This is a genomic window from Methylomonas sp. LWB (assembly GCF_001856095.1).
Lineage (GTDB): Bacteria > Pseudomonadota > Gammaproteobacteria > Methylococcales > Methylomonadaceae > Methylomonas > Methylomonas koyamae_A.
Map to the genome: position 1 here is coordinate 171992 of NZ_MKMC01000012.1, position 55446 is coordinate 227437.

The 55446-nt window shown below is 54.5% G+C and carries 63 protein-coding genes and 3 pseudogenes (2 of these 66 only partly in view); 57 read left to right on the forward strand and 9 right to left on the reverse strand.

Features of this window, described 5'->3' with window-relative positions; all coding sequences use genetic code 11:
* Window positions 1-434 carry the 3' portion of an MAPEG family protein gene (locus BJL95_RS06650; RefSeq protein ID WP_071156484.1) on the forward strand. Its footprint begins 115 nt before the window's first position, so only the last 434 of its 549 coding nucleotides appear in the window; its start codon lies beyond the left edge, outside the window; it ends in the stop codon at window positions 432-434.
* A 207-nt stretch (window positions 435-641) separates the two neighbouring features.
* Here the strand turns inward: BJL95_RS06650 and BJL95_RS25665 are convergent, their stop codons facing one another.
* The gene (locus tag BJL95_RS25665; RefSeq protein ID WP_254786706.1) at window positions 642-953 is read right to left on the reverse strand and encodes a LuxR C-terminal-related transcriptional regulator; all 312 of its coding nucleotides are present in this window, start codon (window positions 951-953) and stop codon (window positions 642-644) included.
* Between the two features lie 40 nt (window positions 954-993).
* Window positions 994-1353: pseudogene (locus BJL95_RS25670) on the reverse strand (autoinducer binding domain-containing protein); the annotation flags it as partial.
* 223 nt (window positions 1354-1576) lie between these two features.
* On the opposite strand from BJL95_RS25670, the gene BJL95_RS06660 reads away from it, so the two are divergent.
* The 22 genes from BJL95_RS06660 to BJL95_RS06765 all read left to right on the forward strand — a co-directional run bounded on the left by BJL95_RS06660 (window position 1577) and on the right by BJL95_RS06765 (window position 15816).
* The gene (locus BJL95_RS06660) at window positions 1577-2008 is read left to right on the forward strand and encodes a GNAT family N-acetyltransferase (RefSeq protein ID WP_071156486.1); all 432 of its coding nucleotides are present in this window, start codon (window positions 1577-1579) and stop codon (window positions 2006-2008) included.
* A gap of 7 nt (window positions 2009-2015) precedes the next feature.
* On the forward strand, window positions 2016-3116 hold the full coding sequence (locus tag BJL95_RS23730) for an NAD(P)H-dependent oxidoreductase (protein WP_083385737.1): 1101 nt from the start codon (window positions 2016-2018) through the stop codon (window positions 3114-3116).
* An 11-nt stretch (window positions 3117-3127) separates the two neighbouring features.
* The gene (locus BJL95_RS06670; protein WP_071156488.1) at window positions 3128-3673 is read left to right on the forward strand and encodes a class IV adenylate cyclase; all 546 of its coding nucleotides are present in this window, start codon (window positions 3128-3130) and stop codon (window positions 3671-3673) included.
* Between the two features lie 47 nt (window positions 3674-3720).
* Complete coding sequence (locus tag BJL95_RS06675; protein ID WP_071157034.1) at window positions 3721-4152, forward strand: PaaI family thioesterase; 432 nt, start codon at window positions 3721-3723, stop codon at window positions 4150-4152.
* A 7-nt stretch (window positions 4153-4159) separates the two neighbouring features.
* Window positions 4160-4501 (forward strand): cupin domain-containing protein, encoded by a 342-nt coding sequence (locus BJL95_RS06680; RefSeq protein ID WP_071156490.1) that lies wholly within the window; start codon window positions 4160-4162, stop codon window positions 4499-4501.
* A 58-nt stretch (window positions 4502-4559) separates the two neighbouring features.
* Window positions 4560-5120 carry a histidine phosphatase family protein gene (locus BJL95_RS06685; RefSeq protein ID WP_071156492.1) on the forward strand — a complete coding sequence of 187 codons (561 nt, stop codon included), beginning with the start codon at window positions 4560-4562 and terminating at the stop codon, window positions 5118-5120.
* Between the two features lie 27 nt (window positions 5121-5147).
* Window positions 5148-5969 (forward strand): shikimate dehydrogenase, encoded by an 822-nt coding sequence (locus tag BJL95_RS06690; protein WP_071156494.1) that lies wholly within the window; start codon window positions 5148-5150, stop codon window positions 5967-5969.
* Window positions 5970-6100: 131 nt separating this feature from the next.
* On the forward strand, window positions 6101-6577 hold the full coding sequence (locus BJL95_RS06695) for a DUF4260 domain-containing protein (RefSeq protein WP_254786708.1): 477 nt from the start codon (window positions 6101-6103) through the stop codon (window positions 6575-6577).
* Window positions 6578-6609: 32 nt separating this feature from the next.
* On the forward strand, window positions 6610-7296 hold the full coding sequence (locus BJL95_RS06700) for a class I SAM-dependent methyltransferase (RefSeq protein ID WP_071156498.1): 687 nt from the start codon (window positions 6610-6612) through the stop codon (window positions 7294-7296).
* Window positions 7297-7362: 66 nt separating this feature from the next.
* Complete coding sequence (locus tag BJL95_RS06705) at window positions 7363-7770, forward strand: hypothetical protein (protein ID WP_071156500.1); 408 nt, start codon at window positions 7363-7365, stop codon at window positions 7768-7770.
* Between the two features lie 74 nt (window positions 7771-7844).
* A complete protein-coding gene (locus tag BJL95_RS06710; protein ID WP_071156502.1) occupies window positions 7845-8411 on the forward strand; it encodes a hypothetical protein in 567 nt (188 codons plus the stop codon).
* A 108-nt stretch (window positions 8412-8519) separates the two neighbouring features.
* Complete coding sequence (locus tag BJL95_RS06715; RefSeq protein ID WP_071156504.1) at window positions 8520-9221, forward strand: HAD-IA family hydrolase; 702 nt, start codon at window positions 8520-8522, stop codon at window positions 9219-9221.
* A gap of 35 nt (window positions 9222-9256) precedes the next feature.
* Window positions 9257-10000, forward strand: coding sequence for a bifunctional 2-polyprenyl-6-hydroxyphenol methylase/3-demethylubiquinol 3-O-methyltransferase UbiG (locus tag BJL95_RS06720; protein ID WP_071156506.1), 744 nt, complete (start codon window positions 9257-9259; stop codon window positions 9998-10000).
* Complete coding sequence (locus BJL95_RS06725; protein WP_071156508.1) at window positions 9997-10398, forward strand: GFA family protein; 402 nt, start codon at window positions 9997-9999, stop codon at window positions 10396-10398. Before BJL95_RS06720 ends, BJL95_RS06725 begins: the two co-directional genes overlap by 4 nt.
* An 11-nt stretch (window positions 10399-10409) precedes the next feature.
* Window positions 10410-10910, forward strand: a complete 501-nt coding sequence (gene lspA / locus BJL95_RS06730; RefSeq protein ID WP_071156510.1) for a signal peptidase II — start codon at window positions 10410-10412, stop codon at window positions 10908-10910.
* Window positions 10907-12397, forward strand: a complete 1491-nt coding sequence (locus BJL95_RS06735; RefSeq protein ID WP_071156512.1) for an amidase — start codon at window positions 10907-10909, stop codon at window positions 12395-12397. The genes lspA and BJL95_RS06735 overlap by 4 nt, the downstream gene beginning before the upstream one ends.
* On the forward strand, window positions 12385-13209 hold the full coding sequence (locus BJL95_RS06740) for an alpha/beta fold hydrolase (RefSeq protein WP_071156514.1): 825 nt from the start codon (window positions 12385-12387) through the stop codon (window positions 13207-13209). The genes BJL95_RS06735 and BJL95_RS06740 overlap by 13 nt, the downstream gene beginning before the upstream one ends.
* 11 nt (window positions 13210-13220) lie before the next feature.
* A complete protein-coding gene (locus BJL95_RS06745; RefSeq protein WP_071156516.1) occupies window positions 13221-13889 on the forward strand; it encodes a CTP synthase in 669 nt (222 codons plus the stop codon).
* A 17-nt stretch (window positions 13890-13906) separates the two neighbouring features.
* Window positions 13907-14197, forward strand: coding sequence for a DUF1330 domain-containing protein (locus tag BJL95_RS06750; RefSeq protein WP_071156519.1), 291 nt, complete (start codon window positions 13907-13909; stop codon window positions 14195-14197).
* Window positions 14198-14239: 42 nt separating this feature from the next.
* Window positions 14240-14629: a tautomerase family protein gene (locus BJL95_RS06755; RefSeq protein WP_071156521.1), complete on the forward strand. Its 390-nt coding sequence runs from the start codon at window positions 14240-14242 to the stop codon at window positions 14627-14629.
* A 29-nt stretch (window positions 14630-14658) separates the two neighbouring features.
* Entirely contained in the window at window positions 14659-15288 is a 630-nt protein-coding gene (locus tag BJL95_RS06760) for an FMN-binding negative transcriptional regulator (protein ID WP_071156523.1), read from the forward strand.
* 9 nt (window positions 15289-15297) lie between these two features.
* Window positions 15298-15816 (forward strand): N-acetyltransferase, encoded by a 519-nt coding sequence (locus BJL95_RS06765; RefSeq protein WP_254786709.1) that lies wholly within the window; start codon window positions 15298-15300, stop codon window positions 15814-15816.
* On the opposite strand, the gene BJL95_RS23735 is transcribed toward BJL95_RS06765, so the two are convergent.
* A complete protein-coding gene (locus tag BJL95_RS23735; RefSeq protein ID WP_083385739.1) occupies window positions 15783-16661 on the reverse strand; it encodes a LysR substrate-binding domain-containing protein in 879 nt (292 codons plus the stop codon). The two genes, BJL95_RS06765 and BJL95_RS23735, sit on opposite strands and share 34 nt — an antisense overlap.
* A gap of 106 nt (window positions 16662-16767) precedes the next feature.
* Between BJL95_RS23735 and trpB the strand changes: the two genes are divergently transcribed.
* The 13 genes from trpB to BJL95_RS06830 all read left to right on the forward strand — a co-directional run bounded on the left by trpB (window position 16768) and on the right by BJL95_RS06830 (window position 26762).
* Window positions 16768-17982 carry a tryptophan synthase subunit beta gene (gene trpB / locus BJL95_RS06770; protein WP_071156528.1) on the forward strand — a complete coding sequence of 405 codons (1215 nt, stop codon included), beginning with the start codon at window positions 16768-16770 and terminating at the stop codon, window positions 17980-17982.
* The gene (gene trpA / locus BJL95_RS06775) at window positions 17979-18587 is read left to right on the forward strand and encodes a tryptophan synthase subunit alpha (RefSeq protein WP_083385741.1); all 609 of its coding nucleotides are present in this window, start codon (window positions 17979-17981) and stop codon (window positions 18585-18587) included. Before trpB ends, trpA begins: the two co-directional genes overlap by 4 nt.
* Before the next feature lie 179 nt (window positions 18588-18766).
* Complete coding sequence (locus BJL95_RS06780) at window positions 18767-19732, forward strand: IS110 family transposase (protein ID WP_071156530.1); 966 nt, start codon at window positions 18767-18769, stop codon at window positions 19730-19732.
* A gap of 35 nt (window positions 19733-19767) precedes the next feature.
* Window positions 19768-19980 carry a tryptophan synthase subunit alpha gene (locus tag BJL95_RS26005; RefSeq protein ID WP_071156532.1) on the forward strand — a complete coding sequence of 71 codons (213 nt, stop codon included), beginning with the start codon at window positions 19768-19770 and terminating at the stop codon, window positions 19978-19980.
* Between the two features lie 233 nt (window positions 19981-20213).
* Window positions 20214-20903, forward strand: coding sequence for a glutathione S-transferase family protein (locus BJL95_RS06790; protein ID WP_071156534.1), 690 nt, complete (start codon window positions 20214-20216; stop codon window positions 20901-20903).
* Window positions 20904-21087: 184 nt separating this feature from the next.
* The gene (locus BJL95_RS06795) at window positions 21088-21492 is read left to right on the forward strand and encodes a GFA family protein (RefSeq protein WP_071156536.1); all 405 of its coding nucleotides are present in this window, start codon (window positions 21088-21090) and stop codon (window positions 21490-21492) included.
* A 27-nt stretch (window positions 21493-21519) separates the two neighbouring features.
* Complete coding sequence (locus tag BJL95_RS06800; protein WP_071156538.1) at window positions 21520-22005, forward strand: protein tyrosine phosphatase family protein; 486 nt, start codon at window positions 21520-21522, stop codon at window positions 22003-22005.
* Between the two features lie 92 nt (window positions 22006-22097).
* Window positions 22098-22742, forward strand: a complete 645-nt coding sequence (locus tag BJL95_RS06805) for a glutathione S-transferase family protein (RefSeq protein ID WP_071156540.1) — start codon at window positions 22098-22100, stop codon at window positions 22740-22742.
* 23 nt (window positions 22743-22765) lie between these two features.
* On the forward strand, window positions 22766-23068 hold the full coding sequence (locus BJL95_RS06810; RefSeq protein WP_071157036.1) for an antibiotic biosynthesis monooxygenase: 303 nt from the start codon (window positions 22766-22768) through the stop codon (window positions 23066-23068).
* Window positions 23069-23168: 100 nt separating this feature from the next.
* Window positions 23169-23783, forward strand: coding sequence for a hypothetical protein (locus BJL95_RS06815; protein WP_071156542.1), 615 nt, complete (start codon window positions 23169-23171; stop codon window positions 23781-23783).
* 108 nt (window positions 23784-23891) lie between these two features.
* Entirely contained in the window at window positions 23892-24503 is a 612-nt protein-coding gene (locus tag BJL95_RS06820) for a TetR/AcrR family transcriptional regulator (protein WP_071156544.1), read from the forward strand.
* A gap of 1 nt (window position 24504) precedes the next feature.
* Window positions 24505-25668, forward strand: coding sequence for a methyltransferase (locus BJL95_RS06825; RefSeq protein ID WP_071156546.1), 1164 nt, complete (start codon window positions 24505-24507; stop codon window positions 25666-25668).
* 224 nt (window positions 25669-25892) lie between these two features.
* Complete coding sequence (locus BJL95_RS06830; RefSeq protein WP_071156548.1) at window positions 25893-26762, forward strand: GyrI-like domain-containing protein; 870 nt, start codon at window positions 25893-25895, stop codon at window positions 26760-26762.
* A 113-nt stretch (window positions 26763-26875) separates the two neighbouring features.
* Here the strand turns inward: BJL95_RS06830 and BJL95_RS23740 are convergent, their stop codons facing one another.
* Window positions 26876-27196: a hypothetical protein gene (locus tag BJL95_RS23740; RefSeq protein ID WP_083385744.1), complete on the reverse strand. Its 321-nt coding sequence runs from the start codon at window positions 27194-27196 to the stop codon at window positions 26876-26878.
* A gap of 2 nt (window positions 27197-27198) precedes the next feature.
* A pseudogene (locus BJL95_RS24510) lies at window positions 27199-27437 on the reverse strand (conjugal transfer protein); the annotation flags it as partial.
* A 736-nt stretch (window positions 27438-28173) separates the two neighbouring features.
* Here BJL95_RS24510 and BJL95_RS06840 point away from each other — a divergent pair.
* On the forward strand, window positions 28174-28512 hold the full coding sequence (locus BJL95_RS06840; protein WP_281023388.1) for a transposase: 339 nt from the start codon (window positions 28174-28176) through the stop codon (window positions 28510-28512).
* A gap of 625 nt (window positions 28513-29137) precedes the next feature.
* Here the strand turns inward: BJL95_RS06840 and BJL95_RS06845 are convergent.
* Window positions 29138-29530, reverse strand: a complete 393-nt coding sequence (locus BJL95_RS06845) for a hypothetical protein (protein WP_071156554.1) — start codon at window positions 29528-29530, stop codon at window positions 29138-29140.
* Between the two features lie 867 nt (window positions 29531-30397).
* Between BJL95_RS06845 and BJL95_RS06850 the strand changes: the two genes are divergently transcribed.
* Complete coding sequence (locus tag BJL95_RS06850) at window positions 30398-32827, forward strand: tetratricopeptide repeat protein (protein WP_071156556.1); 2430 nt, start codon at window positions 30398-30400, stop codon at window positions 32825-32827.
* A gap of 946 nt (window positions 32828-33773) precedes the next feature.
* Here the strand turns inward: BJL95_RS06850 and BJL95_RS06865 are convergent.
* Complete coding sequence (locus BJL95_RS06865) at window positions 33774-35255, reverse strand: efflux transporter outer membrane subunit (RefSeq protein ID WP_071156562.1); 1482 nt, start codon at window positions 35253-35255, stop codon at window positions 33774-33776.
* 609 nt (window positions 35256-35864) lie between these two features.
* Window positions 35865-36749 (reverse strand): PilZ domain-containing protein, encoded by an 885-nt coding sequence (locus BJL95_RS06870; protein WP_071156564.1) that lies wholly within the window; start codon window positions 36747-36749, stop codon window positions 35865-35867.
* 171 nt (window positions 36750-36920) lie between these two features.
* On the opposite strand from BJL95_RS06870, the gene BJL95_RS06875 reads away from it, so the two are divergent.
* The 6 genes from BJL95_RS06875 to BJL95_RS06900 all read left to right on the forward strand — a co-directional run bounded on the left by BJL95_RS06875 (window position 36921) and on the right by BJL95_RS06900 (window position 42970).
* Entirely contained in the window at window positions 36921-37568 is a 648-nt protein-coding gene (locus tag BJL95_RS06875; protein WP_071156566.1) for a uracil-DNA glycosylase, read from the forward strand.
* Complete coding sequence (gene uvrC, locus BJL95_RS06880; protein WP_071156568.1) at window positions 37565-39406, forward strand: excinuclease ABC subunit UvrC; 1842 nt, start codon at window positions 37565-37567, stop codon at window positions 39404-39406. The genes BJL95_RS06875 and uvrC overlap by 4 nt, the downstream gene beginning before the upstream one ends.
* Entirely contained in the window at window positions 39396-39956 is a 561-nt protein-coding gene (pgsA, locus tag BJL95_RS06885; RefSeq protein ID WP_082885577.1) for a CDP-diacylglycerol--glycerol-3-phosphate 3-phosphatidyltransferase, read from the forward strand. Before uvrC ends, pgsA begins: the two co-directional genes overlap by 11 nt.
* Window positions 39957-40026: 70 nt before the next feature.
* Window positions 40027-40638 (forward strand): TetR/AcrR family transcriptional regulator, encoded by a 612-nt coding sequence (locus BJL95_RS06890; protein ID WP_071156570.1) that lies wholly within the window; start codon window positions 40027-40029, stop codon window positions 40636-40638.
* 49 nt (window positions 40639-40687) lie between these two features.
* Window positions 40688-41959, forward strand: coding sequence for a Vi polysaccharide biosynthesis UDP-N-acetylglucosamine C-6 dehydrogenase TviB (tviB, locus tag BJL95_RS06895; protein WP_071156571.1), 1272 nt, complete (start codon window positions 40688-40690; stop codon window positions 41957-41959).
* A 3-nt stretch (window positions 41960-41962) separates the two neighbouring features.
* Window positions 41963-42970: an NAD-dependent epimerase gene (locus BJL95_RS06900; RefSeq protein WP_071156573.1), complete on the forward strand. Its 1008-nt coding sequence runs from the start codon at window positions 41963-41965 to the stop codon at window positions 42968-42970.
* Between the two features lie 663 nt (window positions 42971-43633).
* On the opposite strand, the gene BJL95_RS06910 is transcribed toward BJL95_RS06900, so the two are convergent.
* Window positions 43634-44197 carry a chorismate lyase gene (locus tag BJL95_RS06910; RefSeq protein WP_083385746.1) on the reverse strand — a complete coding sequence of 188 codons (564 nt, stop codon included), beginning with the start codon at window positions 44195-44197 and terminating at the stop codon, window positions 43634-43636.
* A 276-nt stretch (window positions 44198-44473) separates the two neighbouring features.
* Between BJL95_RS06910 and BJL95_RS06915 the strand changes: the two genes are divergently transcribed.
* The 13 genes and pseudogenes from BJL95_RS06915 to rplI all read left to right on the forward strand — a co-directional run.
* The gene (locus BJL95_RS06915) at window positions 44474-45007 is read left to right on the forward strand and encodes an RNA polymerase sigma factor (protein ID WP_071156577.1); all 534 of its coding nucleotides are present in this window, start codon (window positions 44474-44476) and stop codon (window positions 45005-45007) included.
* Between the two features lie 63 nt (window positions 45008-45070).
* Window positions 45071-46030 carry a FecR family protein gene (locus BJL95_RS06920; protein ID WP_071156579.1) on the forward strand — a complete coding sequence of 320 codons (960 nt, stop codon included), beginning with the start codon at window positions 45071-45073 and terminating at the stop codon, window positions 46028-46030.
* Between the two features lie 229 nt (window positions 46031-46259).
* Window positions 46260-48737 carry a TonB-dependent receptor gene (locus BJL95_RS06925; RefSeq protein ID WP_071157040.1) on the forward strand — a complete coding sequence of 826 codons (2478 nt, stop codon included), beginning with the start codon at window positions 46260-46262 and terminating at the stop codon, window positions 48735-48737.
* Window positions 48738-48819: 82 nt separating this feature from the next.
* Window positions 48820-50100 (forward strand): PepSY domain-containing protein, encoded by a 1281-nt coding sequence (locus BJL95_RS06930; protein WP_175463659.1) that lies wholly within the window; start codon window positions 48820-48822, stop codon window positions 50098-50100.
* 102 nt (window positions 50101-50202) lie between these two features.
* Window positions 50203-50499: pseudogene (locus BJL95_RS26010) on the forward strand (TonB-dependent receptor plug domain-containing protein); the annotation flags it as partial.
* A gap of 35 nt (window positions 50500-50534) precedes the next feature.
* The gene (locus BJL95_RS25675) at window positions 50535-51038 is read left to right on the forward strand and encodes a hypothetical protein (protein WP_071156581.1); all 504 of its coding nucleotides are present in this window, start codon (window positions 50535-50537) and stop codon (window positions 51036-51038) included.
* 25 nt (window positions 51039-51063) lie between these two features.
* A complete protein-coding gene (locus tag BJL95_RS06940) occupies window positions 51064-51852 on the forward strand; it encodes a TonB-dependent siderophore receptor (protein ID WP_071156583.1) in 789 nt (262 codons plus the stop codon).
* Between the two features lie 334 nt (window positions 51853-52186).
* Window positions 52187-52918, forward strand: coding sequence for a YkgJ family cysteine cluster protein (locus BJL95_RS06945; protein ID WP_071157044.1), 732 nt, complete (start codon window positions 52187-52189; stop codon window positions 52916-52918).
* A gap of 214 nt (window positions 52919-53132) precedes the next feature.
* Window positions 53133-53519, forward strand: a complete 387-nt coding sequence (locus BJL95_RS06950; RefSeq protein ID WP_071156585.1) for a group III truncated hemoglobin — start codon at window positions 53133-53135, stop codon at window positions 53517-53519.
* A gap of 200 nt (window positions 53520-53719) precedes the next feature.
* Complete coding sequence (rpsF, locus tag BJL95_RS06955) at window positions 53720-54151, forward strand: 30S ribosomal protein S6 (RefSeq protein ID WP_064029780.1); 432 nt, start codon at window positions 53720-53722, stop codon at window positions 54149-54151.
* Window positions 54152-54169: 18 nt separating this feature from the next.
* A complete protein-coding gene (gene rpsR, locus BJL95_RS06960; RefSeq protein ID WP_013818223.1) occupies window positions 54170-54400 on the forward strand; it encodes a 30S ribosomal protein S18 in 231 nt (76 codons plus the stop codon).
* A 20-nt stretch (window positions 54401-54420) separates the two neighbouring features.
* Window positions 54421-55329, forward strand: coding sequence for a hypothetical protein (locus tag BJL95_RS06965; RefSeq protein WP_071156587.1), 909 nt, complete (start codon window positions 54421-54423; stop codon window positions 55327-55329).
* 42 nt (window positions 55330-55371) lie between these two features.
* On the forward strand, window positions 55372-55446 hold the start of the coding sequence (gene rplI / locus BJL95_RS06970; protein WP_064029775.1) for a 50S ribosomal protein L9. It continues 372 nt past the right edge of the window; 75 of the gene's 447 nt are visible here — the first part of the coding sequence; it begins with the start codon at window positions 55372-55374; its stop codon lies beyond the right edge, outside the window.

Below are 55446 nucleotides of genomic sequence, written 5' to 3' on the forward strand. Positions count from 1 at the left end.
ATCACTCTGTACGACCGGAGTTGCTTGTTTCTCCCATGGCTGCGCTCTTTACGCTGACGGCTTTGGTATGGCTGATTATGGTCGTCGCACGCAATGTTGCCGTTATTCGTGGATATGCATCTCTCGGATATTTTGCGGATTACAAGTCGGACATCCCAGCTGATGATCGATTCGAGCGTCCCGCTCGAACTTTCAATAATCTAATGCAAGTACCGCCGCTATTTTATGTTATTTGTCTATTGATACTTGTTGTGAAAAATGCTGACAATGTTCAAATCGCTCTTGCGTGGGCTTTTGTTGTACTCAGGTATGCCCATGCATTTATTTATATGGCGGTAAACAGGGTGCCGTATCGCTTCGCGACTTGGGCGTCAAGCTGCATCATTCTAGGTACTCTTTGGTTTCGCTTTGTGACGGTGGTTGGATTTGGCTAAGCGTGGATGGAATCCGGGCGGATTGACGACCGTTAGAAATTAGTCCAGTGCTCCTGTATTGCTTGCGAAAATCAGTGTCATTTTCCAGCTGGACCGCGCCGTCTATTTGCTCAGGGGTTCCCGATCGCTGAAAGACGCTTTACAGGTCCGAAGTTCCTTTCCGCAGCGATCACAGAAATTCGGTAATCAGATTCGACCGCGTGGCTTTTATAAAAAACCGAGCATCGCCGCTTTGACGGCTGCCGAGGTTTTGTTGGTCGCATTCAATTTCGTCGCGGCATTGCTAATATGAAAATTGACGGTCCGCTCGGTGATTTTCATGATGCTGGCGATTTCGCCGGCGGTTTTACCGTCGGCAGTCCAGCGTAGTACCGCAATCTCGCGGTTCGATAATTTCGTATCCGCTTCCGGCAACAATTTTGGCAGCAAGTTGCGCGACAAGGCAATATGGGCGTTTTGGGTCAACCAGGCCATTTTGAAAGCCTTGGCCGCAAGCTCGGTTTCGCTTAAGCGGCTCATCGGATCGCGCTAAAGTGAGCATGCCGGTTGCGCCATGGACATCTCGCATGGATTGCGCCCAACCATAACGCAAACCGAACGAACGCGCTTCCTCCCAAAACGCCGCCGTCGAAGCGAACAAACCGTCTGTCCACAGGATAGGCAGAGGCGAACGCAGAGCGTGTTTGACGGTAGGATCGACCGCACAATAGTTTTTAGCCTGATACTGCGTTTGCCAAGCCGATGGATAATTACTCTTTTTCACGATCTTCGGATTGCTCAGCGGCAGCGCCAACCTGAGTCCGTAGGCACAGTAGTCAAAACCCAACTCCGCACCCAACGAAACAATGGTTTGAAAAAGCTGATGCTCACTATCGCTAGTCTCCAGCGCTTGAAGTTGAATTTCTTGCCAGGCTTTCATGGGTTTACCGTCATTAGAACTGTTCGAAAGCTTATGATAAAGGGTGAGAATACCGAAACTCTATCTGTCTTGAAGCTTTACCAGCAATAAAAGCTGACAATATTGACAGTTGTTAGGCGATTGCAAATAGCGTCTAATCTAACAAAGTTGGTAGATGTTTCGGCTATACCCTGTATTTTGTCTTTAAGCCATTATCCTCTTTTTGACCGTTAAGCCACACCCGATGACTCTCGATATTTTCATTGCCGATACCGACGCCGGCATTCAAGCCTGTTTTCCGGTGTTCAGCGAGTTGCGCCCGCATCTCGAGCAGGACAGGTTTCTGGCCCAGGTTCGCCGCCAGCAAGCGCAGTCCTACCAAATTCTGGCTGTTAGACAGCAAGGCGCCGTTAAAAGCGTGGCGGGGTTTCGTTTCGCCGAATTTTTGGCCTGGGGCAAAATACTGTATGTCGACGATTTGGCCACGCTAAGCGGCGAGACTTCACAAGGATTTGCCGGCGCCTTGCTCGATTGGCTGATCGAGCATGCGCAAGCGCATGGTTGCCGGGGCGTGCATTTGGATTCCGGCTATCATCGCCATCATGCTCATCGATTGTATCTTAACAAGGGCTTTCAACTCAGCAGCCATCACTTTTCCCTGACATTCAACGCCTAGCTTTGCAATGAAAATATTGGCTTTATCGGGCAGTTTGCGGGCGGCCTCCATCAATTCCGCCGTGCTGCGCGCCCTAAGAGTTCTGGCGCCGGCCTCGATCGAAGTTTATTTGTTTACCGGGCTTGGCGACTTGCCTTTATACAATCCGGATTTAGAGAGCTCGCCTCCGTCCGTCGCGGCGCAATTACGCCGCGAAGTGGCCTCGGCGGATACCTTGCTGATTGCCAGCCCGGAATACGCCCACGGCGTCACCGGCACCATCAAAAACGCGTTGGATTGGTTAGTAGCATTCGAGGGCTTTGCTTACAAACCGGTAGCGGTATTGAACGCTTCGCCACGCGCCCACCTCGCCGACGCCGCACTCCGGGAAACCTTGATCACCATGTCGGCCAAACTGATCGAAGCGGCATCCATCACATTGCCTTTGCCAAGCGCTAATATCGGCGACGCAGATCTGCTGGCTATGCCGGAAATAGCCTCTTTACTCACCGGCGTGTTAGTGGAAATCGAACGCGCGGCGATGAAGCCCTACCTCGACAACAGCCCTTATATCGACAGCCAACATCCTGCGATCGTCGTGCAAGCCGCAAAGTTGGCGGACGGTTGCGCCGATGAGGAAGAAATCGCCAAACGCTGTTTCGAATTCGTCCGCGACGAGATCAAACATAGCTGGGACTACCGGCTGAACCCCGTGACCTGTAAAGCCTCCCAGGTGTTAATCCACGACACCGGCGACTGTTACGCCAAAAGCCATTTGCTGGCCGCGCTGTTGCGCGCCAATGGCATTCCGGCCGGGCTTTGTTACCAGCGGTTGACGATAGACGGTGACCAGCCGCCTTATTGCCTGCACGGTTTGAACGCGGTTTACCTGCAACAATACGGCTGGTACCGGATCGATGCGCGCGGCAACAAGCCCGGCGTGGAAGCGGACTTTTGCCCGCCGCTGGAGAAATTGGCGTTTCCGATCGTTAATCCTTTGGAACAAGATTTACCAGGCATCCGGGCTGAGCCCCCGCCGGTCGTCGTCAAAGTCCTAACCGAACACCAAACTATCGAGCAGGTTTATAACAACTTGCCGGACGTTGACCTTCAAAATCATACGGTCTAACAGAAGCGAATATGGCCAGAAATATTGAAATCAAAGCGCGAATCGACAGCATCCAATCATTATGGCCGCTGGTGGTCAATATTGCCGATGAAGGGCCCATCGAAATCATCCAAGACGATACCTTTTTTCCTTGCGCTAATGGCAGACTGAAACTTCGTGCCTTCTCCGATCATGATGGACAGCTGATTTTCTATCAGCGCCCCGACAGCGCAGGTCCCAAACAGTCTTTTTATGTGATTTCGCCCACCGCATCGCCAGATACACTCCGGCAAAGCTTGACGCTTGCTTATGGTGAAAGCGGTAGGGTGCAAAAACACCGCGCATTGTTTATGGTCGGCAGAACCCGAGTGCACTTGGATAAAGTGGAAGGGCTGGGTGATTTTCTGGAATTGGAAGTGGTGCTGGCTGAAGACGAATCTAGCGAAACCGGCGTGTCCATTGCTCATGAATTACTGGAAAAACTGGGCATCAGCCATCAATGGCTGATAGAGGAAGCGTATGTGGATCTATTGGCAAGATTGCCTGGCAAGGTAATCCACCAGCCTGACAATCAGTAAATCAGTACACGCTTGAAATGAATAGCAAGAATCAGAGAGGAATTTCCATGGACGTCTCGCAATTACCCTTCAATCGGCTTATCGGACTGGAGCTCGCCCATCCGGATAGCGGCTTTTTAGTTTGCTTGCCCGATAAACTGCAATACACCAATCATCTCGGCACCGTTCATGGCAGTGCCTTATTAGCGGTTGCCGAGGCGGGTTCCGGTACATTCCTTTCGCAACACTTTGCTAACGAAACCGGAGTGATTCCGGTCGTGAGAAAGCTCGAAGCCAAGTTTCGTAAACCAGCGTCTGGTCAGGTATCCGCCCGATGCGAAGTAGCCTCTGACGAACTTGTCCGCTGGTCGACCGAGTTCGCCTCTCGCGGGCGGGTATCGGCGGCTATTCCGGTAGAGGTTGTCGATGGAGCCGGCGTTGTAGTCCTGTCTGCAATAGTCGAGTGGTTTATTGTCCGCGATACCCCCAATTTACCTTAGGCCTTTTATGCAAGCAATCGACCGATCATCCGCCGAGCACTACCATTGGGGCGATGCCTGCGACGGCTGGCATCTGGTGAAACGAGTCGACATGTCGGTTATCTCCGAACGCGTGCCGCCGGGCGCATGCGAAGTACGTCACTATCATGTAAGTGCTCGCCAGTTTTTCTACATTTTGCGAGGGGATGCCATCATGGAAATAAACGGCAAACGCATCCAGCTATCCGAAGGGCAAGGCATTGAGGTGGCTCCCGGTACGCCACACCAATTCAGGAATGAATCGAGTGCTGACGTCCAGTTCCTGGTGATCTCTCATCCGGCTACACTGAGTGACCGTGTAGAGGTTTAACATGATGCTCAAATGTAACGCCAGCGCCTTAGTTCCAGGTTATATTGCAAGTTAAGTAATGGAAATTACATTAATCAGGCATGGTAAGCCCACGTTCGAGCTAAAAGGCAAGGCCAAGGCGCGGGACGTTGGCCAGATTATCAGCCGTTATGATTTATCCGGTATAGCGGACGAACCGCCGGAAAACGCAAAGCAGCTCGCATCGGCATGCCATGTCGCCGTTTGTAGCGATTTTACTCGTTCTTTGGAATCGGCCAAGGCACTGGGATTTGGCGATATTTTGCTGAGCGATCCCATGTTTCGGGAAATTGCTATTCCTCATTTCAAAAAGGGTTCGTTGACGATGTCGGTTGGTGCCTGGGGTGTGCTACTGCGATGTCTGTCTGCCGTTGGTTTCTCGCGAAACGGTGAGTCGTTGTTAATGGCAAAAAAGAGGGCGCAAGTTGCGGCGTCGACATTAATAGACGTGGCGCATGAGCATAAAAATGTCTTGCTGGTGGGCCATGGTTTCGTTAATTACTTCATAGCCCAGGAGTTGTTAGCCAGAAACTGGGTTGGTCCCTCAAAGCCGGGCGGCGGCTATTGGGAATATGGGGTATATCACTATCGTGCAACATGACATTCAAAGGGACAACGCCTCACTTTTATGCAGAATCCAAAAAACATGCTTGCATCCATTACCGGCAACACCAAAATACTCGGCGTAATAGCCGACCCAGTCAGCCAGGCCAGAACGCCGGTCATGGCAAACACATTACTGGATGAACGGGGACTCTTGGGGGCCTTTGTAATGCTCCCCATGCAAGTATCGGCCGAAGGCTTTCCCGCATTTATTGCGGACCTGCGCGCTTTGAAAAACTTCGGGGGCGCAGTCGTCTCCATGCCTCATAAAATCGTTACCGCCAGTTTAGTCGATGAACTTACCCCAGAGGCACGCCTGGTCGGCGCCGTGAATGTGGTTCGCCGAAACCGAGACGGCCGCCTCATCGGCACCATGCTGGACGGCGAGGGTTTTATTGCCGGACTAGCCGGCGCCGGATACAGTGTGAAAGGTGCACGCGTCCTTCTTGTTGGGGCCGGAGGTGCGGCATCGGCTATTGCTTTTGCCCTTGCAAAGCACGGCTGCGCTACGCTCTGCATACAGAATCGAACACCGCAAAGAGCCGGCGCTCTGGTGGAGCGAGTTACCCATGTTTATCCTCAAGTTGAGGTCACAACAGCAATCCATGCAACATCGCTCTACGACATCGCTATTAACGGCACTTCTCTCGGCATGAAGCCAAGTGATGAGCTACCGATCGCCAAGGGATTGATACGGCATTGCGGCTTGGTAGCCGAATGCGTAATCGCACCGGAAATGACGCCGCTACTCCAGGAAGCATCCGGTCAAGGGAAAGTCATCCACACCGGTGTTCCCATGCTGGCTGCACAAATGAATCTGATGTTGGCGTTTATGGGAGCCGAGTGAGATGCAATATGCCCAGAGAGCTTGTCGATACATAGCAAATCCTGGATTGTGGTTGCAGTTATAGCCGGATAATAAACGAGCTGCACGCCGGAAATTACAAGTTTCAAACCATACCCTGTCAACACTGACAGTTGTCGAAAGACATCAACCCGGGTTGTAATGAACCCAAAACAATCAGTTTCTATGCAGGAATTGCTGGAGTCAAAATGCTAGGTGAAACAACAGGTGCCGTTCGTGTTTTATTGCGGCTGGAGGGATTTTGCATGCTGATTGCGGCCTGCATCGCTTACGCAAAACTCGATCTGGACTGGAGCACTTTCGCAATCTACTTCCTGGTACCCGATATTTCTTTGCTCGGTTATTTCGCGGGCGCCAAGGTTGGCGCCATTAGCTATAACACTGCGCACTCATACCTCGGAGCCATTGCCAGCCTGGTGATCGGCGTTACGGTTCCGTCTCCGGCACTGCAATGTGCCGGTTTAATCTGGTGTGCCCACATCGGCTTTGATAGGGCGCTGGGTTACGGACTCAAATACCCGGAGGGATTCGGTTTTACCCATCTTGGCCGCATCGGGCGATTGGCTGTCAAACATTCAGACGTGCAATAACCGGGTTTTCCGGAACATTTAGGGAACATTGGATGGCTTTTACACTCGACAAAGTCGTACCTTGGGGACGTTCATACACCGAATATGTCGACATGTTTGGTCTGACCGAGGCCGATCTTGGCAGACATATTCTGGGCTGTGGTGACGGGCCTGCAGGCTTTAACGCTGAACTGACCAAACGCGGCGGTGCAGTGGTTTCTGTTGATCCTGTCTATATCTTTGATGTCGAGCAGATTAAAAGCCGCATAGCGGAGACCTATGAAACTGTCATGGCTCAAATGCGTTACAACCAAACCGACTACGTATGGGATGTCATTCCATCAATAGAAGCGCTCGGAGAAATCCGAATGTCGGCCATGGACACTTTCCTCTCCGATTTCGAGTTGGGCAAGCAACAAGGCCGATATGTAGCAGGAGAGTTACCTTCGCTGCCTTTCGAAAACGGAAAATTCGATATTGCCTTGTCGTCGCATTTTCTGTTTTTGTACAGCGCACACTTGTCGGCAGAATTTCATCTTCAAGCGTTACGGGAAATGTTACGCGTCGCTAGGGAGGTGCGGGTATTTCCGCTGCTTGCGCTGGATGGATCAATTTCGCCTTATCTTTCCCTCGTTAACGAAGAATTTGCCAGCCGAGGATTTGACGTACAAATCGTTAGGGTTGATTACGAATTTCAACGCGGCGGTAATCGAATGCTGGTCATTAAGCCGAAACAATGAACATGGATCAAGTTCATAAAGGGCACAATTTTTCGCGCTAATCGCATATTTATTAAGACTATTTACATGGCAGAATTCAACCACGTTGCTAAGGACCTTCAACAAGACAAAAAAGTTGTGTTTACGGCTCAATCGTGCAAAAACTTTCACCAGCGCATGCTGATATGCAAACACGCTTTTGAGCAGGGAGCGGTTCCAGTAAATCCCTTCAATTTGTTTGGCTATTTTCTCTACGAACTCGTCGACAGAGATTTGGTTAGAAGCGGGAATAACAACCTCATGAAGAGGTGTGATGAGCTATGGGTTTATGGCGAAATTAGCGATGGCGTCCTAGCTGAAATTCAGATGTTCAAAGAGTCCGGGAAACCATTGAGATTCTTTGATATATCTAATCTCCCTGCGGAGGTAAAGGAAATTTCCAAGAAAAATCTTGTTTTTGAAGACAATATCAAACAGTACAAGGGCTCTATATAGCAATCGGTAAACAGATACCAGATGAAATCTGCGCTTTACCGAAACGTATGCGTTATATGCCATGAGAAAGCTTGATGAAATACATTAAATGGTTGGTCGTGATTCTCCTGCTGTTGCCGATTTCCGCGTTTGCTTTTTTCAAACCGGTGCGGGTGTTGATTCCGGAAGCATTTGGCGTCCGTTGCAACGAACAAAACCTATGCATAGACGATTTTTCTCGGCTTACGGCCGCGGAATCTCTACTCTATGACTCGAAAAGTTATCTTGCTACGCAATGGGGCTTGGCTATCGGCGAGCCGAAGATCATCTTCTGTAGCACGGAGCAATGCCGGTCTGTATTCGGGCTATCGAACAAGGCTGGATTCACCTTGGGCAGTTTCGCTATCGTCATCGCGCCGCGAGCTTGGCAGCCACACTACGTTGCGCATGAGCTCATCCATCATTGGCAGGCCGATCAATTCGGCAGCCTGACGCTGCTAAGCGGTGAGCAGTGGCTAATCGAAGGCATGGCCTACGCCCTGAGCAACGATCCGCGTATGGAACTGCATCAGCCATTTGAATCCTATCGTCAGCGGTTCAATGACTGGTACAGACTCAATGCCGATATCCCGCTCAAGGAATCGCTGGGTGAGGTACTTTAGAAATGGCGTCGAGGCTATGACATCCTCGGTTTCAATCCGCCCAAGCCCGCCAGCATCGGTCGTATCGTCGGTCTTGGTCCGCTTGAGACGCGTACCCCGCTTCTCACTATGAACACTATTTGTGTCATCTTCGACTTGGACGGCACGCTGGTTGACAGCGAGGGACTGTGCAATCAAGCCTTTCTCGATCTGCTTCCGCAATTGAATGATTCACTGCAGACCTTGACCGAACGCTATCGCGGCCAAAAACTAAGCTCGATTCTGAATGACCTTGAAAACCGTCTTGGCCTGAATCTGCCTAATTTGTTTGAACAGCGCTATCGCCAGCGTGTTGCGGAACTCTTCGCGTGTGATTTGAAACCCATGCCAGGCGTTTTGGAAATGATCGCAACCCTGAACTCGCCGAAATGCATTGCCTCCAGTGGACCGCTTCCGAAAATCCGTCAGGCCTTGGATGTCAGCGGCCTTGCTGCTTATTTTGGCGACAATCTGTTCAGTTCGTATGAGATCGGTTCATGGAAACCCGATCCGGGTGTATTCCAATATGCCGCCCGTGAGATGGGCTTTACGCCTAATCAGTGTGCGGTGATCGAAGATAGTGAAGTAGGGGTAGCGGCTGCCATAGCAGCAGGCATGACGCCGCTTTACTATGTACAAACCGGCGTGGCCCCTTCGTATCAGACCGCGGGCCATGTTGTATTCGATGATATGTCGCAGCTGCCGCAACTGCTCAAGCAATTTGCTCACATGACCCAACTAAACCGTCCCGATTTACACGCTGCCCCATCGCCGGCACTTCACGACGTATAAAGCATTGAATTATTGAATAACGACAGGAAAATAACATGACCGCAAAAGCACACTACGACCAGCATCTTGGCAATATTTATTCTTGGATGGTTGGAGACTTCGATGCTAGGCAAAAAGAACATCAACAATTTTTGGTAGCTAACGGCCTATCTCCACATAGCACTTCAATCGCCTTAGATCTGGGGGCAGGGCATGGTATACAAAGTGTTTCCTTGGCCAAATTGGGATATACGGTAAAAGCGATTGATTTTAACCAACGGCTTTTATCCGAGTTAATCGACAATACGCAGACACTTTCCGTTACCGGCTGTAATGACGATATTCGTCAGGTAAAAAAATATGCCGATCCCAAACCCGAGCTCATTATTTGCTGGGGCGACACGCTGACACATCTTGAAAGTTTGGATGACGTCAGACAATTGATTTCCGATTGCTGCGAATCGTTAACTGACGGCGGAAAACTGGTCTTGTCCTTTCGAGATTATTCGACGGCACTCTCGGGCGATCAGCGCTTTATTCCGGTAAAGAGCGACGACACAAAGATACTAACGTGCTGTTTGGATTACGAGGTGGGCAGGGTGCGGGTAACCGATTTGCTGCAGGTTAAAACGGAAGACGGCTGGCAGCAAAAAGTGAGTTCGTACTATAAAGTCCGTGTTTCGCCAGGCGATGTTGTGAAAATTCTTACCGACTGCGGCTTGAGGATGGCGTTTAACGAAGTCGTTAACCGAATGACTGCCATCATAGCGGTTAAACCATCGCAAGGAGAAATTGCATGAGCGAATTTAAAGGCGGCTGCATGTGCGGAGCAATTCGTTACGAATTACAAACCGAACCGCGTTTGTCCTTTTTATGCCAATGCAGGCAATGTCAAAGAATCACCGGAACAGGTCATTCGGCCGAGTTTGTAGCATCGGAAGCAGACACGATGATTTCGGGAGCGTTGAAATTTTACGAACTGACTGCCGATAGCGGCAATATCGTCACTAGTGGGTTTTGTCCGACTTGCGGCAATCCGGTTTTAAAGAAATCATCGGGTTATCCGGGCATGCTGTTTTTTCATGCCGCAACCTTGGATAACCCGACTGTGTTTAAGCCGCAGACGGTGTTTTGGGCTGCCAGCCATCAACCTTGGGATTATGTCAATCCCGATCTCGAACTGAAACAATATACCTGAGGAAGTAGCGAATGAAGCTATCCAAACGCATTGTCTTGACCGTTATCGTGCTGATTTCTTGTGTCGGCTGCGATCAGGTCACCAAGTCCGTAGCCCAATCGTTTTTATCTGAGACCGAAGTCTGGTCGTTTTGTGGTGATGTTGTACGCTTGCAGGTGGCCCATAACCATGGCGCATTTTTGGGTCTGGGATCGTCGTTTCCGGAAAATTTGCGCGACGGCTTATTCTCGCTTGGCGTAGCCGGAATGTTAGTTTTTTTGCTGGGTTACATCCTGTTTTCCAAATCAGCCTCGCCGTCCTCGATACTGGCATACACGCTGTTGTTGGCGGGTGGCTTGGGCAATCTGATCGATAGATTGATATACGGCGGCTATGTGGTGGATTTTATCAATATCGGCATCGGGCCAATCCGCACCGGCGTGTTCAACCTGGCCGATGTGGTCGTAGTCGTAGGTGCGTTGCTGTTAATTACTGGCATGCCTCGCGCTAACAAACGGCTGTCTGAGCGATGAATCCATTCAGCGAATATCCGCAATACGATGCCTTGGGGCTGGCACAGCTGGTGCAATCCGGCGAAGTTTCGGCAGGGGAATTGCTGAAGGCCGCTCAGACGCGACTGGCCGCCTTCAATCCGTTACTGAATGCCGTCGTCACGCCGATGGACGATCTGGCGGAATCGTTGGTTAAAAACCTGGGCAAGCGAGGACCGTTTACCGGTGTGCCGTTTCTGGTCAAGGACCTGATGCTGCGTTTCGCAGGTGTGCCGATGTCGAACGCCAGCGTGGCGATGAAGGATTACCGTCCCGCCGCCGATAGCGAGATGGCCGTCCGGCTCAATGCATCCGGTTTGATTACCTTCGGCAAGACCAACACCTCCGAGCTCGGCGCATCGGCACTGGCCAACAACGCCGTGTTCGGAAGCACCCTCAACCCCTGGAATCTAAGCCTCAATTCCGGTGGCTCCAGCGGCGGCAGTGCCGCAGCCGTAGCGGCCCGCATCGTGACTATGGCCTATGCCAGCGACGGCGGCGGCTCAATCAGATTGCCGGCGTCCTATTGCGGCATCTTTGGTTTCAAACCGTCCCGAGGCTTGAACCGTTTTGAGGATTTATCGAAGGTTTGGGGTGGGGCGGTGGTCAGCCATGTCTGCACGATCAGCGTGCGCGACAGCGCCGCCTATCTGGATTTAGTGGCCGGCAACACCGATCAGGCTGCTACCAGCACGGCAGCCACGTCTTATCTGCACGCCACCACGCAGCCACCGAAACGGCTGAAAATTGCGCTGATTAACCAGGCGCCTGTCGAGACATTGATACACCGCGACTGTCTTGCTGCCGCGGCCAAAGCCGCCAAACACTGCGAGGCGCTCGGCCACGTTGTGGAGGAAGCAGCATGGAATTTCGACGGCCGCGAATTGATGCGCGCCTTTCTGACCGTGATTTTTTACTATACCGCGCGGGATGTCGCCAATATGGCGCAGTGGTTGGAGGTGACCGAGCCTCAGCTGGCCATCGAATTGAATACCCGGCTGATGGCCGGCATCGGCAAAGGCGTGAGCGACGAACAGGTACAGCAGGCGCTGGCTGTCTGGCAAGGGATTGCCGAGCGCTTGGCGGATTTTCATCGTCGCTACGACGTGGTTCTGACGCCGACGGTCGCCACGCCGCCGTTGGCGTCCGATGCGCTCGATCCCAATATCTTGGAACAATGGCTGATGCGCGGATTGCTGGCGAGCGGCTTGGCCGACAAGCTCTTCTGCAACCGCTTGCTGGATGCGATCATCGGCAAAGCCGTGCAGCAAACGCCGTTCACTCCGCTTGCCAACATCACCGGCCAACCGGCCATGTCGGTGCCGCTGTATTGGAGCGACGACGGCTTGCCTCATGGCGCGCAGTTCATGGCCGCAATCGGTAACGACCGGCTATTGTTGCAACTGGCCGCCCAGTTTGAACAGGCCGAGCCTTGGAAACACAGGATGCCGCCGCTATGTCATCAATAGCATTTAGCCAATTCGGTGCCGCCGACGGCCAACCGGTGATCTATTTTCACGGCACGCCGGGTTCGCCTGACGAATGCGAAATTTTTGACCTTCATGGCAAACAACATCAGCTGACCATCATTTGTTACGACCGCTCGACCATAGCCCCTAGGTTGCAAGGCGACGCTTATTACCAATGCATAGCCGAAGAGATTGCCAACAAGGTTGGCGCTAACCCCGTCGATTTTATCGGCTTTTCGATTGGCGCCTTCATTGCCTTGCAAGTATGCCGAGCGATGAACGGTCAAGTTCGCAGCTTGCATTTGGTTTCCGCGGCCGCGCCGATGGATGCCGGCAACTTCATCGACGCGGCGGCGGGAAAAGCCGTTTTCCGGCTGGCTCAAAATCATCCGTCGGCATTTCTGCGGCTGGCTCGCGTGCAAGGATGGCTGGCGCGTAGGTTTCCCGGCCTGTTGTTGCGGATATTATTTTCCAGCGCGACCGGTGAAGAAAATACTTTAGCAGAGGACAAGACGTTTCGGACCGCCATGACCAAAACGCTCAAAACCAGTTTTAAGCGCGATTCGCTAGGCTATGCTCGCGACATCATCGCCTACGTGCAGCCTTGGAAAGCGACGCTGGCCGATATAAGCGTCGATACTCATATTTGGCACGGCGCAGCGGACAACTGGTCGCCGGTTGCGATGGCGGATTATTTGGCATCGGCGCTACCTGGCTGTTCGAACATCACGATACTGGATGGGCTTTCCAATTATTCCTGCCTGTATCGAACTGCGCCGGCGATCTGTCAGTCGATCAAGGCCTTAAACTAGCCGAGAAACCCATGACCAAATCAATCGCATTGCTCGGCGAATACACCCCGGCATTTCCGCCGCATCTGGCGACCAACGCTGCCATCGAACATGCCAAGACGGCTTTGGGGTTAGAGATTAACGCCGACTGGATTTCAACCGAGGACATCGACCAAACCCTGTTCGAGCGCTACTCCGGAATCTGGGTGGCACCCGGCAGCCCGTACAAAGACATGGACAAGACATTGGCGGCGATTCGCCATGCCCGAGAAAACAATATCCCATGCTTTGGCACCTGCGGCGGTTTTCAGCATATGATTATCGAATATGCCCGCAACGTGTTGGGATTTAAAGACGCACAACATGCCGAGTACGATCCGTACGCCTCGACGCTTTTCATTTCGCAACTCGCATGCTCGCTGGCCGGGAGGGCGCTGCCGCTGACTTTGGAAGCGGATTCGCGCGTTGCGGAAATCTACGGTGCCTTGACGGCAACCGAACAGTATTACTGCAACTTCGGCATCAACCCGGACTATGTCGATACCCTGAAACAAGGCCCCATGCGAATTACCGGCGCCAATGACGAAGGCGAGATTCGGGTGATCGAGTGGCCTGGACATCCATTTTTCATCGGTACGCTGTTCGTACCGCAAGCCCGATCCACGCCGGAACGACCGCATCTTTTGGTTTCGGCTTTTTAAAAGGCGGTGGCAAACCTATGAATACTTATCTCATTTTGGATCTAACGATCCATGATTTTGATCGATTCCGAGAATACATCTCGAAAATACCGGCATTCATAGAAAAGCATTCCGGAAGGTATGTGGTCCGGGGCGAACAGCCTACCGTTATAGAGGGTGATTGGAGGCCTGAAAGGGTCGTTGTCATCGAGTTTCCATCACGAGAACAAGCTAACGGCTTTCTTCAAGACTCCGAAGCGCAAGCGCTTTTTTCATTACGCCATCAAACGACTACCAGTAAACTCGTTTTAGTGGATGGGTGTTTGTAACGCAACAGTAAAGTCCAACATATCAACGGGTAGAGTATCAAAATGGCACAAATCAAAATATACGGCATCAAAGATCATCTCAATCCCATCAAGCGGCAACTATCAGACGTGATTCATGACTGCGTGGTTGACGCGCTGCAGTTTCCGCAAGATAAGAGAGCTCATCGATTCTTTCCGATGGAAAAGGAGGATCTTTTCGCGCCCAGCGGCAGGACAGACGCCTATACGATTATCGAGATCAGCATGATTAGCGGCCGGGAAACGGAGACCAAGAAAAAACTCATTCGTTTACTGTTCGACCGCATCCAAGAAAAGATCGGTATTACTCACCAGGATATAGAAATTTGCATAGTTGAAAGTCCCGCCTGCAATTGGGGATTCCGCGGCATGCACGGCGACGAGGTGGTCTTGAATTACAAAATAAATGTCTAGCGGCATCGACATTTTAACGGTAAGCATCAATGTATATCCCTAAGCATTTCGACGAACCGCGAACCGAGGTCATGCAGGCCTTGATGCGCGATTATCCGCTGGCGACGCTGGTTACCTTAGCCGCCGACGGTCTGAACGCTAACCACATTCCACTGCAGTTGACAGACGATGGTTCGGCCTACGGTAAACTGAGCGGCCACATTGCCCGCTCGAATCCACTTTGGACCGATTTCGATCAACAGACGGAGGTGTTGGCGGTGTTTCAATCTGAAAATTCCTACATCTCGCCGTCCTGGTATGCCAGCAAACCGCAAACCGGTAAAGTGGTGCCGACCTGGAACTACGCCACCGTGCATGCTTACGGCAAACTAAGGATCATCGACGACCCAGCCTGGATTCGCCGGCAATTGGAGGATATGACGGCGGCATTCGAAGCCGGTTTTCCCGAGCCTTGGTCGGTAGCGGACGCGCCTGCCGATTTTACCGAACGCTTGATCACACAGATTGTTGGTATCGAAATCAGCGTGACGCGGTTGCAAGGCAAGTGGAAAATCAGCCAAAACCAGCCGCCGGAAAACCAAAGCAGCGTGATCACAGCTTTGCACGAGTCCGGCCAGCCGGCCATGGCGAATTTAGTCGCCGATGCAGCCAAGCCTTGAGTCCGACCATTGAGAGAAGTCGTCATGAAGCCATTTGCTGTTCGCCAAGCCACGCTGTCCGACCTGGATGTACTCATTCCGTTATTCGACGGTTACCGCCAGTTTTACGGTAAACCTAGCGATCCGAATGCGGCGAAATCGTTTTTGCGGGATCGATTCGAACACGGCGAATCGGTACTGTTCCTGGCTGAGCAGGACAATAGAGCCACCGGCTTTGTTCAGCTTTACCCCAGCTTTTCGTCAGTCTCGCTGGCTCGAACATACATTCTCAACGATCTATTCGTCGATGCCGGATTTCGTAGGCAAGGCGTTGCCGGCCGGCTAATAGCCGCAGCAGTCGAATATGCGGCTGCCTTAGACGCTGTTCGCCTGACCTTGTCAACGGCAGTAATCAACACCGAAGCGCAGGGTCTTTATCGAACAACCGGTTGGACGCGCGACGAACAGTTTTATGTCTATCATTTTCCGATCCCGGCAATTGAACCTTTAAACTATTATTGCTCGTTTGATGCTGTTATAAACCATTGATATACACGCATAATTGCAGTCTCGTCCTGGCGTCTAGCCAATATACACAAGTCAAAAGTAGTCCCCGTCGATAGAAATCCCAGTGGAGCAACGAGCCGCCCCCTTTCTAATTCCCGTTCAACTAACAATGCTGGCGCAATTGCTATACCCAGTCCGGTTGCGGCCGCCTCAAGCATCAATGAGAGATGATCGAACTGCCGGCCAGACACTAGAAAAGTCGAAGGCTTGCCGAGAGCTGTTGCCCAGTTAGACCAGGCCTGCTGATGCGAAGCGGTATGGAGTAAAGTCAGGCTTGTAAGATCTTCTGGGGTTTGAAGTTGCGACGCTAATCTAGGCGAGCAAACAGGGCCGATAGTCTCCTTCAGCAGTGGAGTCACGTTTATGTTGCGCGGCATTAAAGGATTGCCGCTCACTATCAGGGCATCAACCTGTCGATTAACCAGTTCTGCTATATCGGAACAGGTCTGCAGACGCAATCGGATGCCTGGATTAAGCGCATCAAAACTGTCAAGACGGGGGATCAGCCAGTTAGCCAAAAAGCTCCCGGGGGCACCGACCACGATTTCTTCCGGTTGTGTCTGCCGTAGGATATCCGAACAACTCGCTTCCAGCAGACTCAGGGCATGGTTGGCAGCTTGCTGGAGGCTGGCGCCAACCGTAGTCAAATGCACCCCGCCGGAGTGACGCCGGAAAACGGATTGCCCCAGCCAATCTTCCAACAGGCGAATCTGGTGACTAACGGCGCTGTGAGTTACACACAACTCTTCCGCAGCTGCAGAGAAATTTAAGTGCCGGGCAGCGGCTTCGAATACGCGCAAGGCATTGAGAGGAGGCAGGCGACGCATATTCTATGTGAGAAATATTAACAGCATGAAGTAAGAATATCTCGCTATTGACAAGGACTTAAAGTGGATATGATGCAACATATTCTAAACTCTAACGATATTAGTGATGAACTCTATTCCTGGTTATATTGGCGACGGGCCGGATGCAGATGGACAATTTGGCCGTTTTGGCGGCTGCTATATGCCGGAAACATTAATGCCGGCTTTACATGAGCTGTCACGCGTTTTCGAAGAAGCCAGCAACGATGCCCAGTTCTGGCAGCGTTACAGAGAAATTCTGGCAAACTTCGTAGGTCGTCCCAGCCCACTGTTTTTTACAGAAAATCTCACGGCCGATTTGGGCGGCGCCCGAATTTATCTGAAGCGCGAGGATCTTAACCATACAGGCGCTCACAAGATCAATAATTGCGTAGGCCAGATTCTGTTAGCTCAGCGCATGGGCAAGCGAAGAATAATTGCCGAAACAGGTGCGGGCCAGCATGGTGTGGCAACCGCTACAGTTTGCGCGCTGTTTCATCTGCAATGCGTGATCTTTATGGGAGCCGAAGACATGGCTCGGCAATCGGCTAATGTGCAACGCATGCGACTGCTGGGCGCTGAAGTCAGGCCAGTCACAACAGGCACCGCTACGCTCAAGGATGCGATGAACGAAGCGCTGCGCGATTGGCTCACGCATGTCAATAGCACCTATTACTTGCTGGGCACCGGTGCAGGACCGCATCCTTACCCGCGCATGGTCAGGGATTTTCAGCGCGTTATAGGATTAGAAACACGGGAACAAATAATTGCACAAACAGGGCGATTACCTGATGCCATGGTTGCATGTATAGGCGGAGGCTCGAATGCGATCGGTTTGTTCCATACTTTTCTGGCGGAACCGGATATTCAATTGTTTGGTGTGGAAGCCGGCGGACTAGGACTTTCCACAGGCAAGCATGCCGCTTGCCTGGGCAGAGGTCATCCTGGCGTATTACACGGCAATTTGACCTATTTGTTGCAGGATACTGATGGACAAATCCTGAACGCCCATTCGATTTCTGCCGGGCTGGATTATCCCGGCGTCGGGCCGGAGCATGCCTTGTTACATGAGTGTGGTCGAGTATGCTATGAGTCGGCCACAGATTCTGAGGCTTTGGATGCATTTCATTGGCTCTGCCGTAATGAAGGTATCTTGCCGGCGCTGGAAAGTGCCCATGCACTGGCCTTTGCCCGCAAGCTTGCGCCGACAATGTCCCCGGATGAATCTTTGGTGATTTGTCTCAGTGGGCGAGGTGACAAGGATGTGGATACTGTCTTGCGATACACAGGAGAAACCGTATGAATCGCCTTGACCTCACACTCAATCGCTTGCGTCAGCAGAAGCGTAGCGGACTGGTAACTTATTTCGCAGCCAGCGATCCAGATTTCGACACCAGTCTGAATTTGCTGAAATCTTTGGCTACTGCAGGCGCCGATATAATCGAACTAGGCCTACCGTTCAGTGATCCGGTAGCCGATGGGCCGGTGATCCAAGCCGCGCACATTCGTGCATTAGCTGCTGGACAGACGACTCAGCGCACGTTAGAACTGGTTACAAAATTGCGCGAGTGGGATAATCAGACACCTGTGGTGTTGATGGGCTACCTTAATCCGGTACTGCAGTATGGCAAAGACAACCTGATGCAGGATGCCGTCAAATCCGGTGTGGATGGTCTTATTTTAGTTGATCTACCCTTAGAATATTCAGGACCCTATCATGAAGCCGCCAGAAAAGCGGGCTTACACTTAATACGGATGACTGCACCATCAAGTGATGACGAGCGCTTGGCAAAGCTGCTACCCGAGGCAAGTGGATTTGTTTATCACGTGAATCTGAACGGTGTTACAGGCGCAGTTACAGGACCTTGTATTATCAAGTCGTGCTTTTCAAAGGATAATAGACCGTGAAAACACACCTGAGGGGCACCTCAGGTTTGGGTCGCTGGATGCCGTATCGGACCTGGAACTATTGAAGTTCGAGACGTAGATCATTGCAGCAGCGACCCGCCCTCGATCAACGATCGAACAGTCTCTTCGGCCCGGTTTCCGGCAGCCTGCATTCACAAGGTAGATCATTTGAGGTTTTCATGTCCCGCTTTTATCTCGGTATCGATGTCGCCAAAGCCAAGTTGGACTGCGCATTACGCCTGCCCAACGGTAAATTTCGCGCCAAAGTCATCCCCAATTCGCTGGAAGGCTTTACAGCCTTCTCGACGTGGCTTGCGGCACAAAAGGCCGACTCCGTGCATGTCTGCATGGAAGCCACGGGTACTTATTGGGAAGACATAGCCCAATATTTGGCGACCGCCGGCTTAACCGTCAGCGTTGTCAATCCCGCTCAAATCAAGGCCTATTCGGCTTCGCGTCTGACGCGCAGCAAAACCGACACGGTCGATGCCAAGCTAATTGCCGATTTCTGCGCCGAACGCCAACCTCTGGCTTGGCAAGCCCACAGTGAAGCGGAAGTCGCATTACGTGCGTTGGTACTGCGACTGGACGCCTTGCAAACCATGCGCACCCAGGAAAGCAACCGCTTACTGGTGGCGCGGGAGGCCGTGCGCAAGGACATTCAGCAACATCTGGATTGGCTGGATACCGCTATTAACCAACTGATCGAAGCCATCAATGACCATATCGATCACCATCCCGATCTCAAGCAACAACGCGAATTGCTCGACAGCATTCCCGGTATTGGCGAGCGTACCAGTGCCATTATCCTGGCGTTTTATGCCGATACTTCGCGCTTCGCTAATAGCCGCCAGGCCGCAGCATTTGCCGGGCTCGATCCCCGACAATACGAGTCGGGCAGTAGTATCAAAGGCAAACCCAGGCTCTCCAAGGTCGGCCACGCCTTCCTGCGCAAAGCGCTCTACATGCCTGCCATGGTGACGCTTTATAAAACAGCCTGGGGCAAACAATTTCGAAGCCGTTTAGCCGGGGCCGGCAAGCCCAATAAGCTCATTATCGGTGCCATGATGCGTAAATTGATCCATGTCGCGTTCGGCGTATTAAAATCCGCCAAACCCTTCAATTCGGCTATGCATTTGGCTTGACTTGGATAACAGTATCTACAGCCATTAGCTCTGATATGGTGACTAAGCTACGCGAATATACCGATCTGCCGATTGCAGTGGGTTTCGGAATTCGGGATAGCGCGCAGATTCAGGCTTTGGCCAAGAAAGTGGAATTGATTGTCGTCGGAACAAAACTGGTCGAGACGCTTCATCTATATGGTGTATCGGCCACAATAAATCAGATTAAGGAATACGCTGAAATTCTCGAAAACAGGAGATCCCAATAGTGCCGGCTTTTTAAGAGATGCCTACATGATTGTCGAAATCGGCATGATTACGGCCGGGAAATTGCCACTAGGAAAAAACTGATCCTCATGCTTTTCGGTCGCATTCGGAAAAAGATTGGCATTACCTACCACGATATTGCAATTTGTATCGTCGAAAGTCCAGCCTGAAATTGGGGATTTCGCGGCATGCACGGTGACAATCAACGTTTAAGTAACAAGGAGATATATCGCTCATGCTAGAACTCTACATTGCCAATAAAAACTACTCCTCATGGTCGCTAAGGCCCTGGATACTGATGCGTGAACTCGACATTCCGTTTATTGAAAAACTCGTGCCTTTTGCCGGTACGGATGAAACCAACCCATTCCATAGTTTTTCGCCGACCGGAAAAGTACCCTGTTTGATCGACGGCGAAATAGTCGTTTGGGATTCGCTGGCGATTACCGAATACTTGGCTGAGCGGACCCCGGCGGTTTGGCCAGCTGATGTCGCAGCGCGAACTTGGGCGCGTTGCGCCGTAGCGGAAATGCACTCCGGGTTTCAGGCGTTGCGGGAGTGTTGCACGATGAATTGCGGATTACGGATTCGTATTGCATCGCGTCCGCCGGCGTTAGAAAAGGATATGGCTCGACTGAATGAATTATGGCTGGAGGGCCTTACCCTCTTTGGCGGACCCTATCTGGTTGGGCCGGCATTTACCGCCGTGGACGCTTTCTTTGCGCCCGTCGCGTTTCGCGTACAAACCTATGGATTGGAGATGGCCCCGGCTTGCCGAACCTACGTCGATCGTTTGCTAGCCTTGCCGGCCATGCGTGACTGGTATGCCACTGCACTGAGCGAGACATGGCGGGATGAAAAACACGAGCAGATGGCGCGAAACGCCGGAACTTGGCTGAACGACTTTCGCGCCGCTGGTCAGTAAGCTCGGCTGCACGATTTTAGCCGAGTCATGAAATACGCTAATCGGTCCAGCCGCGTAGGGCGCATTAGCTTTATGCGTAATGCGCCGAAACATTAAAGACCAACATACGGCGCAATACGGCTACGCCTATTGATGCCCTACGGATTGCGCCTTACGGCCTTAAAACCCAAGCGACGACAACAATATGATCAAAAAAGTAGGCAACACAGCCATCAACGCCAAACACCGCGCGACATGCCATTGCGGTGCGGTGGAACTCGAACTCGATCTCCCCGACGGCATCGTCGATCCGCGCCGCTGCGATTGTTCGCTATGCCGGCGCAAAGGCGCCATTATGGCATCGGTTCCGCTATCGGGAATCAGGGTCGTCAAAGGCCAAGAGGTCTTGAAGCTTTATCAATTCAACACCATGAGCGCCAAGCATTATTTCTGTTCCAATTGCGGCATCTATACCCACCACCAGCGCCGTTCGGCGCCGGAACAATACGGCTACAATGTCGCTTGTTTGGAAGGTGTCAACCCGTTCGATTTGGGGGAAGTGCGGACCGGTGACGGTATCAATCATCCGGCGGATCGGCAGCCGCGTTGATCAGCGAGCTATCGGTCAAGATTTTTTATGTCTAATTTCCAAGACGCTCCGCTGCAGTCGAAACACCATGGCATGGAAGCTGAAAACGTATATCAGGTGTTCGATTGGCTTTGGTGTTCCGCGCAACTGACTGAGAAGGACATCGCCAAACTTCCGGCGCTTGGCATAGAGGCGGTGATTAACTTGGCGCCGCCAACGGCTAGTAACGCATTGCCAGGCGAAGCAGAATTGGTTGCGGCCCAAGGCATTGCATATATGCAAATTCCCGTGGCTTGGGAACACCCCAGACTTAATCAGTTGGAACAGTTCTTGGGTGTTATCAAGGTATTCGAAGGACATAAAGTCTGGGTGCATTGCGCAAAAAATATGCGAGCATCCTCGTTCATTTATCTCTATCGCAGGCTGTACTTGGCGGAAGAGGAGGTGATCGCATCGTATCCGATGAGCGAAATCTGGGCGCCGAATCCCATCTGGCAAACGTTTATTCGTAATGTACTGAGTACAGCGCTCTAGCTCATTCACTGGGCTGGTTGTTTCTGCAAAGCGCCAACCTGATGGGGTTTGAATGGCATATCGTTTTAAATGTACTAAGGAATCATCACGACATGATTAAAATTTGGGGAAGGCGTAGCGCATACAATGTGCAGAAGGTGTTATGGACTATTGGTGAGTTGGGTTTGGCATATCAGCATATTGATGCCGGCGGCAGTGCGGGCGGTCTCGATCAGCCCGATTTTCTAGCCATGAATCCGCATGGCCGTATACCGGTGTTGGTCGATGACGACCTGACAGTTTGGGAGTCCAACAGCATCGTCCGCTATTTGTGCGCCAATTACAGTCGAGATCATTTATGGGCCGAAGCGCCGGCAAAACGCTCGTTGGCGGCGCGCTGGATGGACTGGGAGCTGGCAACACTGCAACCAGATTTTCTGGATTTGTTTTGGGGATTTTACCGCACGCCAGAGGCACTACGGGATCAGCAGAAAATTCAGCATGCCGCTATGCGCTGCCAAAAACATTTTGCCATATTGGATGCGCATCTTGCCGAACAGGCTTTTTTGGCGGGCGATGCGTTCAGTATGGGCGATATTCCCGTCGCCACCTCACTTTATCGATATTTTGAAATGGGCATTCCCACTCCGAAAATACCTAATGTTCGCAGATGGTACGCTGCGCTTTGCGAACGTAAAGCTTACCGCGAACATATCATGACCACCTTTGATGAGTTGTACGCTCGACAAACGTTTTAATGCCGCTGGCAAGTAGAGAAAAAATGATTTTGGAAATTGCAATACTCAACGTCATTGCCGGACGGGAGCTGGAGTTTGAGACTGCCTTTCGTAAGGCGTCATGCATTATCGCCTCAATGAACGGCTATATTTCGCATCAATTACAGCGCTGCATAGAAAACCCCAACCAATATGTATTGTTGGTCAATTGGGATTCGCTGGAGGATCATACCGAAGGCTTTCGCGGCTCCGCCCAATATGATGAATGGCGTGCATTACTGCATCATTTCTATGAGCCGTTTCCGACGGTAGAACATTACTCGCTGGTGATGGCAAATCACTTCTAACACTTCTTCCTGTGTTACTGAGGAAAACGGTACTCCTAATAACAATGGCTATGGTCTTTATCGACTTCGACCAACGCCTCAATATTTAAGCAAACACAACATGCACATTTTCGAAAAACTCGGCGGCTTCGCCATCATCGTGGGAGCATTGCTGCTCAGCGCCTACGCGGTCTTATTCCCGATCTTGTTACCGTTAGGGACGGGAACCTTCGACTATGCAGAGGTCGTGCGCAGCCCAGGCTGGGTGCCTTTAGCCCTGGTGGCCTTCGCAGGCGTTTTAGCGTTGCTGGTTGGGTTCTACGCCGTTTATGCAAAAATGCGTGCCACGGCCGGTTTGCAGGGCGCCGTCGGCTTTTTATTCATCGAGGCGGCTTATTTGCTTCAGGCATGCAAAGTGACTTGGGAACTGTTTCTTTATCCCGTCATCGCCCGCTATCCGGAAACAGCCTTCCTGTTACGAGACGCCATCATAAGAAACGATCCGGCGGTCTTGGCGTTTAGAATTTCGGCCTCCGCGACGATATTGATCGGCATCGTATTGTTTTGTCTGTCGCTGTATCGTTCCACTATCTATCCCAAACCCGCGGCGGTATTGATCTTCGTAGGTGCGCTGGTTTATGCGCTGGGGCCTGCGATTTCGGTGTTCGTGTCTATCGCCGGGATTTTTACGTTTGCCATAGGCTGTATGTTGCTTGGGGTTCGCTTGCTACGTTAACAGCCGTAGCCGTTCAATCAAACCCGGTATCTTGATTGGCGAAAGCGCTAGGGCGTCTGCGCCGCCGGTGCTAACCTGCCGCCATCATGGTTTGCAGGAATTTTTACAATGAACGATATTAGCGACCCGGTTTACGCGCGGCTGCTGAAGGCGGCGCTGGAGTGTTTCCTCGCCGACGAATACCACAAGGTCACCACGCGCATGATCGCCGAAAAGGCCGGCGCCAACGTTTCGATGATTCGTTATTACTTCGGCAACAAGGAAGGACTGTACGAAGAGATGATACGCGAGACGCTGAAGCCCATCCTGGACATGCTCGACAGCGATACGCTGTCCGAGGTTGGCGGCTTCGCCGAATACCTGCGCCTGTATTACCACACCATGCGCAAGCATCCTGAATTTCCCAAGCTCATTCTCAAAGTGCTCGCCCTCAACCACGGGCCGGGCCGGCGTTTCATCCTGCAATTGCTGGAGCGCGGCCGTACCGGCGGCGCGCGGCGACTGGAACAGCTGAAGGCAAGCGGGCAGGTCGATCAGGCGATCAATCCTGATGTAGCGCGCATGGCTTTCGTCAGCCTTGCCATGATGCCGATGCTGCTCAAAGATATTTTCGAGGAACAGATGGGTGGGCAGATGGACGAAGCTTTCCTCAACGAGCTCGCCGCGCTGAACGGCAAACTATTGGCGGCTGGCATGGCCGTCACACAGCCGGGAGCATGACATGACTCTGCAAAAGAACGCCGGCGCGGTGCGCCGCTTTGCCAAACTCGCCCGGTTCGGCGCCTGGCTGCAAAACCTGCCCAACAAACTCGTGCCGGCGCCGTTCCGCTTGATCCAGATCGGTTCGGCCTTCTGGCAATCGCGGGCGCTGTATGTCGCCGCGCGGCTGGACATCGCCGGCGCACTGGCCGACGGCGAAGTTAGCGTCGAAACCTTGGCCGAACGCGTTGACGCTGATGCCGATGCGCTTTACCGCTTGCTGCGCATGCTGGCGGCGATGGGCGTGTTCGAAGAAGTCTCGCCGCGTCGCTTCCGCAACAACAAGCTTTCCTCCTGCCTGCGCCCGGGCCATCCTCACAGCGTTCGGGCGATGGTGCTGATGCACAACTCGCCGGAAATGAGCCGACCGTGGTTCGAGCAATTGGAGCAGGGCGTACGCAACGGCGGTGTACCGTTCGAACGGGCGCACGAGCAGGCGCTTTACGCCTATATGGACGGCCACCCGGAATTCGACAAACTGTTCGCGCAGGCGATGGATAGCGTGGAAGCTTTGACCGGCGACAGCTTCGCTACCGATTTCGATTGGTTGCGCTTCGAGCGCATCATCGACCTCGGTGGCTCCAAGGGCGCAAAATCGCTCGCCATACTCAAACGCCATCTGCATCTCAAGGCGCTGGTAGCCGACCGCGAACAGGTCATTCGCGGCGCGGAGCAGTTCTGGAAAGACCAGGGCGAGGGTGTCGCACTGCAACGCATGAGCTTCGAAGCCTGCGACCTGCTGCAATCCGTGCCCAAGGCGCAAAGCGGCAAGGACATCTACCTGCTGAGCGCCGTGCTGCACTGTTTCGACGACGGCGCCTGCATCGCCGCTTTATCCAAGGTGGCGAGCGCCGCTGCAGGCTTTGATGCGACTATCGCCGTGATGGAAATGGTGATGCCGGACAGCCGGACCGACATCGCCACGGCCGCGTTCGACATGCAAATGTTCGTCAACACGCGCGGTCGGGAACGGACGCTGGCGGAATGGCGGCGCCTGTTCGATCAGAGCGGATTGGTGCTTCAGGAGATGGTGGGCTTGCAGACGTTTGGGAAAATACTGGTGCTGCGGGCGGCTCAATCTACCGGTCGAGGGGGGCGAAAGCCTTTTCAGGATCGGATGGCTTAGGGAGTGATCCGAATGAACGCATGCGCCATTAAGAGTTGACGGTAACTTGATCGTCAACCGTGGTTGACGTGCGCGTCATTCCTCGGCGGGTATGTTTAAGCACAGCGGTCGGACCAATGCGCAAGCCATTTGTTCTATGCATCCCTCATGTCAACTTAGCACGCTCAGTCAGGCGGTATTAATTGAAGCTTGTTACAGTGCATCTCGATTGAGGAGGTATAGAGGTGAACAACAAAACGGCCAGCGCGGCCTATGCGACGCGCTTCGATCGGGTTTTCGATTACATAGACAAGCATCTGTTCGAGCCGCTGTCGATAAACGAACTGAGCAAACAAGCAAATTTTTCCCGATTTCACTTTCAACGGCAATTTTCCGCTTACACCGGATTGAGTACGACGCGTTACATTCAGTTATTGCGACTACGCAAGGCTTCGTACCAACTGGTATTTCAGGAGAGGCGCCGCATTACCGACATTGCGTTGGAAACTGGTTTTGGCAATGCGGAATCGTTCTCCCGCGCGTTCAAAAACTGCTTCGGACAAACGCCTACTCAATTCAGAACGCAGCCTGCATGGCAGCCTTGGAACGAGCGCATGCAATTACCCAAACGAATCAGGAGTCCCCAGATGAATGTAACAACCGTCGATTTTTCAGAAACCATGATCGCAGTCTTGGAGCACCGTGGATCACATACCCTTGTGATGGATTCGGTCAGGAAATTCATCGACTGGCGCAAGCAAAGCGGATTGTCACCGGTCGCCAGCAGCCGTACGTTTGGTATCGCGTATGACGATCCGGTGGTCACGCCCGCAGAATCATTCCGATTCGATGTTTGCGGCGAGGTCAAGCACCCCGTGCCGGCAAATCCGCAAGGGGTGGTTAACAAACGGATTCCGGAAGGACGTTGCGCGGTGGTGCGTCATATCGGCTCGACCGACCGCATTAGCGACAGTGTTTATTATCTCTACCGGGAGTGGTTGCCGGAAAGCGGTGAGGAACTGCGCGATTTTCCGCTGTTTTTCCACTACATCAAACGGGTGCCTGAAACGCCCGAACACGAACAGGTTACGGATGTTTATCTGCCTTTGGTGTAAGCGGAAAGCGGTCGAACTGTCGAGCTAGGGTTAAACTCGGCTTGCGTGGAGAGCAGGGCGGGGGGCGATAACCTTTGCCACCTGGGAAATGGCGGAAGACTAGGATTTGGCTTTTACGATGGCCTATAGGGAGAAGAGTGAATAAGCAGGCGCGTCATTGGTGCCAAAAAATCAGAACTGCGACGGCCTTGGTAAACACCTGCGCTTAGTCGACCTGCGTCGATTTCTTCCGCAACAAGTAGCCGGAATAGGCCACGTGTTCCCGGCCGTCGACATTGACTAGGATTGAAGTAGCGGAAAACACTTTCTCGAATGCCGGTAGTAACGAACAATCGATCAAACCAGCGTTGCGCGGTGTGGCGGATCTGAGATTCCTTATCTGCACCAAAAAGCCAATCATCACTATCCAATAACCAGAGAATCAAGTTAAACAACTGGTTTCCGTGGCGATGAACGGGTGAATCTTGGCGCCTCGGCCTTTGTTCAAGACCTGAATGAAGAGATCATTGATGAGACTTACGTCGCCTCGTGGACAAAGACATCCACGGGCCATTCCGAGACGCCATAGTTGTAGCGATTGCCAACGCCGGCGGCCAGATCCGTCAACAGAATCGAATCAATGGTGCTGCCAACCATGCCATCCGACAATGAGTCAAAGCCAATGTGAGCGACTTGGACTTTAGTGGCGAGCCGCAGGGATGCGGAGTCACCAGAAAAACATCATAATTTCAGTGTGAAATTTTCTGATAATAAAGAGTGTGTTGTGAAGATCTGGCACCTAAAACCAAGGAATGGAGACGATGAGGCGTTTCATTAGTGACAGTATAGGTTTTAGTATAGTAAATTATTTTTAGTAAAAAAAATCCTTATATTACATAGGTAATACACTGCTGCATCATCGGCGTGTGTTGGATTTCGCTGCCTTGCTTGCTGTCTTGTTTTATTTGGAGATTCATTCGTAAATTAATGAAATAACAGATAATTGTTCTATGCTATGCGTCGGTTTTCGCCAACTACACTTTTCAAAACTTCCCGGCACGTTGCTGTTTAGCATAGGTTTTTTCGGGCTATATTCGATCATCGATCAACATAAAAAACGATATTAAAAACAATTCGATACCTGCGCCGCTATAGCTTTTCAGTCAGGACGCCAGATGACTTTTGCCGATTATCCAGGGCTGTATTTGCCCGTCACGGGGCTGTGTCGCATAAATCGCCGACGGTCTCCATAATACAAGGGAAGTCATTGAACACAAGCCGAAACGCCCAAGCCAGAACCCTTGAAATTCCTAACCACTACCTGGCGAGACTATAACCAATCCCTGTGAAGCCGTGGCTTTATGCAGCTATGGATTGGCTGGCACCTGCCCGTGGTCGGCGAGGCCCGGCCGAGAAATTTTAGGATGCGGCGATCCGGTTTTGTTTGATGATCAAAAACTTGTTCGGTTTGGCGCAGCGGCAAGCCAGCCGGATGGTCGCCAGTATATTGAAATTGTTTGGCCTTGATTGGGTTAAGCCCTATTACCCGACGCTTTGCCGTTGCCAGCAACATGTGCCGGTGTGTATTTCCTATCGCGCCCATCCCAATGGCTTGCATCTACTTGTCGATCGCTCCGCGGTAAAGATGTTGGGCGAAGGCAAGTGTCCAAAGCATAAATGCAAAACCAAGAAACACGGCGTGGAGTATCGCCGCCAATCGCGCAAGGTTCAGCTGGGAGTCGACGCCGAAACTCCGGAATTCGGGCCATAGAGGTGAGCTCGAATTGGGTCGGTCGGCCAATCGCGGTAGCTAACTCCTAAAACCGTCCGGCGGGTTTGGGGTAAGGGGAGTTTGCTTGATCAGGGATTTGTGCAACAAAGCGGTCACGAACGACCGGTCCAGGAACGTATTCAACTCGTAGCATTGATTTTGGCCGGTGTCGCGGCGGTTCCGGAGGCTCTGATGGATTTACCGGTGGTGAAGCCTGAACGGGAAAGCCGATTGCAAGAATTCGAGAACATTAGGAGTAAGGCCATTTCTGGGATCAAGTCAAAGCGCGTATAAAACACGGGTCATGGCGCACCGTCAAAGTTTACCGGGCGAGCCTTACGTGAAATTGTTGCGGTGCGAGAGTGGCGCGAGTCGCGGATTGCCGGACTTGGGGCGGGTATTCGTCGCCGCGCTTTCCGTAAAGCCTCTTGTTTAGCGAAAGCGGTAAACTGATTCAGTGGTTGTCGGTGTCGCAAAACCGATCCGATGGGGTAATGCCGAGATGATCGACTTGACGCCGGTTGCGTTTAAGCGGTCGCGGCAGCCGCTCAGTTTTGGAAACCGGTCGCAACCAGAGTATAGGGGGATGCTCGGGAAGGGCGCGGGGATCTTGCCCTCCGCTTCGTTACTGGTTCGGGATTAACTCGATACTCAATTGGCTGGCTTTGATGCAGTCGGCATAAGTTTCGTCGGCGTTGTCGGCATTCCTGGCCCGGTTTAGGCATATGGTTGATACCTTGAGATACTGCGCCGTGTCCGCGCGCGCTACCGGCCATTTGGCGTAATCCATGCAGGCGGTGAAGCGTCCGGCGTCCGGGACGGTCGGTATTTCGACGACACTGAGCGCATGCGGCGTGGGCACTTTGATGGCTTCCATGCGCATCGATGCTTGGCTGCAACGCATCGCGTCGGCCGCGTAACCGCGATGGTCGTTCGGGTCGCGGTGGGCGACCGGGCCGGACGAGGCGCAAGCGGCCAGCAAGCCGGCGCAGAGAATGAATGCTGTGATGTTTGTCATGAGCTATCTCCCATATCAGAAGCCGTTGACAGTGCGAGCGGCCGATGGAATGCCGCGACGGCTCGGCAGAAGTGACGGCGGAACATCCGCCGGGTTTGGCGTCTAGCGACGAGCGCGTGGAAAGTACCTTTTAGTATAGCCCGGACTGGGCGCTTGGCTAGAGCAAAACCTTGGTTGACCGTGTTCGAGATTAAGCGGCGCCCGCTTGGCATTCGAAGGCTTACCCTGGCTTGGCCCGGCAGCCGCGATGAAAATCCGCCGCCGGATTTCAGCCGAGCCGCATTCCGGCTACACTAGCGGACTGATAGCGCTACGTTTGCCGCCTTGCAAACGAGACGAGCTAATTATGATTCGGCCTGTTGATGATTGAATCTACCGCCGCGCTCCCTTCGGCTCCGCTCAGGGGGCGGCGGCTCCGCTCAGGGGGAGGCGGCTACGCTCAGGGGGAGGCGGCTACGGGAACGCGCGCAGTCGTTCGCTTCGACTCCGTGTTGGGAGCGGCGGTCGTTCCCAGAGTGAAGTCGTCCTTCTCTGAACGGAGCCGTCGTTCCCACAGTGAAGCCGTCCTTCTTTGAGCGGAGCTGTCGCTCCCTGAGCGGACGGTCGTTCCCAGAGTGAGGCCGTCGTTCCTTGGGCGGAGCTGTCGCTCCCTGAGCGGGCGGTCGTTCCCAGAGTGAGGCCGTCGTTCCTTGGGCGGAGCTGTCACTCCCTGAGCGGGCGGTCATACCCTTAGTGAAGCCGTCCTTCTCTGAGCGGAGCCGTCGTTCCCTGAGCGGAGCCGAAGGGAACCTCTCAAAAGCTCAACCAAACGATAAACCTGAACCCCGGTAACGCCGGTAAACCAACAGCACACATATAGACTTCACCATGCGCCGTTTCCGTATCGCATTTTCCTTCGCCGGCGAAAAGCGCCAATTCGTCGAACAGATGGCCGACTTATTGGCCGAACATTTCAGTAAAGCCGAGATTCTTTATGATCGTTATCACCGGGCCGAATTTTCCCGTAGCGATCTGGCATTTTATTTGCCGGATCTGTACGAGCAGGAAGCGGATTTGGTGGTCGCGGTGTTTTGCCCGGATTACGAAACCAAGGAATGGTGCGGCTTGGAATGGAACGCGATTTATGGCTTGCTGAAAGCCCGCAAAGTCGGCGAAGTCATGTTGACCCGCTTCAATAAAGTCGAAGGCAAGGGTTTGCGAGGTTTAGCCGGTTATACCGATCTCGACGACATCAGCCCCGCCGAAACCGCCGATTTGATTCTGGAGCGCTTGGCGCTGAACGCCGATAAGCCGGCGGATTATTACCTCAGCGGCCGGCACAAAACCACGCCAATCAAGCTGCAAGCCGCGATTCCCAACAATCTGCCGCGCCTGCAATATTTCTTCGGCCGCGACGGCGAGCTGCAAAAAATCGCGGAGTCCCTGGCCGAAGACGCGCGCGGCTGGGGCGCGCTGATCGACGGGCCGGGTGGCATCGGCAAGACCGCGTTGGCGGTACGCGCGGCGGAATCCGTGCCCGCCGGCCGCTTCGAACGCATCGTGTTTCTGTCGGCCAAGGAGCGAGAACTGACCGCCGACGGCCAACGCGCGTTGGGCCATTTCGTGTTACCCGGCTACCTGGAAATGTTGAACGCGATCGCCCGAGAATTGGCGCAGCCCGAATTGACCAAACTGGCCGATCTGGAACGCACCGAGGCGATGTTGCGCGTGTTGCGGGGCGTAAACGTGTTGCTGGTATTGGACAATCTGGAAACCTTGCCGGAAACCGACCGGGACCAATTGTTTGCGTTTTTGAACCGCTTGCCGCGCAGTTGTAGCGCCTTGGTCACCAGCCGGCGCCGCGCCGACGCCAGTGCGGTAACGGTGCGTCTGGATAAACTGGATTGGCCGGCCGCCGAACAACTGTTGACGGAAATGGCGCGCGACAATCGCTTGTTGAATGAAGCTGGCGGCGCGGAACGGCGCAGCCTGTACGACGAGACCGGCGGCAATCCCTTATTGATGCGTTGGCTGGCCGGCCAACTGGGCTTGGGCCGCTGCAAAACCGTGGCGGCGGCGCTGGCGTTTTTACGCGCCGCGCCGGCCAATAACAACCCGTTGGAATTCGTGTTCGGCGACTTGCTGGACAGCTTTACCGCCGCCGAAACCCAAGTGCTGGCGGCGCTGGCGCATTTCACGCTGCCGACGACGCTCAAACTCATTGCCGAATTGGCCGAGATTAACGAGCTGGCCGCCGAACATGCCCTTGGCGGACTCGCGGCCCGCGCGCTGGTGGTACCGGACACCGAAGAGCGCCGTTTTGTGTTGGTGCCCTTGGTCGCCGATTTTTTGCGCCGCCGCCGGCCGGAAACAGTCGCGGCCGCCGGCGGCCGGCTGGAGCAGCGCGCCTATGCGCTGATCGTCGAAAACGGTTATCAAAACTATGATCGTTTTGCGGTACTTGATATGGAATGGCCTAGCTTGGCATCGGCCTTGCCGATTTTGCTGGCAGGTTCCAATGAGCGCATGCAAACGGTTTGCTATGCATTACGAGATTTTTTGGATTTCACCGGCCGCTGGGACGAATGGCTGGCGCTGGAAACCGATGCGGAAGCCAAGGCGCTGGCCGCGTGGGATGATTTGAGCGCCGGTTGGCGAGCTTATCAAGCCGGTTTTGTGTACTATTTACGCGGTCAAGCCGAGTCGGTGCTGGTTAGCGCCGAACGGGCCGAACGGCATTGGCAGGAAGCGGAACAGGCCGGTCAATGGGTAACTCGAGAAAAGGCGGCCGCCATTCGCCTGAAAGGTTCGGGATATGAATTGCGAGAAGATTACCCTTCAGCGATCGAAGCTTTTCGTCGAGCTCTCGAATTACTTCGCAGCCTGAATTCGGAGAGCGACGATGTGGCAATAGTATTATTCGATCTTGCTGATGTTGAGAGGTCGTCAGGCGATCTGGAGGCTGCCGAGCGCGATTACCGCGAGGCCTTTCGGATTGCAAAAAAACTATCTCACCCGGAAGGGATTGCCTGCGGCACCGGCAGTTTGGCTGGATTAGCGCTCGACCGGAACGACTGGCCGACCGCCGAATCCTTGGCCCGCGAAGCCTTGAGCTTATCCGAAGCCTTAGGTCGCCGAGCGTTGGTAGCAGCAAATCAACTGCGTATTGCCCATGCCTTGATTCGGCAGGGCAAGGGTGAGAAAGCCTTGCCGTATGCCGAAAAGGCGGTGGAAATTTATACCCCGCTCGGTTCCAAGGACCTTAAACATGCGCTGGAAACTCTGGCCGAATGCCGCCAGCCGGCCCGCGAAGGCTGATTTCTCTGTTTCGTCATCGACGCCCAGGCTTTGGACCGGAACCTTCCGCCTCCAAGCCTCGGCCGTGTCGTTCGAAACCGCAGGCTTCAACAATCGAACCCCGGCGTTGATATTCCAAAACGCAACTGTCGGTGAATTAAGTACAGCCTTCCATCCCGAACACTCAAGCGCATCGGATGAATCAGCGGCATTGTCCGATTAACACCGGGCCGTTTCTGTTGAACAGCGAAGTCTCTCCGATTAACACTGGGCCGTCTCTGTTGAACATCGGCAGTCCTCCGAATGACATCGGACGGTCTCCGCCGAACACCGGGACTTGCTCGTCCAACACGCAAGCTTCTCCGGCAAACAGCGGCCCGGCTCCAATCGACACGCAACGGTGCTATTTCATCGTAAACGCGTGACTGTTCATCGCAAATGCGCCGGTGTTTATCGTAGAACGTTGCCTGTCGCGCGATGAGGCTTGGGTATTTATCGAGAAAGGCCGAGTGTTCATCCAGGACGCGCGCGCGTTGATCGGGCGAGGTTGCGTGTTCAACACAGACTCTTCGCTGTGCGGAACGGAACGCTCGCTGTCGAACATGGGCTGTTGCGGGTTCGGCACGGCATGCCGAGCGATGTTTCCGCGCCGGCCGGCATCGGCGCTCACGCGTCGCGTTGGTCAACGCAAGGCGGCGATCCGATTCGATCGGGTTCTCGCCCGTAACCTTGCTATGAAAGTCGCCGGACACGGTCGCCCAATTCGGTGTCGGAGCACTGTCAATCGCGACTAAAGCCGTTCCCACGCCATGGACTTTCATTTGCCGGGGCGACGCGGCGGTTTCATCAGCGTTAGTTGGAAGGCCGCGCGAGCGGTTGTGCTTTTGCTCGATCGGTCTGTTCGTTCGTCGTGGCGGTGACGGCGGTCAGGTTCCGATGTCCCGCGCGAGCGCCGCATTCCGGCGGTTTATTCGACCAGCGGCAAAATTAAATAATCGGTCCATTTACGTTCTCCGGCGGCTTCGTTCTCGCCGGGCAGCAGGGTTTCGTTCCAGCCGCCGCCGACGGCTTTGACCAACTGTACCGAAGCGGACAAGCGCTGGCCGAGCAGTTGTACCGCGGTTTGTTGGTTGGACAACGCGGCCGTTTGGGCGGTCATGACGTTCAAATAGCTGACCGTGCCGGCCTGGTATTGGTTGTTGGTCAGGGCCAGCGCGTGTTTGGCGGCGGCGACCGCCTTGTCCTGGACTTGGGTTTCTTCGTCCAAAATCCTTAACGTGGCCAGATTGTCCTCGACTTCTTGAAAGCCGGTCAGCACGGTTTGCCGATAGCCGGCGACACTGGCGTCGTAGGCATCGATCGCTTGTTTGTATTGCGCATTCTTGGCGCCGCCGTCGAACAAGGTCAGGGCCAACCCGGCCGGACCCAGCGCCCAATAGCGGCGGGCCATTGTGAACAGGTTGTCGGCGGTCGGGGATTGAAAGCCGTTGGTGGTGGCCAGATTCAAGGTTGGATAGTAGGCCGCCTTGGCGACGCCGATCTGGGCGTTGGCGGCGGCGATTTTGCGTTCGGCGGCGGCGATATCCGGGCGTCGCTCCAGTAATTCCGAGGGTAGACTGACCGGAATGCCCGGCGGTTGCAAATTTAGCGGTGCCGGCGCCAGCGCCAGTTCCGCCGGAGTTTTGCCGATTAGTACCGCGATCGCGTGTTCCAGCTTGGCGCGCTGCACGCCCAGATCGATGGATTGGGCACGGGCGGTTTCCAGTTGGGTTTCGGCCTGGACCACGTCGGCTTTGGCGACGACGCCGACCGCGTAACGGTTTTGGGTGATTTCCAGGGTTTTACTGTAGGCGGCGACGGTTTCGTCGAGCAGGGCTTTCTGGGCATCCAGCGTCCGCAATTGAAAGTAATTGTCGGCCAAGCTGGCTTGGCTAGACAAAATCAGCGCGTGCAAGGTGGCCGCGCTGGCCTGGGCGTTGCCGGTATTGGCTTCGATCTGGCGCCGTACCGTGCCCCACAAATCCGGTTCCCAAGCCACGCCGACCGCTTGGCCGAACAGGTTGCGCACGCCGGACACCGCGACGCTTTGGCCGGTAGCGGCCTTGAAGCGGTTGAAAGTGCCGGTCAACGTGGCGACCGGCAGTAGCGAGGATTGCGCCGATTGTACTAAGTGCTGGGCTTGCCGGTATTGGGCTTCGGCCTGCACGATGGATTGGTTGGCGCCGAGCACTTGTTCTTCCAGTCCGTTCAGTATCGGATCGTTGAATATCTCCCACCATTTGCCGGGCAAGGCAGTGTCGCGCGGTTGAGCGGGTTTCCAGCCTTGGGCTTCCTTGAACTCGTTGTAGATGTTGGCTTGCGGGCGGACGTAGTCGGGACCGACCGTGCAGGCGGTTAAAGGCAGCGTTAACAGCAAAACGGAATGCGCGAGTCTGGGGTTACGAAACATGACGGTCGAGATTCGGTAAAAGTCGGAAGAATGGGCGGAATCGGGCGCTGAGCGGTTGATCGGGCGGTTGGGTTCAAGCAAGGTCAGTTTATCGTGTTTTAGTCTGCGGCAAACGGGCGAGTCCGCGCCGACGTCAATGACCCGGTTTTAGGTGTATCGTTCCCGCCGGCGTTGAGCTAGCAAGCCGCATACCGGTTTATCGCGGCAGAGGTTCCGGAGCGGCACTTAGCATGCCGGCATTTGGCGCGACGGCTAATTCTACTTTGTCGGATTAGAAGAAAGACCGTCACATGCCCGCCGGGAAGCGCCACGGATGGCGAGCTTCGAACCCTCCATGGCGGCTAGATCCGCTCCGCGCTCTAACGGGTCCGGCAATCCATGCCGGAATGACAGCCTTCGGTAAGTGGGAGCCTGAAATCTGACAAGGTAGAACTAAGCGCTTGATCAATATGGATGGCCGGTGCGCGCGGCGCGGTTTGCGGGGTGCCGTACTCGGATGCACGGCGCTTGTTGGTGTTTCTTCAGCAAAGTCTGGTGCTGGCCTGTTGGTGTGCAAGCAGTGAGTGACGATGCGATCGCGGCCGTCGGCGGCGCAATGTGCTCACGGATTCAAACCGCCAAGTACCAATAGGCGATCAGCGCGGCGCTACCGACGCCGACGATTTTGCACTTATCCACCGGGCTTTGCTGTCCCCAAAAATACAGGAGGCTGGACTTTTTGCGCGAAACATACAGTAGCATGGCCCTAGATGCGCTTCGGTACCAAGCCGGGATGTTTCGGCCGAGCAAATACAGCGCCAATACCGCGAAGCTAACCAGAATATAAAAGACGATGACCTGGGTTTCGTGGGTGTCGGTGTGAAAAGCGTGTTCTATGACGTGATCCAGACCCATTTCCAGGTATTCGAACAGCAGATGGGCGACGTGCAATACCACTTCGAGCAGATGATGGAACAAGCCGACCAGCAAGCCCCAAACCAGATCGGGCGCCGTCAACGCGGTCAGCAAGCCTGCCGCGCCGATCAGATTGACCGCGATGCGCCGCCGATTGCCGCGTTCTATATGTTGCCGCAGCAAATCGCTATCGGCGTAGCTCAGGTTGACGAAGCGAGCCCCGACCGTGAACGGATAGCGGTCGTCTTCGTAAGGGTTGCTGGGCTTGCAATAGGCCACTTCGCCGCAGACGTTGATCGTCGTCAGGCTGGATAGCAGCAAGATTCGCAGCATTAAACGGTCGCCGGCCAGTAGCGCTTCGTCGGTGGTGAAGGCGATCCCTCCGGTGCTGAGGTTGGCTTGCAAGGTATCGTTTTCGACGCTTTCCGAAACCGGCAAGCTTGTCGCCGGATTTGGGTCGGTATCGAGCAGATCGTCGAAGTCGGGCGGGTTTTGCGGTCGGCCGTCGGGTATTTTTCGGTAAAACAAGTTGACCGATTCGTAGATGCGCAACGCGGTCCTGCGGTTGATCTTGTTCTGGTTGCCGGTGTTTGCGCTCATGGAGTTTCTCGGTGGAGGTTGCCTGCTACAGCATAGCGAAACGCGCCGAATTGACAAATTCTTCCCGCTCCGGCGCTGGTCGAGAGCGGGTGGGAGGCGGGCGTAAAGCCGTCAGCGCAAAACCGGCCGCTCTCCGGTAAAATCGGCAGGTTTTCCATTACCGAAATCTTTATGTCCGATTCCGCATACTTTAATCAGGATTGCCGCCTCTGCCCGCGTTTGGCCGCTTTTCTCGACGACGTCAAATGTCAACATCCCGATTACCACGCGCGGCCGGTGGCGCCGTTCGGCGATCCGCAAGCGCGTTTGCTGGTGGTGGGGCTGGCGCCGGGCATGCACGGCGCCAATGCCAGCGGCAGGCCGTTTACCGGCGATTATGCCGGCTTGCTGCTCTACCGGGCCTTGCACGATTTCGGTTTCAGCAACCAAGCGGAGTCGGTAAACCTGGCGGACGGCTTGGTGTTGAAGAACTGTCGGATCACTAACGCGGTCAAGTGCTTACCGCCGCAAAACAAGCCGACCGGCGACGAAATCAAACAATGCAATCCGTATCTTGCCGAGGAAGTGAAAACGCTGTCGGCGCATTCGGTCATCCTGGCGCTGGGCAATATCGCTCATCAGGCGGTTTTGCGCGCTTACGGCTTGAAGGCCAATACCGTCAAATTCGCGCATCACGTGTGTTTTGAGTTGCCGGACGGGAATACCTTGGTCAGCTCTTACCATTGCAGCCGTTACAACGTGCAAACCAATCGCTTGAGCGTGGCGATGTTCGCCGAGGTCTTTCAAACCGTCAAACGCTTGTTAGCCGAAGCGCCGTGACCGAAAGCGCCGACCGGTCCGGTTTCGACGTCAAGGCCTTCTTAAAGACCTTGACGCAACGGCCGGGCATTTATCGCATGCTCGACGCCAATGCCGAGATTATTTACATCGGCAAGGCCAAAAACCTGAAAAACCGGGTGTCGAGCTATTTTCGCGGCAACGCGGTGTCGCCCAAGCAACAGGCGATGGTTGCCAGGATCTCCGCGATCGAAGTCACCGTGACGCATACCGAGGGCGAGGCCTTGTTGCTGGAAAGCCAGCTGATCAAGCGCCACAAGCCGCGCTACAACATCAGTCTGCGCGACGATAAATCCTATCCCTATGTGTTTATCTCCAGTTTTCACGACTTCCCGCAACTGAGCTTTCATCGGGGTGCCAAGAAGCGGCGCGGCCGCTATTTCGGTCCTTACCCCAGCGCCAGCGCGGTCAAGGAAACTTTGAAGTTGTTGCAAAAGATTTTTCCGGTACGTCAGTGCGAGGACGCGTATTACAACGCCAGGTCACGGCCGTGTTTGCAGTATCAGATCGAACGTTGTACCGCGCCGTGCGTGGGCTTGGTCGGCAAGGAGGCCTATGCCGCCGACGTTGAAAACACGATTTTGTTCTTGGAAGGCAAGGGCGGATTGTTGATCGACAATCTGGTCGCCAAGATGGAGGCGGCATCGGCCGAGTTGGAATTCGAAGCGGCGGCGTTTTATCGCGATCAGATTGGGCGCTTGCGCGCGGTGCTGGAAAAACAATGCGTCGAAGGCGAGAAGGGTGACGTGGACATCGTGGCCTGCGCCGCCAAGGCCGGTGCGGCCTGCGTGCAAGTGTTCTTCATCCGTGCCGGCCAGAATTTGGGCAATCGCCAATTCTTTCCGAAAATTAGCGACGACGACGGGCCCGCGGAGATTTTGCAAGCCTTCATCGCTCAGTTTTATCTGGACAAGACCGTGCCGGCGGAATTGATTGTTAGCCATCAGCCGCCGGAAGCCGAACTGCTGGCCGAGGTACTTGGCGAACAGGCTAAGCGCGCGGTGGCGATTTCGGCGAGCGTGCGCGGCGAGCGTGCCAAATGGCTGCAAATGGCGACGACCAACGCCGAATCGGCGTTGAACGTGAAACTGGCCGATCAACAAGGTCTGTTCGGCCGGTTTTTGAGTTTGCAACAGGAATTGCATTGCCCGGAAACCCCGTCCCGGCTGGAGTGCTTCGACATCAGCCATACCTTGGGCGAGCAGACCGTGGCGTCCTGCGTGGTGTTCGATCGCAACGGACCGGTCAAATCCGATTACCGCCGCTTCAATATCGAAGGCGTGACCGGCGGCGACGATTACGCGGCGATTCATCAAGCGGTGTTCCGGCGCTTTAAGCGCCAAAAGCAGGGCGAACATCCGGCGCCGGACATTTTATTCATCGACGGCGGCAAGGGGCAGGTCGGCGAGGCGGAAAAGGCTTTGGCCGAATTGCAGATAAACAATGTTATGATAGTTGGGGTAGCCAAAGGTCCGGATCGGAAAGCCGGCATGGAAAAAATCATTCTGGCGGGTCGTGATCAGCCGCTGGATGTCACGCCGGGCGCGGCGGCTTTGTTGTTGATACAACAGATTCGCGACGAGGCGCACCGGTTTGCCATCACCGGCCACCGGCAACGCCGGAGCAAGGCCAGAAACCGCTCGAGGCTCGAAGATATTGCCGGTCTGGGGCCTAAGCGCCGTCAGAGTTTATTGAAACAATTCGGCGGTTTGCAGGGCGTGGTCAAGGCCAGCGTCGATGCGTTAACCAGCATAGAAGGCATTAGTCGGCACTTAGCACAGCGGATTTACGATACATTTCATCAACAAGATGACCATTAGATTCACGATACCGACTTATTTGACCTTGTTGCGGATCGCTTTGATTCCGCTGTTGGCGATCGTGTTTTATCTGCCGTGGGACTATTCCAAACTGGCGTGTACGTCAATCTTTCTGGTCGCCGGTCTGACCGATTGGCTGGATGGCTATCTGGCTAGGAAAATGGATATGCAGACCGCGTTCGGTGCCTTTTTGGACCCGGTCGCCGATAAACTGATGGTCGCATTCGTGTTGGTGTTGTTGGTACAGGCGGAGGCCAATCCGTATTTGGCGATACCGGCGGCCGTCATCATTGGCCGCGAGATCGCGATCGCTTCGCTCAGGGAATGGATGGCCGAAATCGGCCAGCGCGCCAAGGTCAAGGTGTCGCAACTCGGAAAATGGAAAACCACCGCGCAAATGGCCGCCATCAGTTTGCTGTTGTATCGCGACGACTTGTTCGGTCTGCCGATCAATAGTATGGGTTATTGGTTGCTATACTTGTCAGCCGTGTTGACATTGTGGTCGATGGTTAATTATCTGGTCGCGGCTTTCTCAACCATTAAAGAATAATGATAAACGCGGTCCCGCGACCGCGTACACCAGAGGGTAAACGGCAGGTAAAGCTGTATATAAATAAAGCATGGAACAAGAACAAGAAGAATTAGAACAAACTCCCCAAAAGCACAACGTTACGCAGGAAGAAGTATTACAAGCGGCGTTGAAATTGTTTGCCAAGAACGGGTATTTCAATACGTCGCTGACCGACTTGAAGGACGCGCTCGGCTTGAAAACCAATACCGGCATCAACCAGCATTTCAAGACCAAGCAAGCTATTGCCCAAGCCTTGCACGAGCAAATCTTCGACAGCTTGAGCATTTCGGTGGACGATATCCGTCGGCGCAACCGCAAGGCCGCCGAACAATTGCGCGAGGTCGTCGATCTGTTGTTTAAACTGACCGACGATGCGCCGGAGATCGTCCAATTCCTGTTGTTCGTCAAGAGCGAGGAGTTTTTGGCCGAGCCCAAGCCGCTGCTGGATACCGCCGCGTTCAACAAGATCAAGCGTATCTTTCAAAACGGTGTGCGCGACGGCGAAATCCGCGCCATCGATCCTTTATTGGCCTACACTTATTTCTTCGGCATCATCAACCAAATGCTGGCCATGGTGCTGAACGGCAGTCTGCCCAAATCGGCCGAGAGTTATCTGGCGCAAGCCTGGATAACCGCGTGGGGCGCTATCGTCAAAAAATAATTTTGGTGCTATCGGCCGCGATTAGGCGGCGGAACAGGAGTCAGTGTATATGCTAAAAAACGTCAAAATCGGCATGATTGGTTTGGGTTATGTGGGATTGCCGCTGGCTGTGGAGTTTGGCCATAAATACCCGACCGTCGGTTTCGATATCAATCGCAACCGGGTCGAGGAACTGAGGTCCGGCCACGATCACACGCTGGAAGTCAGTGAAGAGGAACTGGCGCAAGCCGTTCATTTGAGTTATACCGCCGATTTGTCGGACATCGCCGACTGCAATTTTTACATCGTCACGGTGCCGACGCCGATCAACGAGCATAAGCAGCCCGATTTCACGCCGCTGCAAAAAGCCAGCGAAACATTGGGCAAAGTGATCAAGTCCGGCGACATCGTCATCTACGAGTCCACCGTCTATCCCGGCGCGACCGAGGAAGTTTGCGTGCCGATTCTTGAGCGCGGTTCCGGTTTGACATTCAATAAGGATTTTTTTGTCGGCTACAGTCCCGAGCGGATCAACCCCGGCGACAAGCAGCACCGGGTTACCAATATCCTGAAAGTGACTTCCGGTTCGACGCCGGAAGTCGCCGAAAAAGTCGATCAACTCTATAAAAGCATCATTACCGCCGGCACCCACAAAGCCAGCTGTATCAAGGTGGCCGAGGCGGCGAAAGTCATCGAGAACACCCAGCGCGACGTCAACATCGCGTTGATCAACGAGTTGGCGCTGATTTTCAACCGTTTAGGCATCGACACCGAGGAAGTTCTGATCGCGGCCGGCACCAAATGGAATTTTCTGCCGTTCCGGCCCGGCTTGGTCGGCGGGCATTGCATCGGAGTCGATCCTTATTATCTGACCCATAAGGCGCAGGCGATCGGTTACAACCCGGAAGTGATTCTGTCCGGTCGGCGCATCAACGACGGCATGGGCGTTTACGTGGTGTCGCAACTGGTTAAGCTGATGCTGAAAAAACGTTTCCACGTGCAGCAAGCCAATGTGTTGATACTCGGCTTGACTTTCAAGGAAAACTGCCCGGACATCCGCAACACCCGCGTCGTTGACATCGTCGCCGAACTGGACACCTACGGCGTCAACGTCGATATCTATGATCCATGGGTGAACCCCGACGAAGCCGTCCACGAATACGGCATTCGGCCAATAGCCCAGCCGGAAGCCGGCAAATACGAAGCCATCATCCTGGCGGTGGCCCACGACGAATTCAGAAACATGGCTATCGCCGACATCCGGGCCTTGGGCAAGCCGGACGCGGTGGTTTACGATTTGAAATATCTGTTCCCGGCCGATCAGACCGACGCGAGACTGTAAGCGATGAAAATCATGGTGACCGGCACCGCCGGGTTTATCGGTAACCATTTGGCGTTGCGATTGTTGGAGCGCGGCGACGAAGTCATCGGCGTAGACAATCTCAACGACTATTACGACGTCAATCTGAAAATCAACCGATTGGCGCGTTTGCAGGCATTTCCGGGATTTACCGATGTGCGCTTGGATATTGCCGACCGTGGCGGTATGGGGGCATTGTTCAAACAGCATCGGCCGCAAAAAGTGGTCAATCTGGCCGCGCAAGCCGGCGTTCGCTACTCGATCGAAAATCCCTATGCGTATATCGACAGCAATATCGTCGGCTTCATCAACATCCTGGAAGGCTGCCGTCATCATGGCGTCGAGCATTTGGTCTATGCATCCAGCAGTTCGGTGTACGGCGCCAACGAAGCCATGCCGTTTTCGGTACACGACAACGTGGATCATCCGCTTAGCTTGTACGCGGCTTCCAAGAAGGCCAACGAGCTGATGGCGCATACCTACAGCAATCTGTATAACCTGCCGACCACCGGACTGCGCTTTTTTACCGTCTACGGCCCGTGGGGCCGTCCGGACATGGCCTTGTTTTTGTTTACCAAGGCGATTTTAGCTGGGGAAAAAATCGACGTGTTCAACTACGGCAAGCACCGCCGCGATTTTACCTACATCGACGACATCGTCGAAGGCGTGATTCGGACGTTGGATCATACCGCCGAGCCCAATCCGGACTGGAGCGGCGCCAAACCCGATCCCGGCACGAGCCGCGCGCCGTGGCGGGTCTACAATATCGGCAATCAAAGCCCGGTGGAATTGATGGCCTACATCGAAACCCTGGAGCGTTTTCTCGGTAAAACCGCCGAGAAAAACCTGTTGCCGCTGCAACCCGGCGACGTACCGGATACCTATGCGGATGTCGAAGCCTTGGTCGAGGATGTTGGCTATAAGCCCAGTACCACGATACAAGAGGGCATAGAGCGTTTCGTGACCTGGTATCGCGAGTATTACCGGGTTTAAGTCTGTCATCGGCGATTGCTAAATTTGCCAGGAGCGGCTTCTGCCGCCAATGGCGTCCCGCTCGGTGCGATGGCTTTCGTACTGAGGCGTTCATCGCACATTCAACAACTCCGATTGCCGAAATTAGTGATTCAGCCGGTTAACGCTGAATCATTGGCCCGTTCCCTTCGACTCCGCTCAGGGAGCGGGTGGATGGTCCTTTTGCTCCGCTTAGGGAACAGGTACACGGTACATTTGCTTTGTTCAGGGAGCGGGTGGGCGGTACTTTTGCTTTGCTCAGGGAACGGGTCGGCGGTACTTTTGCTTTGCTCAGGGAACGGGTGGGCGGTACTTTTGCTTTGCTCAGGGAACGGGTGGGCGGTACTTTTGCTTTGCTCAGGGAACGGGTGGGCGGTACTTTTGCTTTGCTCAGGGAGCGGGAGGGCGGTACTTTGCTCCGTTCAGGGAACGGGTGAGTGCTACTCTTGCTCCGCTTAGGGAAGGTGCTGGACGATGGGTTGGTTCCGCTCAGCGAACCTGTTTGAGGCTTTTCGGCTCCGCTCCCGAGGCGTGCAGGGCGTTCCCTGAGCGGAGTCGAAGGGAACGTTTTCCGGCGGAGGAATCCATTTAAACCGCATCGTTCCGGAAAAATCAGCAACATCGTCCGTTTCCTCCCCATCTTGCTTAGCCCTTCCAAAATAAGCCCGGCAAGAAGAATTCCGCCACTACCAGAGGTTGCTGATGGATCGCGTAGACGGTGCGGCGGCCCCAAACCGGCTCGCGCAATTCTACGGCCTCGGCCAAGGCCGGCGACCAGTTCGACGCCGGCGCGCGGCTGAATTGGCGTTGCCGCCGCTCCAGATCCGGATAGGCAAAAATCACTTCTCCCAGAGGCCGGTTACCCAAGTGGGATAAATTCCGATGGGCGATTTCGATCGTCCGTTCCGGCAAAATCGTCCGCGCCAATACCAACGGTCGGCCGGCGGCATGCAGCATCACCTCTCTGACCAATTGATAACGTGCGGTCGGCAGACCGAGCAAACGGCATTCGTCAATGAAGGCCGGCCGCCAGCGGTTGAACAACACCGAAACCCCAAAATCCTGCCCGTAAATCCCGCGCAGACGTTTGGTCAACGAGCCGGTTTCGTCGAGCCAGGATTGCAAATCGATAGGGAGACGGTGTTGATCGGCGGATTTCCGCGCTAGCCACAGCGGTGCTTTGACGAACAAACGACTGTTATTGGCCAACGGTGGCCTCTTGAACTAATGCGATGCGGGCAATCATGCGGATGGAAAGTGCGACGGTGGTCGAAAAGCGTATTTTAACACCGCCGACGCGGCGTTCTCGGTTGAATCCGGAATGATAGGTTCTTCATGTGTCATATGCCTCGGGCTGCGGCATATGACACAGTTTTGAGCCGGCCGACCTTGCCGCTGGCCGAAGATTCGTGGTGTGTACAGGCGGCCCGCGAATTGCTTGCCCTCTAGTCCAATCCCGTTTGCGGTCAATTCCAAGTTCAGATTATGAGCAGCATAGCGGTCGATGTCGGCGATTTGTTTCGCGATCATCGGCAATCCTTGATTCACTCAATCTTCACGATCGTCGGATGCCCGCAGACCGCCGAGGACTTGGCGCAGGAAGCGTATTTGAAATTGCTCCAGACCGCGCAATCCCAGGATATTCATTTTCCCAGGCCGTTTTTGTACCAGATCGGCCGTAATCTGGCCTTGGACCATCTGCGTAAGCAGCAGGTGCGCCAAGCCCGTGTCGAGCGCGACCGCGATGACGATGGCGAGGACGACCTGCTGGCGCGATTGCCGGCCGGCGAGCCAACGCCGGACCGGCAAGTCGAAGACCAGCAACAGGTCGCGTTATTGATGAAAGCGCTGGAGGGCCTGTCGGAACGGCGCCGGCAAATTCTGGTGATGCACAAGTTCCACCACTGGCCCTACGAACGCATTGCCCGGCATTTCGGTATTTCCCGCAGCGCGGTCGAGAAAAACGTCCAGGTTGCGTTAGCGCATTTGCTGGCCGCGCAAATGAACGGTACCGACTGAGCCGTGCATGCATGCCGACCCGCTAAGCTGATACTATCCGTCGTCACTTCCGCCCAATCGTCGATGTCCACCGCAACCGATTCTTCATTTCCACCCGAGCTGTCCGCCGTTGACCGCGAGGCCTTGGCCTGGCTGACCCGCCTGAGCGGCGAACCGGCCGACGCCAGCGCGCGCCGGGAGTTCGCCGATTGGTTGCAACAATCGCCGGAACACCGGCAGGCTTACGAACGCGCCGAAGCGCTGTGGCACTCGTCGGCCTTGACCGTCGCGCTAGGGCAGTACGCGGCTATTCCGTTGCCGGTGCCGGTCCGCCGCTTTACGGCCGGTTGGGCGGCAGCGGCTGGCGTGATGCTGGTTTGCGGCTGGCTGGCGTTCGCCGCCGGCTGGATAGACGTACTGCGCGCGGATTTTGCGACCGCGGCCGGCAAACAGCGCCGGGAAATACTCTCCGACGGTTCCGCGCTGATTTTAAATACCGACAGCGCGGTGACGCTCGACTACACCGACGGCCGGCGCGGCGTGATTTTGTTGAAAGGGGAAGCATATTTCGAAGTGCAACCGGACAAAGCCCGGCCCTTCGTGGTGCGCGCCGCGCACGGCACGGTCAGCGTGGTCGGAACCCGTTTCAACGTGCGCGACGGCGCGGCCACGTCGGTCGACGTCGAAAGCGGCGTGGTCGTTTGCAGCGCCGAACGCGGTGAAAGCCGGACCGTACGGGCCGGTCAGCACAGCGACATTTCGGCGGCCGGCGTATCGGAACCGGCGGCCGGCGATGCGGAGCAACGCTTTGCCTGGCTGAAGGGGCGCTTGATTTTCAAGGATAAATCGCTCGCCGATGTCATCGCCGAACTGGACCGCTACCATCCCGGTGCCATCGTCGTTGCCGACGCCGACCTTGGGCAAATCCGGATCACCGGCAACTACAAATTACAGGACACCGCCGCGCTGGTCCGCACGCTGGCCGACATCGCCGGCGCCAAAGTCTACGGCTTGGACGGGTATCTGACGGTGTTAAAACGCTAAGGCATAGGCCGTCCCGCCAAAAATCGTATTTGCCCGGAGCATGCGTCTTCGCATGGTCATTCGCCTCGGTCCTCGGCATTTGGGCCTCTCCCGACCGAGCCGAACTGTGCCTTCGGCAAAAGCGGCAAAAATATTTTATCTGGCAAGTGTGTGATCCGCTTTCCGGTACGTCTCGGTAACCATGCGCCGAATTGGCGCTGTCTACGTTACCAACGATACCGGAGAGATCATGATCGAAAAGTCCAATGAAATCCGCCATTCTCAAGGTTCGCGCGGCTTGAGCGCGGCCATCGCGCTGACCCTCGGCGGCCTGTTGACGCTATCGCCGTTCCAATCCGGCCATACCGAACCGGCCAGCCAAACCGACGCCGTCCGCCATTTCCAGATCCCCGCGCAAGCGCTGGAAGACGCGCTGAACGCATTCATCGAGGCCAGCGACTGGCAAGTGGGTTTTCCGGCAGGTTTGGCGAAAAACGCGCGCTCCAATGTAGTCAATGGCGACTACTTGCCGCAACAGGCGTTGGAGATATTGTTGAGAGGGACTGGACTGAGCTATCGCTTAACCGGCCGAAATAGCGTGACCTTACAAACAGCGCCAAGCTCACGCTCCACGGATTTAACGACCATGTCCGCCGTGATGGTGTCCGGCAAAAGACAATACGACGCCACCGACCCATTCAACAAGGATTACTCGGTACCCAACACCTCATTCGCGACCAAAACCGACACGCCGATCATGGAAACCCCGCTCAACGTCCAAGTGATTCCGAAAGCGGTGTTGGATGACAATCAAGCGATAAAAATCGATCAGGCCGTCAAATACGTTAGCGGCGTGACCACCGGTCAGGCGGCGGGCGGTTTGACGGATCAAGTGACCATACGCGGCTTCTATAACTACAACTTGTTTCGCAACGGCTTTCGTATCGACGCATCCGGCCCGGAAGGCACGCGAAACATGGCGAACGTGCAAAGTCTGGAAGTACTGAAAGGCCCCGCCGCGATGTTGTACGGCCGCGTCGAGCCCGGCGGCATGCTCAATATCGTCACAAAAAAACCGCTGGATACCGCGTATTACGCGTTCCAGCAGCAATTCGGTTCGTTTGATTTGTTCCGCTCCAGCCTCGACGCCACCGGGCCGGTGACCGACAATAAAGATTTGCTGTACCGAATGAACCTCGCCTTCGAAAAAAGCGGTTCGTTTCGGGAAAACGTCGATTACGACAAACTGTTCGTTGCACCGGTACTGCAATGGAACATCAGTCCCGCCACCACCGCGCTGTTAGAGCTGGAGTACCGTAAGGAAAACAATGTGTACGATCTGCATGCCCGACCGTTAATTATCGACGGCACCAGGGCGGACGGCTCCTGGATCAATCCGCGTTTGGCGGACATTCCGCGCGAACGGAATTTGATGGAGGACAACCGCAACCATGTCGAAGACAAGCTGATCGGCTTGAATCTTACTCATAAATTTAACGACGATTGGGTATTGACCGAGCAGTTGAATATCCAGTTGTTGGATCGAGACCGCGTGGTGATGTTACCCGGCACGCTGCAAGCCGACCAGCGCACGCTGAACAGACGCTTACTCACCAGCGACTTTTTCACAAACGACAGCTATTTCACGACCACCAATTTGACCGGCCATTTCGATACCGGATTTCTAAAACACACCTTGTTGATTGGCGGCGATTATTATTTGCAAGACATCAATTCCGTCGGTTACAGCAGTACGGCCGCGAGCACCATCGACATTTACAACCCCGTCCATACCGGCAATCCGCCCATCGACCCAACGACGCGCGCCAGCCAGTCGTTTCATACCCAAACCGACTTTTACGGGATTTATCTGCAAGATCAAATCAAACTGCCTTATAACGTCCACGTCATGGGCGGATTCCGCTATCAGAATGTGGAGCAGTATGACGTGCTCGCCGGAACCGTCGGCCAGAAAGCCGATGCGGTGACGCCGCAGGTGGGGGTTCTTTGGCAACCTATTAACTGGCTGAGCCTCTATGGAAACTACGTCGAAAACTTTGGCGTCACCAATGGCAATTTAACCAGCGACAAATCGTTTTTGCCGCCGGAAACCGCGGAACAGTGGGAGGTCGGCTTTAAAACCGCATTTTTCGAAGATCGGTTGACGAGTACGGTCGCCTATTATCAATTGACCAAGCGGAACATCGCGACCACCGATTTGCTCAATCCGAGCTTCGCGGTTGCGACTGGCGAAGCGCAAAGCCGAGGCGTTGAGGTGGATGTTAAAGGCGAAATTTTGCCGGGATGGAACGCTATCGCCACTTATGCATACACCGAAACCGAAGTTCTTAAAGAAAACAACCCGAATAACATCAGAGTTGGCGGCGGTTTTCGCGGCATTCCCAAACACACTTCCACGCTGTGGACGACATACGATTTCCAGCAGGAGTCTCTGCGCGGATTCAAGGTTGGGGCGGGTTTGGAGTTGGTCAGCGACAAGAAAGCCACTTTCGACAATCACGACTTTAGTTTTGCCGGTTACGGCGTCATCGATCTATTGGCGGCCTACACGCGGACGGTGGCGAAAACCAATGTCACGTTACAGCTCAACGTGACCAATTTGCTGGATAAGGAGTATGTCCACGACGGATTTGCGATGCCTTTTCAAACCCGTGCAACCTGGGGCACGCCTCGATCTTTCATGGGTTCGGTTAAGGTCGAGTTCTAATCGGGAACCGGTATAGGAGGGTGCGCGAAGCGCATGTCCGCCGTGTCGTATTTTTCAGTCATTGACGTTTATGAAAATCGCCATGAAACCAGCATCCGAGAATTACTCGCGAATGGCTGAGCTTGCTTCGTCGGCAGTTTCCGCCCGCCGTTTAAACGCGCTCAAAGCCCGTCGGAAACGCTGGCTGGCGTTTCATCTTTATCTCGGCTTGAGCGCGGGATTGTTGCTGGCCGTTGTCGGTCTGACCGGCGGCATCCTGGTGTTCTACCAGGAACTGCAGGAGATTTTGAACCCGGAGTTGTCGGTCGTATCCTTACCGGCCGAGGGGCGGCGCGATTTACGCCCATTGGATGACATAGTCGCGGCGGCCGAAAACGCTAAACCGGCGGGCAGCCACTTTTTTAAAGTGTACTACCCACGCAAAGCCGATATTGCCTATAAATTTTTATATTTTGTCCGGGAACAAACCCCGTCAGGCAAGGGCGACGGCTATTACATTTTCGTCGATCCTTACACCGCGCGAGTTCAAGGCTTACAACTCTGGCATCCGAAAGATCGATACTGGGGTCGGCCCTTGGTCAGTTTCATCATGCAACTGCATTGGTGTTTGCTGATGGGCAAAAGCGGCGGCACTATCGTCGCGATTCTCGGCGCATTTTCGATTATTTCGGTATTGACCGGCTTGATCGTCTGGTGGCCGCTTACCGGCAAATTCAAACAAGCACTGACATTTAAAGCCAATGCGGGCTCGGTCAGGTTAAACTTCGATCTACATAAAACCGCCGGCTTCTATTTCAGCATCGTGTTATTGCCGGTGCTGTTTTCCGGTATTTACATGACGCTGCCTGAGCGAGTAGACGTAGTAGTCAAGCCGTTCTCGACGATGACCCGGCCCAATGCCTACAGCGGTATTCCGGAAACCATCGATAGCGCCCCTTCGGCGGCGGGACAAGCGGCGATAAGCTCGTCGCGGGTGGAAGCGATCGTGCAGAAAAATTACCCCGGCGGCAGACTCTGGATGCTGAATGCACCGAAGGACAGAACCGACGTGTTCCGGGTCATGAAGCGCGACATCGAAGAATTAAGCCGCTTCGTCGGCTATCGGGAGATTGCCGTCGATCAATACAGCGGCGAAATTCTGAAAGTCTATGATTCCGGCACCGGCTCCAACGCCGACGTTTTCTACGATTGGCAATGGCCGTTGCATTCGGGGCATGCCTTCGGCTGGCCGGGCAGGATTTTGGTTTTGTTGAGCGGCTTGGCTTGCCCGGTGCTATTCGTCACCGGCGTGCTACGCTGGCGCCAAAAACGGCGGGCCAAGCGAACTTCGCGCGCGATGGGTTCGGTAACGTCGGGCCGATGAATGCGGTTTTGATTGGTCCGAGCATCGAAACGATTTAGCGTGTGGCCAGTCTTCCGTCGCTTGCGTAACTCGTCGACCGCCACCAAAACCGACACGCCGGTCATGGAAACGCCGTTTTCGATACAAGTCGTCCCTAAGCAGGTGTTGGAAGACCGGCAGTCGGTTAGGTTGGATAAGGCATTGGAGAACGTCAGCGGCGTGATTCCAGCCGGCGGTGCCAGCTCGGCTTACGGCCAGCAAAACGGTCGGGTGATTCGCAGCTTCGTGACCCAGGATTATTATCGGGACAGCATGCGGGTGCCCAGCATCCGTATCGCCGACGGGTTCCGGGAATTGGCGAATATCCAGAAAGTGGAAGTGTTGAATGGCCCGGCGTCGATTCTGTACGGGCGGATGGAGTCGGGCGGCGCGTCAACCTGGTCACCAAAAAACCGTTGGATGAAGCGTATACCGCCGTCGCGCGGCAGTTTGGTTCCTACGACTTTTATCGCACCATCGTGGACAGCACTGGACCGATCACCGACGACAAGTCGCTGTTATACCGGGTCAATCTGGCCTACGAGAACAGCGGTTCGTATCGCGATTTTGTCGAACACGAGCGGGTGTTTCTGGCGCCGAATCTGCGTTGGAATATTTCCGATCGAACCAGCTTGGATCTACATCTGGAATACCAGCGCAGCAACAATGCCACCGACTACGGATTTCTGGCGCCGAATAACAGCAATCGACCGTTTGCGTTGCGAAATTCCTTGAACTTGTCCGGACCCAATAACAATCTGGATTCGGAACGCATCAGTTTTGGGTTCGACCGGTCGCACGCTTTTAACGACCATTGGAAAATCAATCACCGTTTCGACATCTCGTATTTGCCGCTCAGCGATTTGAATCCGCACGTGCCGATCGGCAGCCGCCAAGGACGTACACTTTGCCGATCCTAATCGGCCGTTACAGTCGTATACGCCGGTGTCCAACGCCGAAACCGCCGTCAAACCCTGCTTCGGCATTGTCTGGCAACCGTTCAACGAGTTGAGCGTCTACGGCAATTACGTCGAGAACTTCGGTTTGAGCCAAGGCCACAATGCCAATCAGCAACCCTTGCCGGCCTTGACCGCGCAACAATACGAAGCCGGCATCAAAACCGAATGGTTCGACGGCAAACTGACCGGTTCGTTGGCCTGGTTCGAGATTACCAAGCAAAATCTGCCGATACCGGATACCAGTCCGCTGGGCTTGTTGAACGGCGCGATGGTGGCAATCGGCGAAGTCCGCAGTCGCGGCGTGGAAATGGATGTGGCCGGTGAGATATTGCCGGGTTGGCGGGTGATCGGCAATTACGCTTACGTCGATGCCCGAGTCATCAACGACAGCGACAGCTCAGGCGGTACCAGCAACGTAGGCCACCGCTTACCCAACGTGCCGCGCAACGCCGCCTCGCTTTGGAATACCTACGAATTGCAGGACACGGCTCTGCGCGGCTTGAAATTCGGCGCTGGCGTGGTGATGCGGGATCAGCGCGAAGGCGATCTTAACAACGGTATTCAATTGCCGGGTTACGCGACCGTGGATTTGATGGCCAGCTACGGCTTCAAAGTGGGAAAAACCAAACTCACCACCCAAATCAATGCTTACAACATTCTGGACAAGGGCTATTACGAAAGTACCAACGGCGCGTTATCGCTGGTGCCTATTGGTTACGGCATCATGCCAGGCGCGCCGACGACGGTGATGGGCATGGTCAAGGTGGAGTTTTAAACCACCACCCCGCCGGTCTGATACGTTTGTGTTTGGTGCAAGGAGCAAGCTATATAGTGTCGAAGTCGCTCTTTTATTCAGATTTAAGCAACGCCGTCATGCCCGCCGGGATGCGGGCATCCAGTGCCATGGATGGCAAGCTTCGATCCGTCCGTGGGGTCTGGATTTTTCGGCAATCCCTGCCGAAATGACGAGCACTACCGAGAATCTGACAAGCTAGAATTAACCACTACCGGTTTCTCCTCTAGGCGCAAAGCAGTTCTTTCCCATAGAATACGCGTGGTAATTTAACCGAGGGGGCAACGGCCCTCCGTAACGCGTGCCGGGAGGCGGGATGAACGAAGACGATTGCTTGGGTTTTTTCGCCGCGCAGAGCGAGGCGTTTGCCGATACATTGGCGGCGCGGCGCGGCCGCCCGGATTTGATCGACGGCCTATTGTCCCAGGCCTTCAGTAGCTTTGAAGGTAATGTCGCCGAAGAAACCGAAAGCCATCCGCCCATCGCTTGCGACAAGGGCTGCGCCACTTGTTGCACGTTACGGGTTACCGCGACCGCGCCGGAGGTGTTGTTGATCGCTCGCTACATTCGCTGGACCGCGAGCCAGAACAGCGAATTAGGTTTGGCCGATCTGCTCGCCAAGGCCGATCGTCAAACCGCCGGATTGGACGAAGCGGCGCGGGTTAAGTTGCGGCGGGCTTGCCCGTTCATTCGGCGCGGTGCTTGCGCGATTTATCAAGTGCGGCCATTGGCCTGTCGCGGACACGCTTCCTACGACCGGCAAGCTTGCGTCGATGCATTCGCCGGTCGCGCCGATCGGGTGCCGATTTCCGAGCCGCACCGTACTTTCCGCGGTTTGATTCAGAACGCGATGCAATCGGCGTTGCGCGATGCCGGTTACGCCTGGGAGTTATACGAGTTGAACCGCGCGGTGATGATGGCGCTGGGCGATGCGGATAGCCAAGCGGCGTGGCTGGTGGGTGAAGACGTATTTTTTCCGGCCGCGACTGGCGACGTGGGGCGAGAGGAAATGGCGCGCACTTTCGATACGCTGAAGTTGCTGGCCTGAGTCTGGCCTGTTGGGCGCTAGTTACGATCGCTCGGCGCCGGCCGATGCCGGCGGCAGCGGGTTTAAAGCGGCGTGGGAGTTGGCGACTATACCTTTTGTATTTCAGATTGAGGCGCATCCGCTCCGTCAACCTCGGGGTGCGGGAAAAGACTCTGAAACTTGAAGTGCGATGACGACAGTACGGTGTTACTTACGAATACAACGAGATTCCCTAATGAATGCCCTTGATGAATCCTTAACTGAAGCGCACATCGCCGATTTGGTGCGGCGCTTTTACGGAAAGGCCGCCGCCGACCCGGAACTGCAGGCGATATTCGACGCCGCCATCGACGACTGGGACACGCACCATCGCATCGTCGAAAACTTTTGGTCGCATGCCTTGTTGCAGACCGATCGTTACCACGGTACGCCTTACCCGGTGCATGCCCGTTTACGCTTGAAGCTGGAACACTTCGATCGCTGGCTGGCGCTGTTCAGGGAAACCGCTGTCGAAGCGTTGCCGGCTGAAGCGGCCGGCCGGGCCATCGCCAAAGCGGAACAGATGGCGGAAGGTTTTAAACACGGCATGTTTTTCGATTACAACCCAGTCAAGTCGTGCTAGCCTGGGTTCTTCGCCCAGAAATCACCCCTTTCCACCCTTTAAAACCGATCAGCGGAGACCGCTTTAGGTCTCCGAGTATAAAACCTTTGCATTACAGTGCTTAAGTTTTCTATAATCGGCGGCTTTTTAGGGCATTTTGTCCTATCCCTTGCTTCATCGCCATCCACGGCGGGAGGCTGTTTAAACCGTAAGGAGAAATCATGCGTCATTACGAAATTGTCTTCTTAGTCCATCCTGATCAAAGTGCTCAGGTGCCGGCTATGGTAGAGCGTTACAAATCCACCGTCGAAGAGGCGGGCGGAAAAGTCCACCGTCTGGAAGATTGGGGCCGTAGACATTTGGCCTACCCGATCAAAAAAATCCACAAAGCCCATTACGTGCTGATGAATATCGAATGCGGCCAAGCCACGCTCGAAGAACTGGAAGCCGGTTTCCGTTTTAACGATGCCATCCTGCGCAGCCAGACCCTGGCGCAAAAAGAAGCCGTGACCGCGCCTTCCGCGATTGCCACCAGCGGCGGCGACGGCCAAAAATCCGGCGGCCGCGGCAAGGACGAAGTCGAGGAAGAGCAGGAAGAGCCAGAAGCACCCGCTGTGGAAGAAACCGAAGCGGCAGCGACCGATTCCGAATAATTTATCGAGAGTAATAACATGGCACGTAACAATATCAGACGTAAAAAGGGTTGCCGTTTCAGCGGCGAAGACGCAATCGTCATCGATTACAAAGATCTCGATCTGCTCAGCGAATACATTACCGAGACCGGCAAGATTATCCCAAGCCGCATCACCGGTACCAGCGCGAAATATCAACGGCAACTGACCTCGGCGATCAAACAGGCTCGCTTCCTGGCGTTGCTGCCGTTCTGCGACGCGCATAAATAATTGACGCCGGGGAGGGCGGCGTGCGGTTTTTAGCGACTTTCATCATGAAAGGACGGATGTCGGCAATGACGGTGGCATCCACAGCCGCGTTGCTATCGCTGCCTTTTCCTCCGGCAAGTATTGTAAGTTCGGCCTCGGTGGCCTTGGTCACGTTGCGGCGAGGCGCCAGTGAAGGCTTGTACGTGCTGATCTGCGCCTGTTTGGCGGCGGCCTTATTGAGCTTGGTGTTGCTGGGCGGTTACCAATTCGCACTGTTGTACGGCTTAGTGTTGTGGCTGCCGGTCTGGCTGATTGCCATTGTGCTGCGGGAAGGCCGGTTACTCAGCGTGGCGGTTGAAACGGCGGTGGGTCTGGGTATTTTGGCGGTAATTGCCGTGTATTTGTTTTTGAGCGAGCCCGCCGGTTTATGGCGCGGCGTGCTCGAATTGCTGATACAACCCATGTTGGCCGCCAAACCGGATATCCCGGCGGTTAATGTAAAAGAGGCGGCGGATAAGTTTGCGCATTATATGACAGGCGTCATCGCGGCCGGCAGCATCTACGGTCTGTTGCTGGGCTTGTTTTTGGCGCGCTGGTGGCAAGCCTTGTTGTATAACCCCGGCGGCTTTCGTAACGAGTTCATCGCTCTTGCCGGACACCGACCGCTGGCTTTCGCAACCTTGGCCCTGCTGGGTTTCGCCTCGGCCACGTCCGGGCCTGCCTCCGAGCTGAGCTGGAACGTATTGCTGGTGCTGTTCGCGCTGTACACGACGATAGGCACGGCCTTGCTGCATGCGGTGTTCGCCGCCGGTAACTGGGCGCGTTTCATGGTGCCGCTGTTATATATCACGCTGGTTGCCGTTCCGCATGTCATGGCGTTAATCGCGCTTTGCGGCGTCGTCGATCCTTGGCTGGACTTACGAAACAAATTCAAATCCAACGGGGCCTGAGGCTCCTAATTTTCGACCGATGGTCGATACGAGGTAATTAAGATGGAAGTCATTCTTCTGGAAAAAACCGCCAACTTGGGCAACCTGGGCGACAAAGTCAGCATCAAGGCCGGTTAC

What these genes read in the sequence shown, in the direction of transcription:
- BJL95_RS25665 (WP_254786706.1), bottom strand. Translation starts at nt 953, where the DNA reads ATGAGCCGCTTAAGCGAAACCGAGCTTGCGGCCAAGGCTTTCAAAATG.
- BJL95_RS06660 (WP_071156486.1), top strand. Translation starts at nt 1,577, where the DNA reads ATGACTCTCGATATTTTCATTGCCGATACCGACGCCGGCATTCAAGCC.
- BJL95_RS23730 (WP_083385737.1), top strand. Translation starts at nt 2,016, where the DNA reads ATGAAAATATTGGCTTTATCGGGCAGTTTGCGGGCGGCCTCCATCAAT.
- BJL95_RS06670 (WP_071156488.1), top strand. Translation starts at nt 3,128, where the DNA reads ATGGCCAGAAATATTGAAATCAAAGCGCGAATCGACAGCATCCAATCA.
- BJL95_RS06675 (WP_071157034.1), top strand. Translation starts at nt 3,721, where the DNA reads ATGGACGTCTCGCAATTACCCTTCAATCGGCTTATCGGACTGGAGCTC.
- BJL95_RS06680 (WP_071156490.1), top strand. Translation starts at nt 4,160, where the DNA reads ATGCAAGCAATCGACCGATCATCCGCCGAGCACTACCATTGGGGCGAT.
- BJL95_RS06685 (WP_071156492.1), top strand. Translation starts at nt 4,560, where the DNA reads ATGGAAATTACATTAATCAGGCATGGTAAGCCCACGTTCGAGCTAAAA.
- BJL95_RS06690 (WP_071156494.1), top strand. Translation starts at nt 5,148, where the DNA reads ATGCAGAATCCAAAAAACATGCTTGCATCCATTACCGGCAACACCAAA.
- BJL95_RS06700 (WP_071156498.1), top strand. Translation starts at nt 6,610, where the DNA reads ATGGCTTTTACACTCGACAAAGTCGTACCTTGGGGACGTTCATACACC.
- BJL95_RS06705 (WP_071156500.1), top strand. Translation starts at nt 7,363, where the DNA reads ATGGCAGAATTCAACCACGTTGCTAAGGACCTTCAACAAGACAAAAAA.
- BJL95_RS06710 (WP_071156502.1), top strand. Translation starts at nt 7,845, where the DNA reads ATGAAATACATTAAATGGTTGGTCGTGATTCTCCTGCTGTTGCCGATT.
- BJL95_RS06715 (WP_071156504.1), top strand. Translation starts at nt 8,520, where the DNA reads ATGAACACTATTTGTGTCATCTTCGACTTGGACGGCACGCTGGTTGAC.
- BJL95_RS06720 (WP_071156506.1), top strand. Translation starts at nt 9,257, where the DNA reads ATGACCGCAAAAGCACACTACGACCAGCATCTTGGCAATATTTATTCT.
- BJL95_RS06725 (WP_071156508.1), top strand. Translation starts at nt 9,997, where the DNA reads ATGAGCGAATTTAAAGGCGGCTGCATGTGCGGAGCAATTCGTTACGAA.
- lspA (WP_071156510.1), top strand. Translation starts at nt 10,410, where the DNA reads ATGAAGCTATCCAAACGCATTGTCTTGACCGTTATCGTGCTGATTTCT.
- BJL95_RS06735 (WP_071156512.1), top strand. Translation starts at nt 10,907, where the DNA reads ATGAATCCATTCAGCGAATATCCGCAATACGATGCCTTGGGGCTGGCA.
- BJL95_RS06740 (WP_071156514.1), top strand. Translation starts at nt 12,385, where the DNA reads ATGTCATCAATAGCATTTAGCCAATTCGGTGCCGCCGACGGCCAACCG.
- BJL95_RS06745 (WP_071156516.1), top strand. Translation starts at nt 13,221, where the DNA reads ATGACCAAATCAATCGCATTGCTCGGCGAATACACCCCGGCATTTCCG.
- BJL95_RS06750 (WP_071156519.1), top strand. Translation starts at nt 13,907, where the DNA reads ATGAATACTTATCTCATTTTGGATCTAACGATCCATGATTTTGATCGA.
- BJL95_RS06755 (WP_071156521.1), top strand. Translation starts at nt 14,240, where the DNA reads ATGGCACAAATCAAAATATACGGCATCAAAGATCATCTCAATCCCATC.
- BJL95_RS06760 (WP_071156523.1), top strand. Translation starts at nt 14,659, where the DNA reads ATGTATATCCCTAAGCATTTCGACGAACCGCGAACCGAGGTCATGCAG.
- BJL95_RS23735 (WP_083385739.1), bottom strand. Translation starts at nt 16,661, where the DNA reads ATGCGTCGCCTGCCTCCTCTCAATGCCTTGCGCGTATTCGAAGCCGCT.
- trpB (WP_071156528.1), top strand. Translation starts at nt 16,768, where the DNA reads ATGAACTCTATTCCTGGTTATATTGGCGACGGGCCGGATGCAGATGGA.
- trpA (WP_083385741.1), top strand. Translation starts at nt 17,979, where the DNA reads ATGAATCGCCTTGACCTCACACTCAATCGCTTGCGTCAGCAGAAGCGT.
- BJL95_RS06780 (WP_071156530.1), top strand. Translation starts at nt 18,767, where the DNA reads ATGTCCCGCTTTTATCTCGGTATCGATGTCGCCAAAGCCAAGTTGGAC.
- BJL95_RS26005 (WP_071156532.1), top strand. Translation starts at nt 19,768, where the DNA reads ATGGTGACTAAGCTACGCGAATATACCGATCTGCCGATTGCAGTGGGT.
- BJL95_RS06790 (WP_071156534.1), top strand. Translation starts at nt 20,214, where the DNA reads ATGCTAGAACTCTACATTGCCAATAAAAACTACTCCTCATGGTCGCTA.
- BJL95_RS06795 (WP_071156536.1), top strand. Translation starts at nt 21,088, where the DNA reads ATGATCAAAAAAGTAGGCAACACAGCCATCAACGCCAAACACCGCGCG.
- BJL95_RS06800 (WP_071156538.1), top strand. Translation starts at nt 21,520, where the DNA reads ATGTCTAATTTCCAAGACGCTCCGCTGCAGTCGAAACACCATGGCATG.
- BJL95_RS06805 (WP_071156540.1), top strand. Translation starts at nt 22,098, where the DNA reads ATGATTAAAATTTGGGGAAGGCGTAGCGCATACAATGTGCAGAAGGTG.
- BJL95_RS06810 (WP_071157036.1), top strand. Translation starts at nt 22,766, where the DNA reads ATGATTTTGGAAATTGCAATACTCAACGTCATTGCCGGACGGGAGCTG.
- BJL95_RS06815 (WP_071156542.1), top strand. Translation starts at nt 23,169, where the DNA reads ATGCACATTTTCGAAAAACTCGGCGGCTTCGCCATCATCGTGGGAGCA.
- BJL95_RS06820 (WP_071156544.1), top strand. Translation starts at nt 23,892, where the DNA reads ATGAACGATATTAGCGACCCGGTTTACGCGCGGCTGCTGAAGGCGGCG.
- BJL95_RS06825 (WP_071156546.1), top strand. Translation starts at nt 24,505, where the DNA reads ATGACTCTGCAAAAGAACGCCGGCGCGGTGCGCCGCTTTGCCAAACTC.
- BJL95_RS06845 (WP_071156554.1), bottom strand. Translation starts at nt 29,530, where the DNA reads ATGACAAACATCACAGCATTCATTCTCTGCGCCGGCTTGCTGGCCGCT.
- BJL95_RS06850 (WP_071156556.1), top strand. Translation starts at nt 30,398, where the DNA reads ATGCGCCGTTTCCGTATCGCATTTTCCTTCGCCGGCGAAAAGCGCCAA.
- BJL95_RS06865 (WP_071156562.1), bottom strand. Translation starts at nt 35,255, where the DNA reads ATGTTTCGTAACCCCAGACTCGCGCATTCCGTTTTGCTGTTAACGCTG.
- BJL95_RS06870 (WP_071156564.1), bottom strand. Translation starts at nt 36,749, where the DNA reads ATGAGCGCAAACACCGGCAACCAGAACAAGATCAACCGCAGGACCGCG.
- BJL95_RS06875 (WP_071156566.1), top strand. Translation starts at nt 36,921, where the DNA reads ATGTCCGATTCCGCATACTTTAATCAGGATTGCCGCCTCTGCCCGCGT.
- pgsA (WP_082885577.1), top strand. Translation starts at nt 39,396, where the DNA reads ATGACCATTAGATTCACGATACCGACTTATTTGACCTTGTTGCGGATC.
- BJL95_RS06890 (WP_071156570.1), top strand. Translation starts at nt 40,027, where the DNA reads ATGGAACAAGAACAAGAAGAATTAGAACAAACTCCCCAAAAGCACAAC.
- tviB (WP_071156571.1), top strand. Translation starts at nt 40,688, where the DNA reads ATGCTAAAAAACGTCAAAATCGGCATGATTGGTTTGGGTTATGTGGGA.
- BJL95_RS06900 (WP_071156573.1), top strand. Translation starts at nt 41,963, where the DNA reads ATGAAAATCATGGTGACCGGCACCGCCGGGTTTATCGGTAACCATTTG.
- BJL95_RS06915 (WP_071156577.1), top strand. Translation starts at nt 44,474, where the DNA reads ATGAGCAGCATAGCGGTCGATGTCGGCGATTTGTTTCGCGATCATCGG.
- BJL95_RS06920 (WP_071156579.1), top strand. Translation starts at nt 45,071, where the DNA reads ATGTCCACCGCAACCGATTCTTCATTTCCACCCGAGCTGTCCGCCGTT.
- BJL95_RS06925 (WP_071157040.1), top strand. Translation starts at nt 46,260, where the DNA reads ATGATCGAAAAGTCCAATGAAATCCGCCATTCTCAAGGTTCGCGCGGC.
- BJL95_RS06930 (WP_175463659.1), top strand. Translation starts at nt 48,820, where the DNA reads ATGAAACCAGCATCCGAGAATTACTCGCGAATGGCTGAGCTTGCTTCG.
- BJL95_RS06945 (WP_071157044.1), top strand. Translation starts at nt 52,187, where the DNA reads ATGAACGAAGACGATTGCTTGGGTTTTTTCGCCGCGCAGAGCGAGGCG.
- BJL95_RS06950 (WP_071156585.1), top strand. Translation starts at nt 53,133, where the DNA reads ATGAATGCCCTTGATGAATCCTTAACTGAAGCGCACATCGCCGATTTG.
- rpsF (WP_064029780.1), top strand. Translation starts at nt 53,720, where the DNA reads ATGCGTCATTACGAAATTGTCTTCTTAGTCCATCCTGATCAAAGTGCT.
- rpsR (WP_013818223.1), top strand. Translation starts at nt 54,170, where the DNA reads ATGGCACGTAACAATATCAGACGTAAAAAGGGTTGCCGTTTCAGCGGC.